53 protein-coding genes, 2 tRNA genes and 1 riboswitch (1 of these 56 cut by a window edge) are annotated in these 57,671 nt (G+C 46.4%); of the genes, 11 read left to right on the top strand and 44 right to left on the bottom strand.

Features of this window, described 5'->3' with window-relative positions; genetic code table 11:
• From CYJ37_RS06165 to CYJ37_RS06135, 7 genes are all read right to left on the bottom strand, one after another.
• Positions 1–755: the 5' portion of a DMT family transporter gene (locus CYJ37_RS06165; RefSeq protein ID WP_101549629.1), read on the bottom strand. 190 nt of this gene lie to the left of the window's left edge; only the first 755 of its 945 coding nucleotides appear in the window; it begins with the start codon at positions 753–755; its stop codon lies off the left edge, out of view.
• An 89-nt stretch (positions 756–844) separates the two neighbouring features.
• Positions 845–1,282, bottom strand: a complete 438-nt coding sequence (locus tag CYJ37_RS06160) for a GNAT family N-acetyltransferase (protein ID WP_257964189.1) — start codon at positions 1,280–1,282, stop codon at positions 845–847.
• Positions 1,283–1,294: 12 nt separating this feature from the next.
• Complete coding sequence (locus CYJ37_RS06155; protein ID WP_101548545.1) at positions 1,295–1,777, bottom strand: GNAT family N-acetyltransferase; 483 nt, start codon at positions 1,775–1,777, stop codon at positions 1,295–1,297.
• A 130-nt stretch (positions 1,778–1,907) separates the two neighbouring features.
• Entirely contained in the window at positions 1,908–2,267 is a 360-nt protein-coding gene (locus CYJ37_RS06150) for a rhodanese-like domain-containing protein (protein ID WP_101548543.1), read from the bottom strand.
• 45 nt (positions 2,268–2,312) lie between these two features.
• A complete protein-coding gene (locus CYJ37_RS06145; protein WP_253618964.1) occupies positions 2,313–2,684 on the bottom strand; it encodes a sulfurtransferase in 372 nt (123 codons plus the stop codon).
• Positions 2,685–2,842: 158 nt separating this feature from the next.
• The gene (locus CYJ37_RS06140) at positions 2,843–3,976 is read right to left on the bottom strand and encodes an MBL fold metallo-hydrolase (RefSeq protein ID WP_101548541.1); all 1,134 of its coding nucleotides are present in this window, start codon (positions 3,974–3,976) and stop codon (positions 2,843–2,845) included.
• Positions 3,977–4,027: 51 nt separating this feature from the next.
• Positions 4,028–4,414, bottom strand: a complete 387-nt coding sequence (locus tag CYJ37_RS06135) for a DUF302 domain-containing protein (RefSeq protein WP_101548540.1) — start codon at positions 4,412–4,414, stop codon at positions 4,028–4,030.
• 194 nt (positions 4,415–4,608) lie between these two features.
• Here CYJ37_RS06135 and CYJ37_RS06130 point away from each other — a divergent pair, with 194 nt between their 5' ends.
• The 5 genes from CYJ37_RS06130 to CYJ37_RS06110 are packed head-to-tail and all read left to right on the top strand — an operon-like array spanning position 4,609 to position 8,278.
• Complete coding sequence (locus CYJ37_RS06130; protein WP_101548538.1) at positions 4,609–5,322, top strand: cytochrome c biogenesis CcdA family protein; 714 nt, start codon at positions 4,609–4,611, stop codon at positions 5,320–5,322.
• Positions 5,323–5,336: 14 nt separating this feature from the next.
• Positions 5,337–6,035, top strand: coding sequence for a response regulator transcription factor (locus tag CYJ37_RS06125; protein WP_101548537.1), 699 nt, complete (start codon positions 5,337–5,339; stop codon positions 6,033–6,035).
• Positions 6,022–7,089: a sensor histidine kinase gene (locus CYJ37_RS06120; protein WP_257964188.1), complete on the top strand. Its 1,068-nt coding sequence runs from the start codon at positions 6,022–6,024 to the stop codon at positions 7,087–7,089. The genes CYJ37_RS06125 and CYJ37_RS06120 overlap by 14 nt, the downstream gene beginning before the upstream one ends.
• Positions 7,090–7,112: 23 nt before the next feature.
• Positions 7,113–7,721 (top strand): hypothetical protein, encoded by a 609-nt coding sequence (locus CYJ37_RS06115; RefSeq protein WP_142385229.1) that lies wholly within the window; start codon positions 7,113–7,115, stop codon positions 7,719–7,721.
• Complete coding sequence (locus CYJ37_RS06110) at positions 7,718–8,278, top strand: peroxiredoxin family protein (protein WP_257964187.1); 561 nt, start codon at positions 7,718–7,720, stop codon at positions 8,276–8,278. Before CYJ37_RS06115 ends, CYJ37_RS06110 begins: the two co-directional genes overlap by 4 nt.
• Positions 8,279–8,338: 60 nt before the next feature.
• On the opposite strand, the gene CYJ37_RS06105 is transcribed toward CYJ37_RS06110, so the two are convergent.
• The 8 genes from CYJ37_RS06105 to proV all read right to left on the bottom strand — a co-directional run bounded on the left by CYJ37_RS06105 (position 8,339) and on the right by proV (position 16,580).
• Complete coding sequence (locus tag CYJ37_RS06105; RefSeq protein ID WP_009794661.1) at positions 8,339–9,076, bottom strand: amino acid ABC transporter ATP-binding protein; 738 nt, start codon at positions 9,074–9,076, stop codon at positions 8,339–8,341.
• A 17-nt stretch (positions 9,077–9,093) separates the two neighbouring features.
• The gene (locus CYJ37_RS06100; protein ID WP_009794662.1) at positions 9,094–9,825 is read right to left on the bottom strand and encodes an amino acid ABC transporter permease; all 732 of its coding nucleotides are present in this window, start codon (positions 9,823–9,825) and stop codon (positions 9,094–9,096) included.
• 64 nt (positions 9,826–9,889) lie between these two features.
• A complete protein-coding gene (locus CYJ37_RS06095; protein WP_009794663.1) occupies positions 9,890–10,729 on the bottom strand; it encodes a transporter substrate-binding domain-containing protein in 840 nt (279 codons plus the stop codon).
• 102 nt (positions 10,730–10,831) lie between these two features.
• Positions 10,832–11,015: riboswitch (Lysine riboswitch) on the bottom strand.
• A gap of 82 nt (positions 11,016–11,097) precedes the next feature.
• Positions 11,098–11,784, bottom strand: coding sequence for a DUF2711 domain-containing protein (locus CYJ37_RS06090; RefSeq protein ID WP_101548535.1), 687 nt, complete (start codon positions 11,782–11,784; stop codon positions 11,098–11,100).
• Positions 11,785–11,924: 140 nt separating this feature from the next.
• Positions 11,925–13,331: a right-handed parallel beta-helix repeat-containing protein gene (locus tag CYJ37_RS06085; RefSeq protein WP_101548533.1), complete on the bottom strand. Its 1,407-nt coding sequence runs from the start codon at positions 13,329–13,331 to the stop codon at positions 11,925–11,927.
• Between the two features lie 286 nt (positions 13,332–13,617).
• Positions 13,618–14,508: a glycine betaine ABC transporter substrate-binding protein gene (locus tag CYJ37_RS06080; RefSeq protein WP_101548532.1), complete on the bottom strand. Its 891-nt coding sequence runs from the start codon at positions 14,506–14,508 to the stop codon at positions 13,618–13,620.
• Between the two features lie 15 nt (positions 14,509–14,523).
• Positions 14,524–15,357 carry an ABC transporter permease gene (locus tag CYJ37_RS06075; protein WP_101548530.1) on the bottom strand — a complete coding sequence of 278 codons (834 nt, stop codon included), beginning with the start codon at positions 15,355–15,357 and terminating at the stop codon, positions 14,524–14,526.
• Positions 15,354–16,580: a glycine betaine/L-proline ABC transporter ATP-binding protein ProV gene (gene proV / locus CYJ37_RS06070; protein WP_009794668.1), complete on the bottom strand. Its 1,227-nt coding sequence runs from the start codon at positions 16,578–16,580 to the stop codon at positions 15,354–15,356. The genes CYJ37_RS06075 and proV overlap by 4 nt, the downstream gene beginning before the upstream one ends.
• A 311-nt stretch (positions 16,581–16,891) precedes the next feature.
• Here proV and CYJ37_RS06065 point away from each other — a divergent pair, with 311 nt between their 5' ends.
• Complete coding sequence (locus CYJ37_RS06065) at positions 16,892–17,437, top strand: GbsR/MarR family transcriptional regulator (RefSeq protein WP_009794669.1); 546 nt, start codon at positions 16,892–16,894, stop codon at positions 17,435–17,437.
• Positions 17,438–17,518: 81 nt separating this feature from the next.
• Here CYJ37_RS06065 and CYJ37_RS06060 read toward each other — a convergent pair whose 3' ends face one another.
• Complete coding sequence (locus tag CYJ37_RS06060) at positions 17,519–18,910, bottom strand: hypothetical protein (protein WP_094767815.1); 1,392 nt, start codon at positions 18,908–18,910, stop codon at positions 17,519–17,521.
• A 246-nt stretch (positions 18,911–19,156) separates the two neighbouring features.
• Positions 19,157–20,548 carry a DUF1565 domain-containing protein gene (locus tag CYJ37_RS06055; RefSeq protein WP_101548528.1) on the bottom strand — a complete coding sequence of 464 codons (1,392 nt, stop codon included), beginning with the start codon at positions 20,546–20,548 and terminating at the stop codon, positions 19,157–19,159.
• Between the two features lie 404 nt (positions 20,549–20,952).
• Between CYJ37_RS06055 and CYJ37_RS06050 the strand changes: the two genes are divergently transcribed.
• Genes CYJ37_RS06050 through CYJ37_RS06035 form a run of 4 tightly spaced genes read left to right on the top strand, consistent with a single transcriptional unit; the run spans position 20,953 to position 24,902 of the window.
• Positions 20,953–22,020 carry an iron-siderophore ABC transporter substrate-binding protein gene (locus tag CYJ37_RS06050; protein ID WP_101548526.1) on the top strand — a complete coding sequence of 356 codons (1,068 nt, stop codon included), beginning with the start codon at positions 20,953–20,955 and terminating at the stop codon, positions 22,018–22,020.
• A 1-nt stretch (position 22,021) separates the two neighbouring features.
• The gene (locus CYJ37_RS06045) at positions 22,022–23,056 is read left to right on the top strand and encodes a FecCD family ABC transporter permease (protein ID WP_180827269.1); all 1,035 of its coding nucleotides are present in this window, start codon (positions 22,022–22,024) and stop codon (positions 23,054–23,056) included.
• Positions 23,053–24,084, top strand: a complete 1,032-nt coding sequence (locus tag CYJ37_RS06040; protein WP_101548523.1) for a FecCD family ABC transporter permease — start codon at positions 23,053–23,055, stop codon at positions 24,082–24,084. Before CYJ37_RS06045 ends, CYJ37_RS06040 begins: the two co-directional genes overlap by 4 nt.
• Positions 24,084–24,902 carry an ABC transporter ATP-binding protein gene (locus tag CYJ37_RS06035; protein ID WP_101548521.1) on the top strand — a complete coding sequence of 273 codons (819 nt, stop codon included), beginning with the start codon at positions 24,084–24,086 and terminating at the stop codon, positions 24,900–24,902. Before CYJ37_RS06040 ends, CYJ37_RS06035 begins: the two co-directional genes overlap by 1 nt.
• Positions 24,903–24,972: 70 nt before the next feature.
• Here CYJ37_RS06035 and CYJ37_RS06030 read toward each other — a convergent pair whose 3' ends face one another.
• The 10 genes from CYJ37_RS06030 to CYJ37_RS05985 form a co-directional block, all read right to left on the bottom strand.
• Entirely contained in the window at positions 24,973–26,640 is a 1,668-nt protein-coding gene (locus tag CYJ37_RS06030) for a glycerol-3-phosphate dehydrogenase/oxidase (protein ID WP_101548519.1), read from the bottom strand.
• Between the two features lie 269 nt (positions 26,641–26,909).
• Positions 26,910–28,400: a glycerol kinase GlpK gene (gene glpK / locus CYJ37_RS06025; protein WP_009794678.1), complete on the bottom strand. Its 1,491-nt coding sequence runs from the start codon at positions 28,398–28,400 to the stop codon at positions 26,910–26,912.
• Between the two features lie 77 nt (positions 28,401–28,477).
• Entirely contained in the window at positions 28,478–30,496 is a 2,019-nt protein-coding gene (locus CYJ37_RS06020; protein WP_101548517.1) for an alpha/beta fold hydrolase, read from the bottom strand.
• A 240-nt stretch (positions 30,497–30,736) separates the two neighbouring features.
• Positions 30,737–31,270, bottom strand: coding sequence for a glycerol-3-phosphate responsive antiterminator (locus CYJ37_RS06015; RefSeq protein ID WP_022544619.1), 534 nt, complete (start codon positions 31,268–31,270; stop codon positions 30,737–30,739).
• Between the two features lie 75 nt (positions 31,271–31,345).
• Complete coding sequence (locus CYJ37_RS06010) at positions 31,346–32,053, bottom strand: DNA alkylation repair protein (RefSeq protein WP_101548515.1); 708 nt, start codon at positions 32,051–32,053, stop codon at positions 31,346–31,348.
• A 209-nt stretch (positions 32,054–32,262) separates the two neighbouring features.
• Positions 32,263–32,538, bottom strand: a complete 276-nt coding sequence (locus tag CYJ37_RS06005; protein WP_253618988.1) for a hypothetical protein — start codon at positions 32,536–32,538, stop codon at positions 32,263–32,265.
• Between the two features lie 370 nt (positions 32,539–32,908).
• On the bottom strand, positions 32,909–33,271 hold the full coding sequence (locus CYJ37_RS06000; protein WP_101548510.1) for a DUF2294 domain-containing protein: 363 nt from the start codon (positions 33,269–33,271) through the stop codon (positions 32,909–32,911).
• A gap of 84 nt (positions 33,272–33,355) precedes the next feature.
• Positions 33,356–33,835 carry a DUF1641 domain-containing protein gene (locus CYJ37_RS05995; protein WP_009794684.1) on the bottom strand — a complete coding sequence of 160 codons (480 nt, stop codon included), beginning with the start codon at positions 33,833–33,835 and terminating at the stop codon, positions 33,356–33,358.
• Positions 33,835–36,807 carry a formate dehydrogenase subunit alpha gene (gene fdhF, locus CYJ37_RS05990; RefSeq protein WP_009794685.1) on the bottom strand — a complete coding sequence of 991 codons (2,973 nt, stop codon included), beginning with the start codon at positions 36,805–36,807 and terminating at the stop codon, positions 33,835–33,837. Before fdhF ends, CYJ37_RS05995 begins: the two co-directional genes overlap by 1 nt.
• Positions 36,808–36,860: 53 nt before the next feature.
• Positions 36,861–37,673, bottom strand: a complete 813-nt coding sequence (locus CYJ37_RS05985; protein ID WP_035402980.1) for a formate/nitrite transporter family protein — start codon at positions 37,671–37,673, stop codon at positions 36,861–36,863.
• A 605-nt stretch (positions 37,674–38,278) separates the two neighbouring features.
• Here CYJ37_RS05985 and CYJ37_RS05980 point away from each other — a divergent pair.
• Complete coding sequence (locus CYJ37_RS05980; protein ID WP_180827268.1) at positions 38,279–39,721, top strand: DEAD/DEAH box helicase; 1,443 nt, start codon at positions 38,279–38,281, stop codon at positions 39,719–39,721.
• Positions 39,722–39,758: 37 nt separating this feature from the next.
• Here CYJ37_RS05980 and CYJ37_RS05975 read toward each other — a convergent pair whose 3' ends face one another.
• From CYJ37_RS05975 to CYJ37_RS05895, 17 genes are all read right to left on the bottom strand, one after another.
• Positions 39,759–41,006, bottom strand: a complete 1,248-nt coding sequence (locus CYJ37_RS05975) for a TerD family protein (protein ID WP_094767801.1) — start codon at positions 41,004–41,006, stop codon at positions 39,759–39,761.
• Between the two features lie 99 nt (positions 41,007–41,105).
• Entirely contained in the window at positions 41,106–41,390 is a 285-nt protein-coding gene (locus CYJ37_RS05970) for a hypothetical protein (RefSeq protein WP_101548507.1), read from the bottom strand.
• 263 nt (positions 41,391–41,653) lie between these two features.
• Positions 41,654–42,904 (bottom strand): DUF2254 domain-containing protein, encoded by a 1,251-nt coding sequence (locus tag CYJ37_RS05965; protein ID WP_180827267.1) that lies wholly within the window; start codon positions 42,902–42,904, stop codon positions 41,654–41,656.
• Positions 42,905–43,086: 182 nt separating this feature from the next.
• Positions 43,087–44,322 (bottom strand): L-lactate MFS transporter, encoded by a 1,236-nt coding sequence (locus tag CYJ37_RS05960; RefSeq protein WP_101548503.1) that lies wholly within the window; start codon positions 44,320–44,322, stop codon positions 43,087–43,089.
• Positions 44,323–44,450: 128 nt separating this feature from the next.
• Positions 44,451–45,179, bottom strand: coding sequence for a LytR/AlgR family response regulator transcription factor (locus CYJ37_RS05955; protein ID WP_101548501.1), 729 nt, complete (start codon positions 45,177–45,179; stop codon positions 44,451–44,453).
• On the bottom strand, positions 45,176–46,843 hold the full coding sequence (locus CYJ37_RS05950) for a sensor histidine kinase (RefSeq protein ID WP_180827266.1): 1,668 nt from the start codon (positions 46,841–46,843) through the stop codon (positions 45,176–45,178). Before CYJ37_RS05950 ends, CYJ37_RS05955 begins: the two co-directional genes overlap by 4 nt.
• Positions 46,844–47,347: 504 nt before the next feature.
• Positions 47,348–47,827 (bottom strand): 23S rRNA (pseudouridine(1915)-N(3))-methyltransferase RlmH, encoded by a 480-nt coding sequence (rlmH, locus tag CYJ37_RS05945; RefSeq protein WP_009794695.1) that lies wholly within the window; start codon positions 47,825–47,827, stop codon positions 47,348–47,350.
• Between the two features lie 101 nt (positions 47,828–47,928).
• A complete protein-coding gene (locus CYJ37_RS05940; protein WP_009794696.1) occupies positions 47,929–48,087 on the bottom strand; it encodes a CxxH/CxxC protein in 159 nt (52 codons plus the stop codon).
• Between the two features lie 148 nt (positions 48,088–48,235).
• Positions 48,236–49,462: a S1C family serine protease gene (locus CYJ37_RS05935; protein ID WP_009794697.1), complete on the bottom strand. Its 1,227-nt coding sequence runs from the start codon at positions 49,460–49,462 to the stop codon at positions 48,236–48,238.
• Positions 49,463–49,712: 250 nt separating this feature from the next.
• Entirely contained in the window at positions 49,713–50,507 is a 795-nt protein-coding gene (locus CYJ37_RS05930; protein WP_009794699.1) for an MBL fold metallo-hydrolase, read from the bottom strand.
• A 4-nt stretch (positions 50,508–50,511) separates the two neighbouring features.
• The gene (locus tag CYJ37_RS05925; RefSeq protein ID WP_101548499.1) at positions 50,512–51,357 is read right to left on the bottom strand and encodes a two-component system regulatory protein YycI; all 846 of its coding nucleotides are present in this window, start codon (positions 51,355–51,357) and stop codon (positions 50,512–50,514) included.
• Positions 51,338–52,663, bottom strand: coding sequence for a YycH family regulatory protein (locus CYJ37_RS05920; protein ID WP_022544623.1), 1,326 nt, complete (start codon positions 52,661–52,663; stop codon positions 51,338–51,340). The genes CYJ37_RS05925 and CYJ37_RS05920 overlap by 20 nt, the downstream gene beginning before the upstream one ends.
• Complete coding sequence (gene walK / locus CYJ37_RS05915; RefSeq protein ID WP_009794702.1) at positions 52,660–54,489, bottom strand: cell wall metabolism sensor histidine kinase WalK; 1,830 nt, start codon at positions 54,487–54,489, stop codon at positions 52,660–52,662. Before walK ends, CYJ37_RS05920 begins: the two co-directional genes overlap by 4 nt.
• Before the next feature lie 9 nt (positions 54,490–54,498).
• Entirely contained in the window at positions 54,499–55,209 is a 711-nt protein-coding gene (gene yycF / locus CYJ37_RS05910) for a response regulator YycF (protein WP_009794703.1), read from the bottom strand.
• Positions 55,210–55,456: 247 nt separating this feature from the next.
• Entirely contained in the window at positions 55,457–56,935 is a 1,479-nt protein-coding gene (locus tag CYJ37_RS05905) for a peptidoglycan DD-metalloendopeptidase family protein (RefSeq protein ID WP_101548497.1), read from the bottom strand.
• A gap of 337 nt (positions 56,936–57,272) precedes the next feature.
• Positions 57,273–57,345: transfer RNA gene (locus CYJ37_RS05900), tRNA-Phe, on the bottom strand.
• Between the two features lie 181 nt (positions 57,346–57,526).
• A tRNA-Asp gene (locus CYJ37_RS05895) sits at positions 57,527–57,602 on the bottom strand.
• Positions 57,603–57,671 lie beyond the last annotated feature (69 nt).

Genomic DNA, 57,671 nt, shown 5'->3' with positions numbered 1-57,671 from the left:
AGGCTGGTTTCCTTCGGATGCAGGATTTGCAGGCTTTCTATATAAAACCAAAATGCAATCATCGTCCCAAAAAGGACCACAAAGGCTAAATACACATAAGCTTCACCCGTTAAGCTCTGACTGTCCATTCGCCAGGGAGGATGGACAAAGCTCAGCGCGAGCCCGCCAATCACCATTGCCCATCCGACAATGACAAGGGAATCGTATTCCTTAAGCAGCGGCACAGCATACAGCGTATAAAAGGCCAAAGCCGCCCCGGACAAAACTCCCCATACGACCGCTGGCACCGGCACAGATAAATGCGAGATGGAGCCGTTCGTCAGCAAGAAGAAGCTTCCGAACAAAGCCAAAGCGATGGTCAGCAAATCTCCCCGCGTCAGCACCGTTTGTTTGCGGAGGACCAGGTATAAGATGATCATCACAGGGGCCAAATACTGCAGAAGCGTTGCCACCGCAGCATTTCCATGCTCAATCGATGCCATATAGGTGTATTGGACAGCAAGCATTCCGAGCAGACCAAAAATAATCAAACGAAGAGCCGAGCTCTTCTTTTTCCACACACCAAGGATCTGGGCACGATCTTTTGCAAAGTATTGGACGGCTAAAAGCAAAACCCCTGCAATGAGCAGCCGGACTGTCACCAGCCAATCCACATCAATCAGAAAATCCTGAAAAAGCTTCTTGGCCGCTGTACCGCCAATTCCCCAAAACATCGCGCCAGTCATAACAAGAAGTATTCCCTTACGCCTGTCCATGCTTGATTCTCCACCTTTCAAAGGCCATGGGGACAGGTCCTCTGGCCCAAAATGGGCCAAGGGACCTGTCCCCCCGGCCCAACTCCGTCTTAATAACCCAGCCTATAAACAATCTCCCCATCAATCACCCGGCCGTCAGCCTCAAATCCAAGCTTTTCATACATTTCCTTCGCCCGGTCGTTCTCCGGCTCAAAGCTTAAATAGATCACTTGGTGGTCCTTGTCCTCCTTGATCAGCTCAATCAGCTTCTCCATCGCCGCTTTCCCATAGCCTTGGGACTGATATTTGGCATCAATCATCAATCGGTAGATCCAATATTCCTTATCGTCAAAATCTATGCAGTACATCGTAAATCCTACCAGCTTTTCCTCATGGTAGATTGCCAGGCAGTTGCACTCTGGAAATGCCTTCGCCTGTGCCAGCGAGAACAGATTCGTCGCGACAAATGACTTCTGCTCTTCAGCTACCTTTAAATCAATCACATCAAAAAAATTATGTCTGTCTACTTCTTTTAAAAAAATCATCATATCTCCCTGCATTTATGTATTTTGCTTTGTTCCGCTGACAAACTCTTGTATGACCCGCTTATGCTCATCCTCCCGCTCCGTAAATTCCCCGTTTGTATATTCATCTATCACACACCGCCAAAACCCTTGGGCGGGCTTGTTTTTCTCGATCTGGAAAATCTCCCACCTGCCTTTATGCAGCCCAAAGATATCCTTCGCCACCTGCTTCCCAAGGCCTTCCCGGCGGTATTTTTTTAAAATAAAAAACTCGTTGATGGAAAGAGCCTGGCTGTCTTCTGTCACCAGCACAAAACCGGCATAGCGCTCATCCAGCTTAATTATATAGGGGAAATGGCCCTCTTCCGTCCAATAGCCGCTCAGCGGATACTCGCTGAATCTCCCATTCTCTTCGACATATGCATCGATAAACTCGGAAAAGTCATAAATATAAAACTGCAATAAATTCTGGAGCGCTTCCTCATGCTCCGCTCCTGCTTTGATGATTTCGTATTCCATCCCTTTGCACTCCTCTGGCCGGCATCTTCTGTATATTCACCGCGATATGCTGGAAATCCTGCTATACAAAAAAAGACAGCCGGGCGGTATGCTACCTAGTTGTCTTTAGAGGGCGCATCTGCGCATATATTCAGCTCCAGGCGCTCATGCCGCCTTTTACATTCGTAATATGTTTAAAGCCTGCCTTTTTCAGCAGTTTGCCTGCTTTATTGCTTCTCATCCCGCTCTGGCAGATCACGACCACTTCTTTATCTTTGTCCAGCCCGTTTGATTTGCCATGAAGCTCATGCAGAGGGATGTTTTTAAATTCCTTGATATGATTGGTTTGAAATTCCCTGTTGGTGCGGACATCGATAAATTGTTTCTTTTTATCCTTTAACTCGCCCTTTAGTTCAGCGGTTGTAATCTGCCTTATTCCCTTTGCCGGCAGCATCCGCTGCAGCAGTAAGAATACTAATAGCCCGATCAGCAGATAGTTTAGATATTCCATCAAGGCTTCCTCCTCAGTGTTTTTTACCTGCAAGGGTATGAAAATTTATCTTAGCCCCGGTTCCAGATCTCCTCTTCTTCCAGAATGCTGTTCTACCATTTCATAGCTCACAACCTGGAATCCTTTCTTTCTCAAAAACCGGATGCCCAAGTTCAGCTCCAGCCGGTCAGAAGCGATAACATGGATTTTGCCTGGACTGATTTCATTATAAAAACGCCTTAAATAGGCATAAGGTATATCTGCAGAATCACAGTTTATATCTATAGCTTTATTATTATAATCCCTGATATCGACTATGGTCAGGCCAGAATCATGGGTGCCGTCTCCGGTGCAAGGGACTTGGGGAACAGGGACATAACGCTTATAGAGGCTTGCAGCTAAAGCTACTAGTATTAACATCATGATTGAAATAAGCATACCCACCACCCTATCTTTTATTTATAGCTTGATAATATACCCCATTAGGTATAATGTCAAGCATGGCAAATCAAAAATCCGCTATAGAGAAACAAAGGACTTTTCCAATAAAAGAAGGGCTATTACAGCCCTCCTTCACCATACCTTCAACAAATTTTTTACCTTACAGCACACCGGTTCGGCCCTGTTTCCATTTCGCTCTGCTCGTCCGCTTCCGGCTCTATTTTCCCCATATTGGTTTTCCTGATTTTTTCATAAGAGTTTGGCTGCGGAGGAAGATTCTCTGTTACTGCTTTCCGGAAGCTTTCTTTGCTTTCGATGTTGAGGCCATGATTCCGGCTATATAAATCCCCTAATTTTGCTGACACGCTGCCGTCTTCGTGCATTTCTTCAATCGACATATAGTGGGCAGGGAGCACAACTGCATCATCATGGATCTCCTTGTAGCGGGAGTACAGGGTCTCTCTCAAATCATCGGCCCATCCCCCTGCTTTTCCAGCCAGATCCGGACGGCCGATCGAATCAATGAACAGAATATCGCCTGTTAAAAGATAGTCTCCATCGACAAGCAGGGATGTGCTGCCGATCGTGTGGCCTGGTGAATACACTGCCTTGATTGAAACATTGCCGATTGAAATATCATCCCCATCCTGAAGTTCCTTATAGGAAAACTCCACCTCCTCCGCATCCTTCGGCGGGAGATAATAGTCCGCGCCTGCCTCCTCGGCAAGCCTTCTTCCCCCTGAAATATGGTCCGCATGAAGATGGGTATCAATAAGAGACTTAAGCATGACACTGCTTTCATGTTCCCGGATAAAATCCTGGTATTGTTCAATCATACGGTTGGCATCTACAATCGCCCCTTCTCCATTCGAAACAACCAAATATGAAAGACAGCCTTTGCCAATCCGGACAAACTGATAGATCGAACCTCCGCTTTTCAGATCAGCGATCTTGATCGGTTCTAAATGCTCACTCCATGCTTTCATACCGCCCTCAATGGAATAAACATCCGTGAATCCCGCTTTAACGAATTCCTCGGCCTCCTTTTTAGAGGAATTTCCTTTTGCACAAACAACATAGATTTCCTTATTTTTTGGAAGCTTGTCCAGAATAGGTTCGATCCCCTCTTCTGTCACCTTCTTATAAGGGGCATTCAATACTTCTATATTCTTCCCCTCGATCTTCCAGTCATCAAAAGCATCTGTACTCCTGGCATCCACGATGAAAAGTTCTTCTCCACTGATCACTTTTTCTGCAAGTTTTTTTACTGAAATTGTTTTTACAGACATATGCAGATCTCCTTTCAGGCAAAAATTCTTCATGCCCTTACTCGTTCGTTCTTATACGCTTTTGTCCAGGCAGCCGATCAGGCGCTGTTCAATGTCTTCCGCCATTTCCTGCAGCGGCTTTTGGTCCAGCATGCTGATGAGGGATGTCGGCCGGGGCAGGCCGATTTTCGTTTGGCCTTCTTCTTTATACACAACAATTTTGCAGGGCAGGAAGTATCCTGCAAGTTTAGTTTCCTTCAGTACCCGCTCTGCTTCTTTCGGATTGCAAACCTCAAGGACGATGAACTCTTCATCCAGATGGCATCCTTTTTCCTCGAGCTTTTCCTTGATATCAAATGTCCATAGAACTCCAAATTTCTCCTCTTTCAGATTGTTCTCCAATGCAGTGAACGCTTCCTGTATGGATTTGCGGGTGGTGACGGTGTAATGAAAATTCATCGGACTTCATTCCTTTCTTTTAATAAAACTTTAGATTGGCTTGTATTTGCCTATGCTAGAATACTAGTAGGGGTATTAAACTATGCCCTTATTCGGCCCGGCAGTAAACTTCTTATTTTTTTTCGGGACAAAAGGACCCTTTTAACGAAAACTTAACAGAGAGCATGGATACTGTAAGAAAGGAGTGAAAGAGTATGGCTGATATTGGTATATGGTTCGCTTTGACTGTGGGGATATTATCGTTTTTTTCTCCCTGTGTGTTTCCGCTTCTGCCCGCTTATGTCACACATTTGACTGGCGGGACAATTGAGAATGCGAAACTGCAGGTCGAGCGCAGCAAGCTTTTCGTCCGATCTTCCGGATTTATTATTGGCTTCAGCCTGATATTTATTACATTGGGGGCGTCTGCCAGCCTGCTGGGACAGGTGCTGGCTGATTACCGGATTTATGTCATGCAGGCGGCCGGCCTTCTGATCATCATTTTTGGATTGCAGATGGCGGGAATAATAAACCTCAAGCTGCTGATGAAGGAGAAGAAAGTGCAGTCGGACCGAAAGCCAAAAGGGCTCTTCAGTTCTATCTTATTGGGAATGGCCTTTGCCAGCGGATGGTCCCCTTGTGTCGGACTCGCCCTATCATCGATCCTGCTTCTGGCAAGTTCCCATGATACGCTCATCCAGGGGGTCTACCTGCTGACCGCGTACTCTATAGGAATGGCAGTACCTTTCCTGCTCATTTCCATCCTCGTTTCTTATTCACTGAAAAGCATCAGAAAGATCAACAAGCATTTATCAAAGCTGGCCGTCATTAATGGCGTCATCATGATCGCTCTCGGGCTGTTCATTTTAACAGGGCAGATGCAAAAAATCAGTGCCTGGCTTTCCGCCTATAGTTTATTTGAATTTTAGTAAGGGGGCAGCACATGGATAACAGCTATTTAATCGGAAAAACCGTTCTGGTTGTAGAAGATGACCCGAAAATCCGGCACCTGGTGAAAATCTACCTGGCCAAAGAAGGCTATGAAGTGCTGGAAGCGGAGACCGGGGCAGAGGCGAGGGACAAGATTCTGCAATATGACCCCTGCCTCCTGATCCTCGACCTGATGCTGCCCCTGGTGAGCGGGGAAGATCTTTGCAGATGGGTAAGGGCCGACCAGAAAAGCATGGTCCCGATCATCATGCTGACGGCAAAAGCGTCCGAAAAACAGCGGATAGCTGGCTTCAGGCTCGGGGCCGATGATTATGTGGTAAAACCGTTCAGCCCGGCAGAGCTGATGGTCAGGATTGAGGCGGTGCTGCGCCGGACAGCAAGCCGGTGCGGAAAGCTTAGCTTCGCCGGCCTGACCATCAAGCCTGTAAAAGGAGAAGCCCGCTTTAACGGCGTGCCGATGGAACTGACCAATTTTGAATTCAAATTGCTTCATATGTTCATGAAGCATCCTGAACAAATCCTTTCCCGCGAGCAGATCCTGAACTTCATCTATGAACATCAGGAAAAAGCGGTATCCGAAAGGACAATCGATGTCCACATCAAGCATCTGCGCGAAAAAATCAAAGAGAAGACACCGAACGAATATATCCACACAGTCAGGGGGATGGGATACAAATTTGAAGCATATTAAAAAATACGCCCAGCTCCTGATGTCCAAGCTGATTGCCGTCAACAGCCTTGTCATCGTCATCGTCATCCTGATCGCCGGCCTGTCCGTGAACAATTATGCCTGCTATCTGGTCAATGCGAAGGAAATGGAAGGCCAGGAATTCGTCCGGACATTGGGGAGGTTTCTCATTGCTGCCAGCATCATCGCTTTCCTCTTCGCGGGCCTTGTCCATTATCTTTCTGTAAGAAGGATCCTGCGGCCCATCCAATCAATATCAGAGGCTGCTGTCGAGATTAATGCCGGGCAGTTCCCTGATAAAATCACCCCCCGGCCTTCAGGGGAAGTCGGCCAGCTTGTGAGTAATTTCAACACGATGGCAGAATCCCTGAAATCAGCCCAGCAGCAGCGTGATACCATGCTCAGGGACATTTCCCATGAACTCCGGACCCCCCTGACAAATATCAACGGATACCTGGAAGCACTGCAGGGCCGGGTCATCCAAGGGAATCCGGAATTATTCGGCTCCCTTCTGGAAGAATCGCTCCGCATTACCCGGATCGTCGAACTGATCACCGAACTGGATAGATGGGAACGGGGCAATGTCTTCCTGGAAAAATCATTTGAACCCGTCAGGCTGGATGAGATTCTGTCAGAAACCATTTCTGCCTTCAAGCTGAAATTGGATGCCCGGTTCCATGAAGTCCACATACACCTAGCCCCTTTTGCGATGGATGGCCACAGGGATGGGCTGAAGCAAGTGTTTACCAATATGCTTCAGAATATTGTTGACTATGATACAGGCCACTTGCTTGAGATTGAATCAGAAAGGGTGCAAAACCGCTGTATGATTCGGTTTATCCATCAAGGCGAGTTCATTGATCCCGGCGAAAAAGAGCTGATTTTTCAAAGATTCTACAGACTGGAGTCCTCGCGCACGAAGAAAGCTGAAGGTGCCGGGCTTGGACTGTCAATCAGCCGGAAAATTGCAGAGGCACATGGAGGAGAGATTGGATTGGAGACAGACGGCACTCATCACACCTTCTGGATTGCCTTTCCAGCCGGAAAACGTGACTAACGCTATAGAATCGGGTGAGAAAATTGTCTTACGTTAATATCGGAAGCCTCAGCATGCAGGTGGAATGGCTTTCTGTTGCTGTGGCGCTTATCACAGCATCATTGCTTTTTCGGTTGATCATGAAAAAGAAAACCGGGGATTGGCATTGGAATGCTTTTTTTGCTTATATCGTTGTCTGGAAAGGAAGCTATATCTTCTTCCATTTTGGACTGTTCCTCCAGAATCCCCTTTCTGTCCTATTCTTTAGCGGAGGAATCAAAGGACATACTTTAGGCATCATTACAGTGATTGTCTATCTTTTTTTACAGCTCAAAAAGAACAGCCTGTTTCCTGATTTGCCAATCTTATTCAGTCTCTTCTTTTTTATATACGAGGCATTCATGATCTATTTGGAGGGCGACCCTGTCCATTTATTAGCCCAGATTTTGTTTACCTTAAGCTTCATCATCTATCTGCAGCTCCGGAAACCAGAAGGATACAAAGAGTTCAAACAGGTATTTCTCCTGTTTCAAATGATGCAGATCCTGATCATCAGCATTTTCGGCACCATCATCTCTGTGGACCTGTACAGCTGTGCAGGGATCGCACTTTTTATTCTTTTTTCATATAAGAGGGAGGTTTGCCGCAATTGAAGAAAAATATAATAGCTGCCAGCATCATGGCCACCGCGATTGCCATTGTGCTTGTGAACGTATGGAAGTCCAGCCCGCCTGAAGAAGCAGCTGAAATAAGCACATCAGAAGAAGAAATCCCGGCAGCATCATCATCTGTTCCGGAAGAAGGAGCCGTTCCGCCAGACTTTGAACTGACGACGCTTGCGGGAGAAACCGTCCGGCTTTCCGATTATAAAGGCAAAAAAGTCATATTGAATTTCTGGGCAACGTGGTGCCCGCCCTGCAAAGCTGAAATGCCGCATATGCAGAAATTCTACGAAGAAAACAAAAACAAGAACGTTGAAATCCTTGCCGTCAATTTGACCAATGCGGATAATGGCACAAAGGCCATTGAAAGCTTTGTCCAGGAATATGGGCTAACCTTCCCCATCCCCCTTGACCAGGATGGACAGCTCGGCGTGCAGTACCAGGTATTCTCGATTCCGACAAGCTATATCATTGACACCAATGGTGTTGTCAGCAAAAAAATCATCGGGCCGATGGACGAAGAAATGATGAAGAATCTTGTGAAATGAAGCCAGGGGGACAGGTCCCATGGCCCAAAACGGGCCACGGGACCTGTCCCCCCGGCTCTTTTACACTTTCAATGTCCGCTTCAAAAATTCCCTGGTCCGCTCCTGATCAGGGTTATTGAAGATCTGTTCAGGACTTCCTTCTTCCGCAATGACTCCTTTGTCCATAAAGACGACGCGGTCGGATACTTCTTTAGCGAATTCCATTTCATGGGTGACGATCAGCATCGTTTGACCGGAACCGGCCAGTTCCTTCATGACTTTCAGGACTTCTCCCACCATCTCCGGGTCAAGGGCCGATGTCGGCTCATCGAACAGCATCACATCAGGCTCCATGGACAGTGCCCGCGCAATGGCGACACGCTGCTTTTGCCCGCCTGACAGCTGCCTTGGCTTGGCATTGACATATTGATCCATGCCCACCACTTTCAAATATTTCATGGCGACTTTTTCCGCTTCTTCCTTAGAGCGTTTCAGCACCTTGACCTGGCCAACCACACAATTATTCAGGACATTATGATTATTGAAGAGGTTGAATTGCTGGAACACCATCCCTAAGTTCTGGCGGTAAGCAAAAATATCATGCTTATCGTCGAGGATGTTCTCGCCATTATAGATAATCTGGCCGCCGCTTGGCTTCTCCAGCAGGTTAATGCAGCGAAGGAGGGTCGATTTCCCGGATCCCGAGGAGCCGATAATCGTGACCACCTCTCCTTTTCTGACTGAAAAATCAATGTCCTTCAATACCAGATTTGTGCCGAAGGATTTGCTTAAGTGCTGAACTTCAATGACTTTTTCCATAGCCGCTCCCCCTTCCCTTACAGATTATTTTCACCTTTGCCCAGCAAATCGAAATTGTCAGGGCCGTCTAATTTCCGTTCAAAATAACGCAGGATTCTTGTAACAATGAAGGTCATGACAAAGTAAATGACACACGCCACAAAGAATGACTCAAAGTATCTAAAATTATTCCCTGCTACTGATTTGGTCATAAAGTATAGTTCCGATACTGATATAACATTAAGGACAGATGTGTCTTTGATATTGATGACAAAGTGGTTGCCTGTTGCCGGCAAGATATTGCGGATGACCTGCGGGAGCACGACATTCCACATCGTCTGATAATGATTCATCCCGATGGCCTGGGCTGCTTCAAACTGCCCTTTATCAATGGAAACAATTCCGCCTCGGACGATTTCAGCCATATAGGCCCCTGTATTGATGGATACAACAATGATGGCCGCTGCCAGGACATTGATGTCAACGCCGAATGCCAAAGCAGATCCATAATAAATGACCATCGCCTGGACGATCATTGGTGTTCCGCGGAAAAATTCGATATATACTGAAAGGACGAAATTAATCACCTTCAGCAAGATTTTTTTGGGTCCGCGCTCTGGTGCCGGGATGGTCCGGACCACTCCCGCCAATAAGCCAATGCCGGCTCCGATGATAGTTCCGATCAAGGAAATAAGAAGCGTGATCCCAGCTCCCCGAAGGAACATCGGCCAGTTTTCAGAGATGATTCTAACGATCCAATCGAAGCTCATCTTTCTCCCCCTCTATATTCATCATAAAACCGACTGTAAGCTTACAGCCGGCTCTATGCGTTTCTTATTGTGCTGCTGGTTGGTTCTGGATGGCTTCATCCATGATAGTGGTACGCTCTTCTTCTGAAATGCCTTTTAAAATCTCGTTGATTTTCTCTGTGAGTTCACTGCCCTTTTCAAGCCCGACAGCGATTGCTGTATCATCTTCGGAAGTTTCGAATCCTTCCTCAAAATCAACCATCGCAAAATTGTCATTGGCAGCAGAAGCACTGACTGCCTCAGGACGCTCAGACACGTATCCATCAATGATTCCGGATTCCAATGCAACCCTCATCGCAGGGAAATTGTCCATCGCTGTTTCTTTGGACACACCATCGATCTGGTCAATCACGGAATAGTGGAATGTATTCAATTGAGCTGTGATTTTAGCTCCGTTAAAGTCATTGAGGCTAGTCGCGTTTTCGTATTTTCCGCCTTTTTTCACGACCATAACTAGCTGGGAGTTATAGTAGTTCTCAGAGAAATCGATCGTCTCTTTGCGCTCTGCCGTTGGCGACATCCCCGCAATGATGGCATCGATCTTGCCTGACGTCAGCGCCGGCACAAGGCCATCCCATTCTGTCTTAACGATTTCTAATTCCTTGCCAAGCCCGTCAGCGATCTTCTTTGCAATTTCAACATCATAGCCGCCCGCATATTCAGCAGAGCCTTTGATTTTTACACCGCCATTGGAATCATCTTTCTGCGTCCAGTTGAACGGAGCGTAGCCTGCCTCCAGGCCAACCTTGAACGTATCACTTTCCGATGACCCTGAATCTGAACCTGAACTTGTGCTTGATCCGCAGCCGGCCAGCAAAAGGACTGCCGAAAGCATACCCGCTAAAAATAATGAAGCTTTTTTCATGTTTTCTCCCCCTATATTTGTATGATGAGAACAAAATAAAAACGACCTAAGATTAACTTAGGTCGTTATATACATATGCCCATAAGTCCTCTTTTTTTCCCTAAATGAGATAGCACAACTCAATAAGCCGGGAAGCCCATTGAGACAGTCCTGCAGCTCTTAACTGCAGACCCAGCAGGCAATACTGAGATATATGTGCCCGCTTCGGCGATATTTCCTTCTCCCTAGCATCATCGCTTCTCAAGCTCCGCTAAAGACTGTTAAACACCGCGCCTCTACCTCACTGGTAAAGTGAGGTCTTATTTAATTTTCTCTAATAGTCTACAACTATATAAATAATCTGTCAATCCTTCGTCCTGGGCACTATGTCAGGTATGATTTTCCTGGAGGTACCAATTCAAGCAGGTATTATTGCCGCAGATGATAGCTTCCCATTTGCTGGACCGGATGATGTGCTCTATATCAGTCTCTTTGGCCAGAAACAGTGTGATGAAAGAATCTATTACACTCATAAAAGCGTAATCCATCTGCTGATCGGTGATGATCAGCTCCGCATTTGAAAGCCCGAGAATCCCTAAAGGAGCAGCTTCCTTTAACGGCATGGAACCTTCTGTCAACGGGATGGGGCTGGAATAATAAATGCTTTCCGCCTGCTTTGACCCAAGAACATTCAACAGACTCCCCAACAGAAATACAGATGTCTGGTCCTCTGGCGGCAAATAAAGGTCCGGATCCATATAATTATCCAGAGCTTCGGCTAAATCCTTCCGTGCATACTCTTTCCTCAATCCCACAATCGCCGTCTGCAAGGCGAGTGCCAGTTCATCAAGTGAATTCAGCCCGCTGTCCTTCATCACCTTTTGCCATGGTACAGGCTGGCCTTTTTCCAGGGCCTCTTCTCCACTTAAAAAAACGTCCTCTGAATCAGGCTGTGCCGCTGTCCAGCCGGCAGGCATCCTGACAAAGGGATGAAGCAGGATCGCACAGGACTTGAACGGTGCCGGGAGCTGTCCGAGAATTGGGGAACAGTGATCCAGCCATAAGTAATTTAACATAGACTGCCACCTCGCTTTTATTCGTTCACTTATTAAACGAAGGAGCGAGGAAAAGGTAACACAAAATGGTGACAGGCCGGGGGGACAGGTCCCTTGGCCCAAACGGGCCAGAGGACCTGTCCCCCCGGCTCAATTTTTCCTTAGCTGAACCTGGTCAATTCATTATTTACCAGGCTCCGCTTTCCGGCCAGCTGGCCATCGGGGTCCAGTCCCCAGACAGAAATCAGGACTCTGTCACTGGAAGGGAAGAACCTGAGTTCAAATAAATCAAAGTTGGCATAATAGGTTCTTGTGATGGTGGAGCCCGGTGAGCTTTCCGGCGCAAGCGGGTTCAGCTCCAGCACATAGAGATTCTGGGTGTCAGTCAGATAATAGCCTTCGATCCTGACCGTTTCTTCCGTGTCACTGACGTTCTCAAATACAACATACAGCTGGCTAATCGGCCGGCCTGCTGAGGGCAGGTTGGCAATCGGCCCGGTAGTAACGAACGGCACTCCAGGCGGCACCCGCAGGAAAGGAATGAACTCAACCGGGCCCGGCCCTCCGATGTCATCCCCGCCAGGTGTGTTCGGCCCGGCAGGTCCCCAGTAATTGTTTTCCGCATTGACAGTTACAGCAGAGGCGTTGAATAACCCCCACTCTTCATTGCCGCTGAATGTATTAAGCTGAATCACTGGCGGTGTCACTGCAGTAGCCTCGACGAAGATGCCAATTCTGTTTTCTAGAATCTCGTTCCTTGTCACCACTTGTTCTGCCGGGCTTCCGAGCCTCATTCCGGCATCAGTGGCCCCTTTAACGGCATTTTCCGCGATTTCTACCCGGCCTCTTACTTCCGGGCTTGTCACGATGCCTCTCTTCACATTGGCAGCACCTCCCTCAGGTGCCTCAATTCTATTCCCCCGTACAAGGACATTTGCCGTTTCTCTTTTCACAGCGACCGCAGTACTTTCTTCACTCGGGGCTTGAATATTGTAAACCCGGTTACCCTCAAGGGTTACGTCATTGGCAAGCTGCTGCTGAGAGGTGCCCTCAATAGAAATGCCAATGGCCGGTGCAGAGGCACTCGCATGCCTGATCTCAGAGATTTCATTATCAGCTGCCCGAAGCCTTTCTATCGCACTCGTCCTGATTCCATATGTCCCTTCAATTGCCTGCCGGGCCGGTGTTCCAATTTCCCTGATGATGTTTCCGCGAATCTCCACATCACTCGGCGCAACAGCCTGGTCTATTAATCGGGTCCTGACTCCAACAGCTTCCGCGGAACCGCTGTAAAGCGGATTTGTGATCGTAAAGCCCTCAAGAACCACATTGGCTGCAGAAATCTCCACCACAATATTACGCTCTTCTTCACTGTTTCCATTCAAAAACGTCACTTCAGGCCCTCCACTGGATCTTACTGTCAGCGGTTTATCAATCCTGATCAGTGTCGGACCTGTAATATCTGGTTCCTCATAGGTACCAGGGTTCACAGTAATAATATCTCCAGGCTCAGCTCCATCAATAAAATCCTGAATGCGCTGGCCCGAATTCACGATGAATTCAGTCATAATATTTCATCCTCCTTCCTTATAAAATATGCAAGGAGAGGGGGAGTGCTTGGACAAGGCACTATTAATTGCTTGTCTGTTAAAGAGTGCGACTGTAAAAACGGGTTCTGGTCCGACTGCTATTGCTAGAAAAAGAGACATATCCAGGGATATGCCTCTATTATGTACATCCACTTTCAATCCGTTAAATTTCCATTGCATTTTGCACGTAAAGCAGCTGAACCCCTCAAACTTCTAAAGTGGTGCAGACAGAAAAAGAGCCGGGAAATCCCCGGCTCTCGCCTCATTAATCTAAGTCTTCGATTGAATCAGCTTCCACGTAAGAAGGAACGACAAGTCCTGTTTTCGCGCCTTCAAGGTTTTCACCAAGGCGTTCCATATCGTCGCCATACTGATCAAGATAGTCTTTATGTGTCAGCGGCAGCCAGCCGGAAACGGTCGCATCTGCGTCGCCATTGGCCACAGCTGTAAACATTGGGCCTGCATCCAATTGAACCATTTCCACATTATAGCCGATGCTTTCGAGCACTTTCGCTACAACATTGGTGCTTGCAATCTCAGAATCCCACGCCACATAAGAAAGTGAGATATCTTCCCCGCTTACTTCCTCTGCGCCGTTTGTCCACTCGGCTACTTTATCGCTATTGTCTTTCACCCATGTGTCAGCAGCTTCGGCAGGATCTGTCCCTTCCTGGATTGCAACCATGACTTCACCGATATCATCATTTGTCCAGAAAAATTGGTCAAGCACTTTGTAAGCACTTGGCTGGTCTTCTTCCAGGCCTTTGCGTGTGAAGGTTTCGATTTTCTCTGCTTCACCGTAGATCCCTTTAGGGTCTTCCAGATATTTCAGATCATACTTAGCGAACATCCAGTGCGGCGTCCAGCCAGTTACGATGATAGGCTCTTCATCTTTGATGGCGTTGTCCAGCTCAGCAGCCATAGCAGCCGAAGAAGACTCAACCAGTGTATAGTCTTCCAGATTATCATACTCTTCCAATGCTTTATTGGTTGCCGACATGATTCCGGCACCAGGCTCGATGCCAGTGATTTTGTAATCCACTCCATCACCGATCGTGCCGCCTTCCTCTGAATCTTGAGAATCATTTCCGCAGGCAGCCAATCCGACAGACAATGCAAGGATTGAAGCCAACCCGGCCATACGCAATTTTTTCATTGTGATACTTCCCCCTTAGTTTTTAGTGATTCTTATATTTTGAGAAATCCGGTCAAGCACGATCGCCAGGATGACGATGGCGAGACCAGCTTCAAAACCTGTACCGACTTTCAGCTGGGTCACGGCACGGTACACATCTGCACCCAGTCCCGGCGCACCTACAAGGGATGCGATAACAACCATGGATAGAGCAAGCATGATGCTTTGGTTGATTCCGGCCATGATGGTGTTCATTGCCAATGGCAGCTGAACCTTGAATAATTTCTGGCTTGGCGTTGATCCAAATGCGTCAGATGCTTCTACAAGATCCTCCGGCACCTGGCGAATTCCGAGATTGGTCAATCGGATCGTCGGCGGCATCGAGAAGATGACGGAAGCAATGATACCTGGTACGACCCCGATCCCAAAGAAAATGATGGCCGGGATTAAATATACAAAGGCCGGCATCGTCTGCATAAAGTCAAGGATCGGCGTAAGGATGCTTTGCGCACGGTCGCTTTGTGAAATCCAGATTCCAATAGGAATTCCTATGATGATCGATATAATGACCGATGCCAGGACAAGGGCAAGCGTATCGATCGTTCCATCCCAATAGCCGAGATTATCAATCAGCAATAAACCTATAGCGGTAAATAATGCTATCGTCCAGCGGCTTACCCACCAGGCCAAGCCTGCAAAAATCAAAATCAGCACCAGTGCCGGTATCGATTCCAATACCATGACAAAGAATTCAACAACTGCTCCGATTCCATCTGTCAGGATGTCAAAGAACGGGCCCAGAATGTCTTTGATCCAGCTGACCGCACTATCTACCCAGCTGGCTAACGGAAGCTTCGGCAAAAATGTCATATGCTTTCCACCTCATTTCCCTGAACATCTGCATTCAGATCAGACTCCAGCCCTGCAAGTGCACCAAGTACAGCGCCCCTTACAATGACTCCCTTGAGCCGTCCTTCCTCATTGATGACAGGCAGCGGCAGTACAGCCGTAGCCACCTGCTCGAACAAGTCTACGAGAAGGGTCTCCGGTTTAATGGAATCTAGATCAGTAATGAGGATCTCTTCTAGGGTCTGCTGGTTCTTGACGGCAGCTGAAGCAGCTTCGATTGTGACGGTGCCGAGGAGCTTCTGCTTGCTGTCAACAACGAACAGATGGGATATCCCTTCATTTTTCATGACCTTCACAGCCACACGCGGACCGCGGTCGATGCGCACCATTTCAGGGCGTTTCATGACATGCTCTGCCGTTAGGACCTTCGAGAGGTCAACATCCTCAACAAACCGCTCCACATATTCATTGGCAGGGTTTGTCATGATTTCTTCAGGCGTACCGATCTGGACGATGTTCCCATCCTTCATCAGAGCAATTCGGTCGCCGATGCGGAGAGCTTCATCAAGATCATGGGTGATGAAAACGATCGTTTTCTCCATCTTTTCCTGCAGTTCAAGCAATTCGTTCTGCATATCTTTGCGGATCAATGGATCGAGCGCACTGAACGCTTCATCCATCAGCAGGATGTCAGGGTCGTTCGCAAGGGCACGGGCCAGGCCGACACGCTGCTGCATACCGCCGCTCAGTTCGCTCGGATAGCTGTTTTCATATCCTTTAAGGCCGACAAGCTCTAATGACTCCATTGCCTTCTGTCTGCATGCGGACTTTTCTGCTCCTTGGATTTCAAGGCCGTATTCAGTATTTTCGAGAACAGTTCGGTGAGGGAATAATGCGAAGCGCTGGAATACCATGCTCAGTTTCTTCCGTCTTACTTCCCGCAGCTCTTGGGGGTTGAGCTTAACGATGTTCTTTCCATCAATATGTACTTCTCCATCGGTTGGGTCGATCAGCCGATTCAGCATCCGGACCAATGTGGATTTTCCGCTCCCGGATAATCCCATAATGACGAATATCTCCCCGGCATACACATCGAAGCTCGCTTTATTGACACCGACGGTCATTCCAGTCTTTTCAAGTATCTCCCGCTTTGATTTCCCCTCATTCAGGAGTCTGACTCCCTGATGGGGCGATTTACCAAAGACTTTCGTAACGTTTTGGACGCTTATTTTCTTTTCAGCCATAAATCCACCTCTAAACTTTGTTTATACATGACGATTTCTGTCGAATCGAACTGTTTTTCCAGCGTACTTAAAAAGTATAAGGGACTTTAGTTGCATACAACAAACCTATAAATCCATCAAATTCCATCAATAAAGTACGTACAGTTTGAACTGTACGTACTAAATTATCTTATTCTTAGATTTCTTCTGATATGCTCCCTTTCCCTCAACTTGCATTTACTTTACTTTAGTGGGTTCAAACTTTAAAATGAATCAAGATGAATGGATTAGCATAATTATCCTCTCATTTGTGACTAGAATGGTGGTGTATCATGCATAACGAAGAATTGGTCGCACAGGCACGGGAGAGAGTCATTGAATCTGTCGCGAGAAACATGCATTTATACGGAGTTCCCGCCTCTATCGGGCGTATCTATGGAACCCTCTATTTTGAAAATAAACCCATGACATTGGATGAATTGAAGGAAGAGCTCGAAATGAGCAAAACCAGTATGTCCACTGGTGTCAGGACCCTGCTGGAATTAAATATGGTTGAAAAGGTCTGGCGAAAAGGAGAAAGAAAAGATTTATACCAGGTCAAAGGGGATTGGTACCAGAATTTCATCGATCGCTTTTGTACGCAATGGAGAAAAGGAACCCAGATGAACCTGGATGCCTCGCTTAGATCACTTAAGGACCTCGAAGAAGTCCTATCACATACAGAAGATGATGAAACGGTAAAGAAAGCCGAAAACCATCTTCAAAAGATCACTTACGCCATTGAATACTATACCTGGCTCAACAAAGTCATCGATCTTTTTGAATCAAGGGAGATCTTTGAACTGACAAAGTCTGAGGATGAAAAAAAGGAAGAGTAGATGCTCTCCAAAAAGGTGCCTGCCCCCTGATGGGGCAGGCACCTTTTTGGATTAGGGGATCAGCGGCAGGCACTGGCTGGTTCAAGCTCTTTTCTGGAGCTGGATACACAGCTGGCGATAGGCATCTGATTCGTAGTCCATCCCTTTTTCATGGTAGGTTTTCGCCAGCCATTGCAGAGGTCTCGGATCAGCGGGCTTCAGCTCCATTTCCCAGCTGAAGCATTCAACCGCTTTATCCAGCTGGCTCAGTTCAAAATACAGCTCCCCAAGCTGCTGCATATCATCGGGATCTTCATAAAGCTTTTGCATCATATCAATTTTTTCAACTATCGCCAGCTTCTTATTCTTGTCTTTTAATGGCTTCAGCCAATTTTGGATATATGGCAGCTCATGAGTATTCAGCAGCGATATGACAAACTTTTTAAGGAGCTTGTCAGCTTTTTCAGGGAATCTGCTGATATATCGCTTGATGAGGGGATACAGCAGTTCAGGCTGGACAGGCTGAGTGTCCGGCTCCCACTCTTCCAGCATTTCCCCAACGGCATATATCTGAGAATCATCCAGCTGAAAAGCATTGGTTTTCATCAGTTTGAAAACTTTATCAGCAGCATGGTTTTGTATATATTTTTCTAATAGATCCTTTTGCAATGGAAGGAAGGCAGGCAATTGAAAAGATAAGGACTCTTGAATGTGGAGGGAATCTATTTCTGTATGCTGAGCTAGCAATCTTAAAAGATGGGCATAGCAGTCAGGTGAAGGTGACGCTATGAGTTTTTGTATGGATAAGGCGATGAGGTCCATCCAGCGGGACTCTTTTTCCAGCCGGTCAATAAGCTGCTGGAAGCATACTTCGTCCTCCCTCTGGGAATAGAGTGTTTTTTCTGCAAAGATGGGATCTTTGGCAAACAGTTTCTCAGGCTTTTCACTGTACTGCCAGGCATATTTACTGAAGATCATATCATTGCTATGCGAAACAGCCAGACTCGTTTTTGGGGCAAACTCCATGATCAGGCGGATCATCTGATAGCCTGAAAAATAGTCTCCATTGCGGCGGTATTCATAATAGACGGATTTAATTTCATTGAACAGATCCCTTTTGGGTATCAGTGATTCGAAAAAGGTAAGAATAAATGACTTTTCCTGGGGGGTGTATTGCCTTTCCAGCTTTTTTAGCAGCTGTTTAAAGCTGATGCATTGGCAAGGTTGATTAGAAGAAAGCAGTATTTTGATAAGCGGGTGGGGACTTTCGAAGACTATGCCTTTTTTAAAGGCGTGCTCAATGTAAGAATGGCGGCGGAGTTTCGTGGTTTTCACCGCTGTCAGGAAATGATATTTATAAAAGATAAGATAATAAACTTCATTCTTTTCACTGAACGCTTCAATTATCTGACCTTGCAGATAGAATGCTGCCCGCTCCGCTTTTAGACTGATCTGTTTTTTATGATCATAAAGCAAGAATTGATCCTGTCTCATTTCAAATCCCCCCTTATTTCTGCTGTAAACAATAACTGATCTGTATAAAATAACCCTCTATCAGTATTTTAGCATACGGAAGCGCCACACCCTAACTTCGGGTTCTGGCATACAAGTTCCTTCTCCCAAGGCTGGAGTCACATTGCCAGATGCCCGCTGCCATTTTCCGGGCCGCATCCGATGATTGGTCATTGCATAGATGCTGCGTGCTGCTTGGAAGCAAAATAAAAAACCTGCAGTGCAGGCCTATTTTTCCAGACGGAAGTCTTTCTTTCCTTCATCTATAAATTCCGGTTTTTGAAACACACTATTGCCGTCCTGCCGGCTTTTCTTTTGATATTCACTGAATCCGGAGATCTCTTTTTCTTCCCAGATCCAACGTGCTTTCTTTTCCCCGCCGCTAACATAATACATATTATGGTTGATGCTGTTGCCTTCACTTTTCCTGAAAGGGCTGCTGATCAAAAGTCCCGATTCACCCGCAACCATGATATTATTCTTGATTGTATTATGTTTAGTATTGTATTGAATGAGCACTTGCCCGCCGTCCTGATATTCCCTGTCATTCTTATACAGTACATTATCAGTAATGCTGGATTCAACCGTATTGCCTCTTTCCTCGTCATACCCGCCTATGGCAATGCCGGCACTTCTATTTTCAAAGATTATATTTTTGCGGATACTTATCCCGCTTGTCGACTTCCCTTTATGTTCACTGGCTGCTTCGATGCCGATATCATTCTGATAGACCCGGTTCTCCTCAATTGTTATATCCTTTCCTCCATCCACATAAATGCCGCCGGCTGTGTAATGGGGGCCATATGCAGGGTTGCCGTAGCTCGATATCCCGCAGACGGTATTATGGCTGACAAGTCCATTCCTGGCCTGGTCATAAGCCTCCCGGGGCGATGTTCCTTCATATCCGATCATATCAATTCCGATGTTATTGCTCTGCCTGACGATATTTTTGGTCACTTTAAAATGGCTCACATTCCCGTTTAATACAATTGCTTCACTCCAGCCAAGCTTTAAGTCCTCTACGAGGTTCCCCATGATCTCTATATCTTCAATTGCTTCCGGCGCCTTTGTTCCATAGACTGCAATCCCGTGGGCATTGCCGTTTTCATGTAGCGTCTCAATATGGTGAACATGATTCCGCAAAATCCGGATACCCTTTCCGCTGCCGCTGACAGAGATGCCGATCGGCACCAAATCTTCTTCCGCTGTTTTATAGTTTCTGACTTCAAACCCGTCAATCGTAATATAACTTTTATTATGGATGGATATCAGACCTTGGTTGTCCCCGTTTGCCTTAAGGCTTGTTCCATCCAATACTGCTTTCTCTTTTTTATATGACTTAATCATAATAGGCGCATTCTTGGATCCGGATTCCCTGATAACAACCTGCTCCTTATAAATACCTTCTCTAACATAAACGACAGTTCCCGGCTCTGCTGAATCAGCTGCCTTTTGTATGTTTTTTAAAGGCTTTTGCTTGCTTCCCGAATTTTTGTCGCTGCCGTCCGGCGACACATATAGAACTTTTTTCGGGGAAGTCCCTGTCTCCGTTTCATTGATGAACATTCCGATGGCCAAAAAAACCAGGATCAGCACCAGCCCTGCAATCCACTTATTCAATACTATTTCACTCCCGTCAGCTTCACTCCAGCCAGTCCCTTTTTAAGAAGAGGCATGGCAGCCTAGAAAATCAGCCTATTGCTATTTTCATCCTGCTTCATAATATCGGCAAAAACCTCATCCATTTCAATAGAAATTAAGCATAAACCGCCGGCTGCCGCTTTATGCAGCCCTTCATCATAACTAGAAGCCCAACAGCGCATGCTATGGGTGCAAGCTGCCTTTTGAAAAATCCTAAAAGCACAGCAAAGTCACAGGATCCTGAATCAACTGTGCCTGCTATACAATGTTCCTCCCAGTTTTCTGAATTCTAAATATTCTATTGACATCATCATCCATACCATATAAATTAATGATAGTGATAATTATTATCAATTACGTTCAGAGAAGGAAGGAAAAACAAGATGAATGCCAAACGAAGATTTTCTATTTTTACAACATTCCTGATCGCTTTGCTGACTTTTGCATTAGCTGGCTGTTCAGATGATCAATCAAATGGAAACTCAGAATCTGCCGGGAATTCCAACACAGATAAGGCTGAATCCGAAGAAGCTTCTGCTGAGTATCCAATCGTAATCAAACATGCTTTTGGCGAAACTACTATAGAAGAAAAACCTGAGCGCGTTGCTACGATTGCATGGTCGAACCATGACGTCGCTCTTGCTCTAGGCGTTGTGCCTGTAGGCTTCTCTGCTGCAAACTATGGTGTTCAGGATGACAGCGGGATGCTGCCTTGGACAGCGGATGCACTGAAAGAACTTGATGCCGAAACCCCTGTTATTTTCCAGGATACTGACGGCCTTGATTTCGAAGCCATTGCTGATGTAAGCCCTGATGTGATCCTTGCCGCATACTCAGGCATCACTCAGGAAGAATATGATACACTAAGCGAAATTGCCCCAGTTGTTGCCTATCAGACAAGCCCTTGGGTGGCCTCATGGCGCGAGCAAGTAACCTATAATTCAATGGGCTTGGGCATGGAAGAAGAAGGCAAGCAGCTGATTGCCGATACAGAAAAACTGATTGCAGATAAAGTGAGCGAACATCCGGAGGTCAAAGGGAAGAAGGCTGCATTCGTAAGCTTTGATGCTTCTGATTTGTCCAAGTTTTATATCTACTCTCCAGCAGATCCGCGCGGTGCATTCCTTTCTGAGCTGGAGATGGAATATCCTGAAAGTCTCACAAGCCAAATGACTGATCCAAACAGCTTCTATATCGAAGTAAGTGCCGAAAATGCAGATATGCTGAACGATGCTGAAATTATCGTATCTTATGGAAATGATGAAACTCTTGCAGCCCTGCAGGCTGATCCTATCCTTGGAAAAATCCCTGCAGTAGAAAGAGGCTCTGTTGTCATCATCGGAGATAACACTCCGCTTGCAGCAGCAGGTACACCGAGCCCGCTCTCGATTGAATATTCCATTGACGAGTATCTGACATTGCTTTCAGAAGCTGCAGGCAAAGTTCAGTAAAATGAATCATACTTCCGTTTCAGAAAATAAGCAGCTGCATCTGCCGAAGCATTTCATCATGGTGCTGGTCCTTTCTATGGTCCTGCTCGGCTTATGCGTATTGGCTTCACTTGCTTTTGGATCCCGCATTGTGGGATGGAATGATCTGATGGACGGCTTATTCCATCCGGAAGCAGAGAGCCATGGAGCAAATGTGGTGCGCCAAAGAATTGCCAGGACTGTATTCAGCTTAATGTGCGGAGCGGCATTAGGAGTTTCCGGTGCCCTCATGCAGTCGGTCACCCGCAATCCAATTGCAGACCCAAGCATATTGGGAGTCAACACAGGGGCAGCATTATTCGTTGTCTGCGGAATTTCCTTTTTGGATATAGGCAGTGCTGGCCAGTATATCTGGCTTGCATTGGCTGGTGCATTCATAACTGCCATTTTTGTATTCGGAATTGGTTCAATGGGGAGTGGCGGTGCCACGCCCCTTAAGCTCGTTTTAGCGGGTGCTGCCACAAGTGCTGCGTTATCATCCCTTGTGATGGCGGTTATGATTCCCCGCTCCAACGTGATGGATCAGTTCAGATTCTGGCAGGTGGGCAGTGTCGGAGCAGGAAATTGGAACTCTGTCTCCATTTTCATACCCTTTCTTATTATTGGACTGCTGATTGCCGTCTTCACAGCTCCAGGACTGAATGCACTGGCACTAGGTGATGAAGCCGCCAAGGGGCTGGGAGTCCGGACAGGAACCCTCAAGCTTTCCGCTGCCTTTGGCGGCGTCCTTTTATGCGGTGCGGCGACAGCGCTGGCAGGCCCCATCGGCTTTATCGGCCTGTTGGCCACACACCTGATCCGGCTCGTCATCGGCCCGGATCTGCGGTTTGTCATCCCGATGGCTGCTCTTTCAGGCGCAGCCATCTTAACCATAGCAGATGTGTGCGGCCGGGTACTGGGAAGTCCGGGAGAGCTTGAAGTCGGTGTTGTTACAGCCTTTATCGGGGCTCCTATATTGATCTTAATTACTATGAAAGCGAAAATGCGTGCGTTATGATGAATGAATCCATGAATCTTATTATGATGGGCAGACTAAAGAGACGACGCCGGTTTGTCCTTGTCACTTCGCTTCTTGCCATGATCGCCTTCTCCCTCTGCGGGACCATGCTTATGCTGGGAAACACGATTTATCCTGTTTCAGATGTCATCAGCGTGCTGATGGGCGAAAAAGTAAAAGGCGCTTCATTTGCAGTGGGCACCATACGCTTCCCGAGAATGATTGCAGGTGTTTTTACAGGGTTTGCTTTTGGCGCTGCGGGACATGTCTTCCAAACGATGCTCCGCAATCCCCTGGCAAACCCGAATGTGATCGGCATAACAGCCGGATCCAGCGCCGCTGCGGTTTTTTGCATCACCGTCCTCCACGCGAGCGATACCTTTGTTTCCATCGCATCCATTATCGGCGGGCTTACTGCAGTGGCTGTTATTTTTCTATTATCAAAAGGTTCTTCTTTCTCAATAGGCAGATTAATCCTGATCGGGATCGGCATCCAGGCCATGCTTGATGCTGCCGTATCCTACTTATTGCTGATTGGCCAGCAGAATGACCTCCCTGCTGCCATGAGATGGCTGACAGGGAGCCTGAACGGGGCGAAAATGGAAGATCTTTATCCGCTCATGATTACAGTCCTGATCTTTGCCCCCATCATCATGATGCTCGAGAAAAGGCTGGATATGCTGGAGCTTGGGGAACAGGCAGCTACCTCACTCGGGGTAGATACCAATAAGACGCGATTGATGCTCATCATCAGTTCAGTGCTGATCATTGCATTAGCTACCGCGGCCACAGGACCGATCGCATTCATCGCGTTCCTTTCCGGGCCCATTGCCAAGAGGCTGGTGGGGGTTGGATTCTCTAGCATCGTCCCGGCAGGCCTTGTCGGCATCATTTTAGTACTGGCAGGAGACCTTATCGGACAGTTCGCATTCGATGCCAGATATCCTGTAGGTGTGATCACAGGCATTATCGGTGCCCCATATTTGATCTACCTGCTGATCCGAATGAATCGAAAGGGTGATTTATAATGAAACCGACACATGATTTCCGGGCTGAAGGAGTCACTGCCGGATATGATCAGAAAACCATCCTGCATGATATAAGCATCAGCATTCCCAGCAGCCAAATAAGCATCATCATCGGTGCCAACGGCTGCGGTAAATCGACCCTGCTCAAAACAATGGCAAGGCTGATCAAACCTGATTCCGGGCAGGTTACCCTGGGAGGTAAGCCCATTCATAAAATTCCGCCAAAACAGCTGGCCCGGGTCCTCGGGCTTCTTCCTCAAACACCGATTGTTCCTGAGGGAATAACGGTTGCAGACCTGGTTGGACGCGGAAGATTCCCGCATCAGTCTTTTCTGAAAGGCTGGACTAAGAAGGATTATGAAGCTGTTGCTGAAGCAATGGAGCTGATGAAGATCACTGAATTTGCCGACCGCCATATCGATGAACTCTCAGGCGGCCAAAGACAGCGTGTCTGGATTGCCATGGCGCTGGCACAGCAGACTGACATCCTGTTCCTGGATGAGCCGACAACCTACTTGGATATCACCTACCAGGTCGAGATCCTCGACCTGCTGACAGACCTTAACCGGAAGCACGGAACGACAATCGTCATGGTCCTTCATGATATCAACCTGTCTGCCCGTTATGCAGACCATATTTTTGCTCTCGATAAAGGAAAGCTTGTGGCAGAGGGAGCGCCATCAGAGGTTATTACAAGCAAATTGATCGAAGATATTTTCGGCCTTCACTGTACGGTTGTAGAAGACCCTGTTGCAGGATGCCCATCTGTAGTGCCTATAGGGCGCCATCATGTAAAAAGGGAATTTGCCTTTAATTGATTTGCCGAAAAATCAAAAGGGTCTGGTCCCAGCTTTACTAAGCTGGGACCAGGCCCTTTTTGGTCTCTATTTAAAATTCTTCCTTTTCAATTGGATGTGAGGCCTCATAAATCAGTACATCCAGCTCTTCTGTGTAAGCTGCTGCCTGTTCCTCTGACCAGCTGAATTCTTTTTTCATGAACATGATCACAGCATCCTTATGTTCCCGGACCCACCCGATGTCAAAGAAGAGGGCCCCTGTCCTTCTGATGAAGAAGTCGGCAGGCTTGTAGGCCATTTCGTAGTCAATGCTGTATCTTAAGCCAGCGTAGACGACTGGATCAAGATTTTCTGCCAAAGCCTTTTCTTTGCCGTTTTTATAGATATCAAAGACGATGTCCACGTTGGAGCCATAGCGCTGAACAAGCTTCCTTGCTGCTTTTTCGGTCAAGCCCAGCTCTTTTCCTTCGCTCACTTTGTTTGTCATAAATGACTTAAATCCTTCAGAACCGCCCACATCGCCGCCGGATATTGGCAAGTGCATCGTGGCTGTTTTAGGGTAGTCTGCTTCATCTTCTTCACCCAGCTGCTTTGCCACTAGATCGACGATGCTTTCCGCCATTTTCCGGTAGCCTGTCAGTTTGCCGCCGGCAATGGAAATGAATCCGGAATGCGACACAAAGATTTCGTCCTTGCGCGAGATTTCAGAAGGTGACTTCCCGTCTTCATGAATCAGCGGCCTTAATCCGGACCAGCTTGATTCCACATCATCAGCCGTGATCTTCACATCAGGGAACATGAAATCAATCGCACCAAGGACATAATCCCGGTCTGCCACCGTCATTCTTGGATGGGCAATATTCCCTTTGTAGACCGTATCTGTGGTGCCTACATAAGTCTTGCCTTCACGCGGGATGGCAAAGACCATGCGGCCGTCAGGCGTGTCAAAGTACACGGCCTGTTTCAGCGGAAATCTTTTGCCGTCGAATACAAGATGGATCCCCTTCGTCAGCTGCAGCGATTTGCCTTTTTTGCTATGGTCAATTTCCCTCAGTGTGTCTACCCATGGGCCTGCTGCATTGACGATTTTCTTTGCCCGGATTTCCTGTACCGTTCCATCGGTCAGATCTTTCGCTTCCACACCTGCCACTGCACTGTTTTCATAGACAAGATCAGTGACTTTCATATAATTGAGTGCAAGCGCCCCTTTTTCAACCGCTTTTTTCATGACTTCAAGAGTCAGGCGGGCATCATCTGTTTTATATTCAACATAATAACCTGCGCCATTCATCCCCTCGCGCTTTAACAGCGGTTCCCGCTTCAGGGCTTCTTCCGGCTTCATCATTATTCTTCTTTCGTCCTTTTTGACACCGGCAAGGAAGTCATATACCCTCAGGCCGATATTCGTTGTGAATGGTCCGAAAGTGCCTCCCTTATAGAACGGAAGCAGCATCCATTCCGGTGTGGTGACATGCGGCCCGTTCTCATACACAATGGCCCGCTCTTTGCCGACTTCTGCGACAACCCCAATTTCAAATTGCTTCAAGTAGCGCAGTCCGCCGTGGACAAGCTTTGTGCTTCTGCTGGATGTACCGGCAGCAAAGTCCTGCATTTCAACGACAGCCACCTTCATCCCTCTCAGGGCGGCATCCAGCGCGATTCCAGCGCCTGTAATCCCGCCGCCGATGACAAGAAGGTCCAATGGCCCCTTCTGTATTTTTCCCTTTATATCATGTCTTTGTAAGTTGGTGAATTTCATCAAATCAGTCCCTTCAGGATCATCATATTCATGTTTCAGCCCGGCTCCAGCCTATGAGGAGCTGTCTTGTTTTTTAAGCTCTATAAGTCCCATACCCGAAAAACAAAAAAAGAGACCACAAATCAGCCCTGCTTTTCGTTGCCGAAAAATAGAGCGATGTGGTCTCTCGAGTTCTCCATCCAAATATATTAACTTGTTTTTAGTATACCATGATAAAGCTGAAAATTAAAGCATTCCAATCGTTTTGTGGAACATTATGGAAATTGACTTCATTTATACTCACGGGTGGCCGCCACAGCTTTTTTCCAGCCTTTATAGAGTTCTTCGCGCGTCTCTTCGGCCATTTCTGCCGTGAAAGTGCGGTCCTTTTTCCAGTGTGCTGTGATTTCCTCTTTTTTGGACCAGTAGCCTACAGCCAGGCCGGCTAGGAAAGCAGCCCCCAGTGCGGTCGTTTCATTGACAACCGGGCGGTCTACAGGGGCGCCGAGGATGTCGCTCTGGAATTGCATCAGGAAGTTATTTTTGACCACACCGCCGTCTACCCGCAGGGATTTCACCTCTGTACCGGAATCTGCAGCCATGCTGTCCAGCACATCTCTTGTCTGATAGGCGAGCGATTCCAGGGTCGCCCGGATAAAATGCTCTTTTGTCGTCCCCCTGGTCAGGCCGAAAACCGCACCGCGGGCATCGCTGTCCCAATACGGTGTCCCCAGTCCGACAAAGGCAGGGACCACATAGACGCCTTCTGTAGAATCGACCCTCAGTGCATACTGCTCGCTGGCTGAAGCACTATCGATCATCCTCATGCCATCGCGCAGCCATTGGATGGCCGACCCCGCTACAAAGATGCTGCCTTCAAGTGCATATTCAACTTTCCCATCCACGCCCCATGCAAGCGTCGTAAGCAGCCCATGGCTCGATTTAACAGGTTCTTCACCGGTATTCATCAGCATAAAGCAGCCAGTTCCGTAAGTGTTCTTCGCCATCCCTTTTTCAAAGCAGGCCTGGCCGAACAGAGCGGCCTGCTGATCGCCGGCGATGCCCGCAATCGGGACATTATGCCCGAAGAAGTGATAGTCCACTGTATGGGCATACACTTCAGAAGATGGGCGGACTTCAGGAAGCATGCTTTTTGGTACAGTCAGGATGTCAAGAAGCTCTTCATCCCACTTCAAATCATAAATATTGTACATCAAGGTCCGGGAGGCATTGGAATAATCAGTCACATGAACCTTCCCCCCGGAAAGCTTATATACCAGCCAAGTATCAATGGTGCCAAACAGCAGATCGCCGTTTTCTGCCTTCTCTCTTGCACCTTCCACATGATCAAGAATCCACTTTACTTTTGTACCTGAAAAATAAGGGTCCAGAAGAAGACCGGTTTTACTATTGAACAGATCATTATATCCCTGTTCCCGCAGGTCGCGGCAAATAGGCTCTGTCTGACGGGACTGCCAGACGATGGCATGGTAAACAGGCTTCCCCGTGTGCTTATCCCAGACAACCGCGGTTTCACGCTGATTCGTGATGCCGATGCCCGCTATTTCCTCCGGTCCCACATCAGCCTTCCGCAGGACGGATGCCATACAGGCAAGGATCGAGGTCCAGATTTCGCTGGCATCATGCTCAACCCACCCTGGCTTTGGAAAAAATTGCTCAAATTCCTGCTGAGCCGTTTCCACAATCTCACCGTTTTTATCGAATAATATGGCACGGGAACTGGTTGTGCCCTGATCAAGTGCCAAGATGTATTTCCCCATAGTTATTCCTCCCTCCGCTTGATAAAAAAGAGCGGGGGGCAGATGGGCCCCTTGCTCTCTATATATTTTGCAGACTATTAAAAGATCGTGTAAAGCGCTGTGTTTGCCAGTGTGATCAGTGTCATCAGCAAAGTATTGATGAAGGCGCCCACATAGACATTTCCTGTTTTCCTATAGAAGTAGCGGTTAAACAGCGCCGCTACGAGAAGGGCTGGCACCAGGCCAATTACAATGATGGAAGAAAGCGATTCGCCCGGATAGCCGGCAGTTCCAGTCGTAAACAACAGGCCGTAATGGTAGGCCAGGTAAAGAACAAGCCCGCCGATGAAATGGAAGACAGAAATGAGATAGCCTTTCCATCCATTATACTTCACAGTCGCTGTATTCATGTTGACGGACAGGCCGACAACAAAGTAGTAGATCAGGAATAATGGTGCATATTTCAGCAGTGCTGCCAGATGCTGGCCTTCGAATGTTTTTACAGCGAATGTCCAAATGCGGAAGTCTACCTGGAAAAGGGCATCCATCAGATAAAGAACCCCGTAGCCGATCGCAACAGCCCCAATGGCAGTGACAAGCGAAGCAATAACTGACTTGACGCTTGCTTTCACGCCATAATTCTTAATCGCAGCACCTTCAGGTTTTTTCGCAACATAATGGTAGCCGACCATCATCATCAGTGTGATGATTGCCACATTGATCGCCCAATACAGAACTGGATTCACAGTCGGGGCGCCAAAAAGCTCTGTTGTGGCAAGCATTTTATCCTGCAGCCTCAGATAGATATATTGAATCACACTTAGAACGAGCATGATAGCAGAAACTGTCTTGATGCTGCGCTCTGATTTTTTCACAAAAGAAGAAATCAGGACAATGGCAGACAGGGCAATGAAGATCATGCTGATCTGCCTTAATAATCTCATTCCATAAACATCTCCTCCATATAAAGCGGAGAAGAACAAGGCAGGGAAAAGCCCGCCGACAACTATCAGGATCAAGCCTGCCAGCTTCGCGCCGTTTGTCTTTGGAGCAGGAAGCGGCTCTGGCCTGCCGGTATAGATGCTGTTAAGGAACGGCAGCCTTGATAATAAGGACACAATTGGCACAAAGAGCAGGAAGAATCCGATCAGGGCGACAAAAGAGAACCACTCTTTAAACATCCATGTCTGCCCATCACTATCCACTGTTAATGAACCATTATAGCCGGCAAATGCCCTATCATAAAAATCGATGGCATCTCCTGTAGACGTTTTGGAGAAATGATTCCAAGGATGTGTCTCATTTGGCTGATAAATGATTCTTTCTCCGCCGTTCACCTCATACACTTTCCCAGCCTCAGGCTTTTCCGGGTTGCCCAGGAAGCTCATGCCTTCTTCTGTTGCAGCATAGTTTTTCTTCACTACAGGCGTACCGGCAGCTGCTGCTTCTGCATCAAAAAAGAATTCATCATACTGTCCGGCGATTTTTCCGGAAGGCCTGGGCCCATAAGAGTTGTTGATATCTTCTATAGTATAGCCGAGAGACTTCAGCCATTGATAGTCAGACCCCATTGTAAGGGAGCTGTAGATTTTCCTGATGCCGCTTTCCTGGAAATCCACTTCATCCAGCATGACGGCATGGGTGGAAGAGAAACCGCCCATACTGTGGCCGGAAACCGCAATGATGCCATTGCCGTTTTCATCTTTCAGGACATAATCCTGATCATACATATACTGGACAGCATCATAGATCGCATGCGGCCAGAAGGAGAAGAATGGAACCGGCTTTTCCATTGTGCCTGTTGAATGGCCATGGTCATACTGATCCAAGGCGAGGACTACGTAACCTCTCTTTGACATTTCGATAGCCTGTGCATCCTGCATTTCTGCAGAGTTCAGGTAGCCGTGCGTAGCCACGATGGCTGGCCTTGCTTCCTGATCTGCACCATCCGGCTTATACAGAAGACCTGAAAGCTCCCCTCTTGGTGTATCAAAATAAATGCGTGAGACATCCACATCCCCGCTCGAGCTATTAAACTGGGAAGCACCAAAGCTTCCAGCAAGAATTAACAGCAAAGAAATCACTAATAAGACGACCGGCTTCTTTACTCTATTCATCTCATATCCCCCTTTTAACCTATTGATATTCAAGATATATTGCCTAAATAACCAGATCGGAAAGACAAAAAAGACACATTAAACACCCCTGAATCCTGAATTCAAGGCATTTAATGTGTCTCCTCATCTCGTCACGGGTTATTAACTTATCCCTAGTGTAAATTCAAATGAAAACGTTGTCAACATAATTCGACAATTTTCTGAACAATGTTCTATTTTAAAATAAGGAAAAAGGCCCTGTCACCATAAATCCCGATTGGAGGTGGTGACGGCAGATGCTCCGTTATTCAAAGCACTTTGTATATCCTCTTCGGTACGGATGAGTCCCCCTGCAATCAGCGGAATATCTGTTTTCTCATGAATTTCTTCCATGATGCCCGGGATGATGCCGGGCAGAACCTCGATATAATCCGGTTTGACTTTGCGGCTGATCCTGACATTATGCTCCAGTACATGGCTGTCCAGTGCAAACAGTCTTTGAATCGCAATGACATTGTGCTTTTTCGCCAAAGAAATGACATTAACCCTGGTAGAGACGATGCCGTCCACCTTCACGTTATTGATCAGATATTCAATCCCATACTCGTCCACCTTCAGCCCTTGAACGAGATCCGCATGCACAAACACCTTCTTCCCGCTCTGCTTCGCATACTTGACCACACTTTCGATCTGCGACAGGCGCGTCTCCAGAAGAATGATATGCTCATGATCCCTCTTCAATACATGCTCAAAATCTTTCATATTTCGAATAGCCGGGATTATGCCAGTAAACAATAGATCACATCCAGTTTATGTTAGTAGAAGTCTGTTAGGTACATTCTGCGGGTTTGGGCAGGATTTAGCAATAGCCTAACACCTGACATATCTCCTCTTAAAGCCAAGCCGTCCTCTATCTACTTCTTTCTGCAGATTTTCGTATGGATTCAGCAGACTGTTCTTTTTATTTTCCCGCTTCATTTCTACCACACCAACTTCCTGTGCGGTCCCGAGCGCCTTTTCATGCTGCGGCAAATAGGAAAGCCCGACAGTGTATATGAAGTTGCTCATAGAAGATTTCGTTCTTTCCGGCGCGTCATGGATAGACTTTTTCGCAAGATCAAGCATACTGGAGATCTTCTCTTCCTCAAATTCATGGTCCTTCCGGTTCCCCAGCAGCCAGCAGTAGCAGCTCCAGCCTGCAGACATCTTCAGCTCGTCACCGCTGGCAATCCATTTGTCTGCAACCTCCTGAGCGATCTCTGACTCTGACAAAGTGACTGCCACTACATAGTCTGAGATCATATAAAAATACGCAGAATTGATCCAGCGGTCATAATCAGCCTCCATCATACCATTCGGATCTGCAATGATGCCGGCAAAATACATGGCATCATAGTTTCCTGTCGAGTAGAGTTCTTCGGCTAATTTCTGATCGATCTTTATTTTCTTCGCCATCGGCTTCATAGCCCCAGTCGCGACTCCAAAGAGAGGCTCATGGGCGCCATTGGACAGGTATATTTTCTTTGTCCGTTCCTTGCCGAGGGCTTCAAGCTCCTGCATGACTGTTTCGAAATCCATCTTCCGCACTTCCTTCCATGAGCTATTTATTTATAGCTCTATTTTATCATTCCTGCACAGCTTATAATCCGGGTAAAAATAAAATACGAGGCAAAACCTCTCCCTTACTGGCAGGCTTTACCTCGTTCCTATTTATTAAACCTTTGCCCTTGTTAATCGGGCAGCAGCCTGCATAAACGGCCTTTATCCCGGTTCAATGGAAATGCTCTTCAAACGATGATCATCAGCAGTCCAAAACCGATAATCCAGATCATCGGAACAGAATTAAAGATGATGGCAAGCCTTTTATTGCGCCCGCGAAGCACCCAGCCCAGAATGGAACACACAATAACAGCCACAGGATACAGCCCGATGCCTATGACAAACGCACTGTTTCCAAGGGCGATCCCACTGTCAAAACTCATAAATGACAAGCCCCAGATAGGAAACCAGGGAATAAGGCAAATAACATAAATGAGCTGGCTGATGATCAGAAATATCTTCATTATGTTCCCCCTTGCAGCGGCTATGCGCATGTCCGCAGTATGATCTGTGCTATATAAATCAGCCTATTCCTCGTGAGGATTTCTTAGCACTAAAAACCAGCCATTCCATTCTACTAGCTTAATGGGCATTTGCCTATAATAAAGAAAATTAAAGCCGTACCTTCTTCAATCCCAAAAAAAGCACAATAAAAAGAGGCTTCCCGATTGTCCAATCAACATTTGGAAAGCCTCTAAGCTTTATAATTTCTTTTAATTGTCATTCATAAACCTCTGCAGAAAATCGATTATCTCTCTCATTGTAAGAACGCTGAGATGCCATTCATGAATCGTCTAATTCACAAGCTGGTATGACGCCGCAAATGAACAGAATTCAAAGCTGTTTCCCCTCAATCGGCCGGTCAAAGACAAATACAGTCATGGCGATATCTTCTTTAATATTAATATCGGAAAACAGCCTGATCACTCTGGCGTCCATCAGGTTTTCAAATTTTAATTGGACTTCCGGCTTTTTGTAGATTTCTTTTACAAATCTTGTTCTCGTTTCATGGACCATATCTTCCCCTTGTGCCGAAGTGATCATGAACTTTTCCACATTGGTCAGATTCCCTCTCATTTCACTGACAGCCCAGGAGCCAATGAACTTGGTGGTTATTTCTTTAGGCCCATTTCCAACGTATTCTTTTCGGATTTCACGGACAAGCATACTGAATTGATGCTCCAGATTCTTTGCCATGATCTGTCCCTCCTATTGATACACATAGTTTGTTATAAAAAAGGAAACCCATTCATTATAAAATGAATGGGCCAGGATTCAGGCTTATTCTTTTAAGCCTTCCCCCATACCTTTTAATAGATTGAATCCAAATCCGAGCACACGGTTGATGTCAGGATCTTTTAAGGCCTTCATTAAGTCAAAAATCCCGATTTTGCTATCCTCTTTTAATCCCTGCTCAGCCTTTTTCATTCCTGCTATCAAGCTTTTTGACAGCTTGGCTGTTGTCTCTGGATCAAGCTGGGTGAGGATGCCTCCTGCTGCCATTGCGTTATTGATCATGTTTGTGACAGGCTCGCGTGTGAGCTGGCCGATTGCAGCATGTGCAGCATGCTCTTTTGCTTTCAGAAGGCTTCCGGCAGCATCCAGTATCCCGCTGTCATGCAATTCCTGCAAGAGAGCCAATGTCTCAAGCAGGGAATCTTTATTTTCCGCAATCCCGGAGAGAAGATTCTCCAGGGATTGCTGCTTCAATTGTTCTTCTGTCAGTTCTGTCTTTTGAATGATGCTAATCGGTTTTGCCATCAGGCATTCCTCCTGTCATAGGTACCAGGGAAGACATGTTCATTGACAGTGCTGAGCGGTACATAATCACCGCGTTCCCACTTGCGGTAGATTTCAAGACCCATTTGCGGTGTGCGTGTCGCATAGCGGGGATTGTACTTCGGAAGAGGATTCTCTCCATTCAGCTGGAGGATCTCCATCCGCACCTTCACTTGCTTGTAAGCAGGTGTATGTGTCACAACGTCAACCGCACCGCCAGTCAGGAGGTTGACCGCACTTTCATGGCTTGAAGAGTGCATTGGCACATAGACCGTTTTTCCAACAACGCGATCGGTTACAAGGACCGGCAGCTTGATCGCACCATATGGCGAGATCAGGCGTACAATCGAGCCTTCTTCTACGCCGCGTTCTTTTGCAAGTTCAGGCGATACTTCAACGAACACTTTAGGGAATTTGTAGTTCAGTCCCTCTGATTTATGAGTCATGTTTCCTTCATGGAAATGTTCGAGCAGTCGTCCATTATCCAGTGATAGATCGAACTCATCCGGGAATACAGCAGGCGGTACATAGTCAAACAATCCGAAGCGTGCTTTTTTATCAGGGAAGTTAAAGCCGTCCTGGAAAAGAAGCGGTGTGTTCGATCCATCCTGAGATCCCCAGTGGAAGCTGTTCCAGCCTTCAAGAACATCATAGCTGCACTGGCTGAAGAATGGAGTCAGGCTTGCCATTTCGTCAAAAATCTCGCTTGGGTGAGAGTAGTTCCAGTCATAGCCCATCTTTTTAGCCAGCTGAGTAAGGATCCACCAGTCCGGTTTGCTGTTGCCCATAGGCTCTAATGCTTTGTATAGACGCTGAACGCGGCGTTCAGTATTTGTAAATGTCCCATCTTTTTCAAGAGAAGGAGCACCCGGCAGTATCACATCAGCGAATTGGGCTGTTGTTGTCAGGAAGATTTCCTGCACCACAAGGAAGTCCAGCTTCGCAAGCATTGCCTGTGTATGGTTAGAGTCAGCATCAACCCATGCCATATCCTCACCGGCAACAAACATTGCCTTCAGATTGCCTTTATCCACTTCACCGAGCATTTCAATATTATCAAGCCCTGGATTTTCAGGCAGTTCCACGCCCCAGGCTTTCTCGAATTTCTCACGTAATTCTTTATTTGTCACAGACTGATAGCCAGGGAAAATATTAGGCATCGTTCCCATATCGGCAGCACCCTGTACGTTATTATGTCCGCGCAATGGATAGGCACCAGCATTTGGACGCATCATGTTTCCAGTTGCCAGAAGCAGGTTCGCAATGGCAACAGAAGTGTGGGAGCCGGCGATATTCTGTGTTACACCCATTCCCCAGCAGACGACTGTTCCATCTGCGTCACGGATCATTTCAGCCATTTCTTTTAATGTTGCAACAGAAATGCCTGTAATGCTTTCAGCTTCTTCAAGCGTATAGGACTCGATCATGCTCAAGAACTCATCATACTGATTCACATGTTCTGTGATGAATTTCGCATCATGCCAGCCTTGGTCAATCATATACTTTGTGACAGCGGAAAGCCATACAAAGTCAGTACCCTGCTTTGGACGTACAAACAAGTCGGCACGGTCACCCATTTCATGCCTGCGCACATCCACTGTGATCAGTTTCTGGCCATGTAGCTTCTGCGCACGCTTGATGCGTGTCGCAAGGACCGGATGTCCTTCTGCCGGAGCACAGCCTACCAGGATGACAAGCCCTGCACCTGCAATATCCTGGATCGTTCCAGAGTCGCCGCCGATGCCTCCTGTCTGCTGCAGTCCCCATGACGCAGGAGACTGGCAGTAGCGGGAACAGTTATCGACATTATGTGTGCCGAACACCTGGCGGGCCATCTTCTGAATCAGATAGTTTTCTTCATTTGTGATCTTAGATGAAGAAATGAAACCTAATGCATCGCTTCCGTAAGTATCTTTGATTTCTCCGAGGTTTTTGGCCACAACAGAAAGAGCTTCATCCCAGCTCGCTTCCACAAACACATCGCCTTTACGGATCAATGGTGAAGTGATACGTTCCTGGGAATTGACAAAGTCCCAGCCAAACTTGCCTTTTACACAAGTAGAAACGCTGTTGACCGGCGCATTCTCTGATGGTTCAATTTTAAGGATTTCACGGTCTTTTGTCCAAACTTCAAATGAACAGCCGACACCGCAGAAAGTACAAACCGTTTTTGTTTTCTCGATCTTTGTTTCACGCATGGCTGCTTCTACTTCTGAAACGGCCATGATTGTTTGATAATCCGGCTCAACTGCTTTTACAAGGTCGATCATAGGAGTAAGCAGGTCATCAGACATGCTTGTCATGAAGCCAGCGTTTCCAAGCATTGATTTTTCCATCAATGCGTTACAAGGACAAACAGATACACATTGTCCGCAGGAAACACAAGAGGATTCATTGATGCTTTTTCCTCCGTCCCATAATACGCGCGGCTGCCCTGTTTCCCAATCAATGGTCAGCGTCTCATTTACCTGAAGATCCTGGCATGTTTCCACACAGCGGCCGCACAGGATACATTGGTCAGGGTCATAGCGGTAAAACGGATGAGACATATCGACTTCATAGCCCTTAGAACGATGCGGACGCGTCTGGTGCTCAATCCCCATCATTTCTGCTGTGTTATGTACACGGCAGTTGCCATTGTTATTGTCACATACAGTGCAGTACAGCAGATGGTTTTCTAAAATACGGTCCATTGCTTCCTCTTGGGCGCCTTTGGCGATTTCAGACGAGGTGGCAATGTCCATGCCGTCTTCCACAACTGTAGAGCATGCACGCATCAGATTGCCATTCACTTCACACATACAAGTATCACAGCTCTGTACCGGTCCAAGAACCTCGGAATAGCATATATGCGGATGTTCGATTTCCTGCTGCATGAGATAATCTAAAATACGAGTTCCTTCTTCAACCTGGTGTGCTGTTCCGTTGATCAGAACATTCACTTTTTCCCCCACGGTAAAGCCTCCTTAGTAAAAAAACAAATCTATCCAAAAAACAAGAGTAATTATCAGCTGGCTTTCTTAATACTTGATTTTGCTCTCATAGATGATTGAAGAGAATCTTTATGAACCATCCAGTAAGCCAATGCTACGAAGACTCCTCCGCCAATGGCATTTCCAATGGCAACCGGTACAAAGTTTGCAGCATAATCAGCCCATGTGAAGCTCCCTGCAAAGATGGCTGCAGGAATGATAAACATATTGGCTACAACGTGCTGGAAGCCGATGGCAACAAATGCCATGATCGGGAACCAGATCGCAAGAATCTTACCGCCGATATCATCAGCTCCGAAAGCAAGCCAGATGCCTAAACAAACGAGCCAGTTACAGCCAACAGCGGATATTAGAGTCGGCCAGAATGCCTGATCTATTTTTGCTCCCGCAACTGCTATAGTTTTAGTCAGGAATGCACCTGTTTCCGTCATTCCAACAACATGTCCAAAGAAATAAGCTACAAAGATTGAACCAATAAAATTACTAACCAAAACCAGCAGCCAATTCCTGCCCAGCTGCTTAAACGTCGCGCGCTTCGCCATCACAGCCAGCGGCAGTGCCATCATATTGCCTGTCAGCAATTCTCCGCCGGCAATAATGATCAGCATCAACCCTACCGGGAACACGGCTCCGCCAATAAGCGAGCTGAAAGTGCCCCATTCATGCGGCAGGTCAGCAACAACCCGGATATATAATAAGAAACCTAAAGAAATAAAAGCTCCACCTAAAAATCCTAAAATGAGTGTGTGCGCCGGCCGCATGGTAGCCTTCTTCACCCCAGCTTCAACCGCCATTTCGGCGATCTGCTGTGAACTATGAAATGCCATATTTCTTCCCCCAATTATTGTCTTTATGGTCCACAATACATAAGGCATAAGGCTGCCTCTTAGGACCATCTCTCTAGAACCAGCCTGCCATATTAAAGGGCATATGAACGAGAACACAAAAAAAGCCCACTATAAAAAGGCCCCATGCATTTGCATGTACCGTTTTACAGTGGGCTGAAAGCTTAGCATTATGTAATACCAGCAAACCTTCCCGCTTCATACGAAATGAAAGAACAGGATGTACAGTCAATGTTAATTAACTAACATCAATGAACGTTTCATCCTCTATAACTTTTTAATTCTATCATAGATTCTTCGATTTGCGAATAGTTCTTGAACTTTTTTACAGGGGATACTGTCTATAAAGTATCTTTAAGTAAACGTTGACTCTTTTTGTTCCTCTATTCGTTGTTGTGTTCCTAATGAGGGCTGATGGTATCTGCTCCAGACACTTCGCTTTCCGCGGGGCGGAGTTGAGGGGGCTGGACTCTTATATCTTGTCCAGCAATTTTCAAGTATAATGAACCATATCTGATCATGCATACAATACTTCTTAAAGAGAATTCTATCCATATGACGAAAAAACAAAAAAACGGGGTTAAATAATGAGTAAAAGTTTTGCGGATTATCATTTAAGCGAAGAAATACAAAGGGCACTGGGTGTGTTAAAATACGAATCTCCAACAGAGGTACAAAGCAAGGTCATTCCATTGGCGATGGAAAAGCAGGATCTTGTGGTGAAGGCTCAAACCGGAAGCGGGAAGACCGCCTCCTTCGGTATTCCTGTCTGCGATATGGTTGAATGGGAAGAAAAAAGCCCGCAGGCTTTGATCCTTACCCCAACAAGGGAGCTCGCCGTTCAGGTTCGTGAAGATATTACGAATATCGGCCGTTTCAAACGCATCAAAGCAGCGGCCGTCTACGGAAAAGAACCTTTTACAAAGCAAAAGGAAGAATTGAAGCAGAAAACGCATGTGGTCGTTGGGACGCCAGGACGGGTTATGGACCATATCGACCGGGAAACGCTCGTCCTGGATCGAATACAGTATCTGATCATCGATGAAGCGGATGAGATGCTTAATAGAGGGTTCATCGATGAAGTGGAAGCCATCATTAAAGAGCTTCCTTCAGACCGGGTGACCATGGTTTTTTCTGCTACCCTGCCTAAAGATGTTGAAGCTCTTTGCCACGAATATATGAAAGACCCTGTTCACGTTGAGATTGAATCAACCGGGGTAACCGCTGAGACGATCGAACATTTCCTAATGGAAGTAAAGCAGGAAGATAAGATTTCGCTCCTTAAAGACATCACAGTTACAGAAAATCCTGACAGCTGCCTCATTTTCTGCCGGACTAAAGAACATGTTGATACAGTTTACACTGAACTGGATGGTGCTGGATATTCCAGTGAGAGGCTCCATGGCGGACTGGAGCAGGAAGACCGGTTTGCGGTTATGGAAGGCTTTAAAATGGGGAACTACCGCTATCTTGTGGCCACCGATGTAGCTGCCAGAGGGATTGATATTGATAATGTGAGCCTTGTCATTAACTATGATGTCCCAATGGAAAAAGAAAGCTATGTGCACCGGACCGGAAGAACCGGCCGCGCCGGAAACAAAGGCAAAGCCATTACGTTTGCCACACCTTTTGAAGAAAAATTCCTTAAAGCGATTGAAAGATACATCGGCTTTGAGATTCCTGTCATAGAAGCACCAAGCCAGCAGGATGTTGCTGCCGGAAAAGCTGCCTTCGAAGAAAAAATCAGCGGCAGGCGGGTCGTCAGAAATAATAAAACAGCCCGAATCAACCAGGATATCATGAAGCTCCACTTTACCGGCGGTAAAAAGAAGAAAATCCGTGCCGTTGATTTTGTCGGAACCATCGCCAAAATCCCTGGAGTCACAGCAGATGATATCGGTATTATTACCATCCATGATCAAATGTCATATGTTGATATTCTGAATGGGAAAGGATCGCTGGTTCTGCAGGCTATGGAGAATGCCACGGTTAAGGGGAAGAAATTGAAGGTCAGTAAGGCGATTAAGTAAGAGCCACGGGGACAGACCCCTTGGCTCTTTTTTTCCCCTACTTATAATCATTAATCGGCCCCTGATCCATCAAAACCTCTACCATATTCGAAGCTCCCATTACTAGTCTGGGTCTATACTCAGAGTTGGGTGCACTATAAAGCTCTAATGGGCTTATAATCACTCCATCGTCGGTATTATGGAGTATTCCGGGCACACAGGTATAGATCGTGTCATTATTATTCGCATTCTTGGAGGAAATGGTAACAGAAGTTCCGCTATGGTTATCAATACTCATGGATACCTTGTATCTGTAGAATGACCCTGTTCCATTTGACTGAGCTGAATATACAACAGGCACCACTGCCAGAATATCATTGGTCAGCCTCAATTTAATGACTTCTTTCTTTGTGGATCCGCTGAATCTTCCCACATCCCCCATATGCTCTACTGCTCCATTGCCAAACCTCTTGAGTGGCGGTGTCCCCTGGGCCCCGAACATGGCTACATCTATCTGCCTGCCATTCTTTGTATAAACCAGAGCATAGATATCATAGTCCGTCCCTGTCTTCCAGGAGACTGTCGCCGTAATTTCAGGTGTTTTCTCAATTAACACCGGCTTCTGGCCTTTATCGAGATTTATTTTCCCTTTTGCTTTTTCAAGGCTTATCGGCGGCAGAGTATTTAAGCTGCTTTTCTTTTCAGGGACTGATTGTGTTTTAGCAGGTTCTTTTAAAGCTTGTTTTTCAACAGCTTGAGGTGCAGGAGGCTGTTTTTGCTCCTCAGCTTCAACCTCAACACCGTAAAGTTTACATAAACCTTCAAGGCCTGAATCGAATCCCCGCCACACTGATTTTGCCTTTGTCTGGCCGTTTCTTACATACAATTCCAGTACTACTATTCCATTTTCATTTTTAAAAACAGATGGGACAAATTGAATCAATTCCCCGCCCGCACTGATCTCCGCCTTTAAATTCCTCACATTGGAAAAGCCGGTATGATTATCCTCGGTTAGCGTGATGGCTATTTTAGCAATCCCTGCAGGCAGTTTACTCATATCAAACTCAAGTTTATGTACCTTTGTCTGACCCACATTCACAGACGGGATAAGAGCAGCGGCTCCAGACATACTTTTCGGCTGATTATAAAAAATGATCCCGCTGTCTCCCTGCACCTTGCCTGAATCAGTCAGCAGGAAAGCGGTTAAGGAAATATCTATCATATTGGACATTTCGTAGCTGACAGTTACAGTTCCTTTTGGGGAACTCAAAACTGCATTTGCTCCCATCTGAAGCAATGAATTCATATAAACCAACCCTTCTCATAAATGCATTGATGATGTTTTTGCAAGTCGAAATCAAGCAGCCTTGTGGACTAGTAATCTGGTAATTACAGCAATAGGTAATTATTTTTTCTTTTTCAGCTCTAGAAGTGTAGGTGCTATATTCAGCAAAATAGAAATAATCGTCAAAACCCACAACGCCTTCTCCATAGTAGGTACAACATCTATTAAAGCCGGCCAATCTTCACCGTCCACCCAATTAGATACAGCGCTGTATTCTGCACAGAGTGTCAAAGCAGTAAGTGATAATCCCATTGCCATCGCAAATTTATAATCTTTGCCTGTCATATACATATAAAGATTTATAAAGGTTGCTGCTATGGCAGCAGCTCCTAGTATAAACCACATAATTATACCTCCATCCTATTTTTAGAAGAACATGTATTATTATTTTTCTGTTAATTTATTCCTATGAGTTGAAAAAGCTCTTCATCTATTCTAGCAAATAATTTCTTTTATTTCAGAAAATTCCTGTCATGCTAACCAAGAAACTGCTGCAACAAAAACAGGGACACCAATCCTTTTACGGATTGTGTCCCCATAAACTTTATTATTTAACGTATTCTTTCCAAGTTTCGAAACAGGCAGTCGAAAAACCTGCCTTTCCCCCATCATTCTTCAACCAGGCAGACTTTAAACAATTCATCCTTCTCGGTTTTGGTGAGTGCAGCCGTTTCTACTTGTTCTTTCAAATAATCTGCGAACTTATCAAGGGTTTTGCGTATTGCCGGGCCGCAGCCTGAGCCTATTTCTTCAAGCGCCTTAAAGATCGCCTGCATGACTGAAAAATCATCTTTCGCGTAGTGGCTGATCTGCCTGAAGGAAGTATTCAAAAGATCTTCAAATGGCCGATGCGGAATGATAACCTTCATTCTTCCTTCATCATCAGAGATCGCTTTAACCTCCCCGTTTAAATGGCTGGCTGCAGACAGGCAGACACTTAAATAATTGATGCACTGGATGGCTGTATTGGGATCATTGATTCCCGGTGATACCGCCCTCAAGGCCACCTCAGCAATTTTTTGCAGGCCAAATTCCACATCACTATAAGTGGTCCGCTCTATCCCTACGATAACAGCATCCTCAAGGCCTTCCGGTATTTCTTCCTGATTGTGGACACAAAGCAGATCATGTTTTTCCGTAACAAAATGGCCGATTGGCTTGAGAACCTCAATGATGCTTCCCTGTTCAGCGGCATGCTCCATCAGCATGTCTTCATCAATATACTGAATATAGCCAAACCGTCTGGCCTTTACAGCCTTTGCTTCAATGACAACCGACGGCCGGACCTGCAGCAGGGATACACGGTCATCCTGCTCATACCTTTCTTTTTCCTTCTTAATCACATCCAATGCATCGTCAGCAAGCCTCTCAATCAGCTTGCCGACCTGAATGGATGTGGCGACATGGTAGATGAAATAGGCAAAAAATGCGAGGCATATGAACGCAATGATTATGCCAATAGAAGCCGATGCCACCGTATTACCAAAGGATTCTCTTATAAACAGCAGTGTAAATATACAATAAATAAATCCGCCAATAAAGACTCCCAGCACCCTCATCGTCACCGGATCCTGAATAAAGTTCTCCAGCGTCCTCGGCGAAAATTGGGAAGAATATGTAGTTAACACAACCATGGTGGTAGAAAAGGTAATGGTCGTCATGGTCAATAACGAACCGGCAATGGTCCCAAGAATTGTTTTACCCAAATCCAGCCCCACAAGAAAGATCTCTGGATAAAATTCGTTCAAATAATAATCAACATATACCACACCGATCGCAAGAATCAATGCGACGAGCGTATACACAGCCGGAATGAACCATGTACCTTCTTTAATTTTAAATAAGAACTGCTTAAACAATCCCCTTCCCCTTTCTTTACGCTTTTTAATTGTTTTTGCCCTAAAATTGTTTTTGTGAAACAAAGAGAGCCAAGGGGTCAGGTCCCTTGGCTCTTCTTTTCAAATAAAAGGTGCCTGACCCTTCAGTATGTTAACACTTTACCGTACTGGGGGTCAGGCACCGACTTAGGCACTATTTCATATTATCCAACTCTCGTATGAGGCTCCAACTTCATCTTCCCCTTACGTTCCTTACGCTTCTTGCCCTCACCAGGCGGTTTAATGGTCAGCGCAATCACAAGTGAGACGATACACAATGCTGCGATAACCGTAAACGTTGCTTGGAATCCACCAAGTACAGCGGCTACCAGAGAGCCCGCTAAAGCCCCGATTCCAAATCCCTGGTAGATCACGCCATAGTTCTTGCTTTGGTTCTTCAGTCCAAAGAAGTCTGCCACGATGGCTGGGAATACAGTGATGTTTCCGCCAAAGCAGAAGGCAATGGCTGCTACACAGGCGAAGAAGATCGGGAAGTTCAATGGAACAAAGCTTAAGACTGTGACTGCAATGGCAGTGACCAGCAGCGTTCCGCAAATAACTTCCATCCGGCCGACTTTATCTGACAGTGCACCCAGAACGATTCGGCCTGTTGTATTAAAGATGGCTACCAATGCGACTGCGTTTGCCGCTGTAGCTGCATCCAGCCCGGCTAAGCTGACTCCGATGTCCTTGACAATCCCGACCAGGTATAACCCGCTCATACATGCTGTGAAGAAGATCACAAACAGCAGATATGCCTGCTTCGTTTTCAGCATTTCTTTGACTGTATAATCCTTTTGCCTCGATGCCACTTTCATAGAGCTGTCTGCTGTTTCTTTTGCTTCTTTTAGTAAAAACGAGCCGCCAACGACCATTACCAGGACGATTGCTCCCCATAGGAGGAAGGCTGTTGAGACACCGAATGATGAGATAAAACTGGCGTTCACATATTTAAAAATCAGGCTGCCTGTCCCAAATGCACCAACGGAAATCCCTGAGATCAAGCCTTTTTTCTCTGGGAACCATTTGATCAAATTGCTTAGTGTTGTAATATAAGCCGTACCATCTGCGAAGCCAACGATCACTCCGGCAACGGCGTACAGCATCCATAATGAGGATACCTGTGAGCTGAGGATTAACCCAGCACCAAGCAATATCCCGGCCGCGGCCACCAAACGGCGAAGGCCCCATCTATCCTGCAGCTTCCCTGAGAACAGGGTCGCAAATGCTAAAGCAAAGCTTGTAATGGAAAAAGTAATGCTGGTTGCGCTTAATTCCCAGCCGAATTTATCGACTAGAGGCTGATTGAAAAGGCTCCACGTATAAATGGTGCCCAAACCCATCTGGACGATAATGGTGCCAATGATGATAAGAAGTCGATTTGCCTTTCGTTCGTTCATTTCGAATCTCCTCTTTCTAAGCGGTTTCATAATCTCAAGCAATTGTGTTTATACTTGAATTCTACCGCTGAAAATAGGAATTAAATCGCTTTCAGAACGAAATGCCTGATATACGGAATGAGTGGTATTTACAAATGCATAATCTGCCGGAACGCTTTCGACTTGCTTCTGCTGACCGGTATTTCCGCCTTCACACCCTTCAGTTTCAATACATATGTATTATTGAACCATGGCACAATCTCATGGATCTTGGACAGATTCACACTATAGGAACGGTGGCATCTAAAAAAGAGATCCTGAGGCAGGCTGTCATGAAATTCGCTAATTGACACAGGCATCGTGTACTCTTCCGACTCTGTGTAAACCAGGGTGATTTTTTCACTAGCCTCAGCGTAATAAATATCATTTACCTCCGTCACGATGATATTTTCATTTTTCCTCAGATTAATCCGGCGATTGCGGTCCTGGGGAATCTCTTCCTGCGTCTGCTTTCCCTTCTGAAAGGCTGCTTCCAGCTTGGAAAGCATAGCGGCAATCCTTTTTTCCTCATAAGGCTTTAAAATATAATCAAAAGCCTCCAGTTCAAAGGCCTGTGCCGCATGCTCCTTATAAGCTGTTGTGAAAATGATATACGGCTTCTTAGCAAACTTGCTGATGCTTCCTGCCAGCAGCATCCCATCCAATGAGGGGATATTGATGTCCAGGAAGATGGAATCGACTTCTTCCTCCTGAAGGAACTTCAGCACATCCAGCCCGTCTTCAAACGAAGCCACAATCTCGATTTTGCTATGCGTCTCTATTAAATATTCCAGCTCTTCCTTCGCCGGAATTTCATCTTCTACTATGATCGCTCTCATGATGGCTCCTTACCTATGTCAAAATAAACTTCCGTGCCCGGATTCAGCCTGTCAATCACCAGATCAGTCCCGTAAATCAGCTTCACCCGCTGATGCACATTGAAAAGGCCAATCTGCTTGGAGGAAACCTCCCCTTTGTGCAGGCGATCAATCACTTCCTGGTCGATTCCTTTTCCTGTATCCCTGACACTCACTCTAATTTTATCTTGGAATTCTTTAATGGAAATCGTCACGCTGCCAGGCCCTTTTTGTTTTAATATGCCATGGACCACGGCATTTTCCACTAAAGGCTGGATCAGCAGGCTTGGCAGTTTTAAATGAAGATCGTCTATATCATAAACAACCTGAAGACGTTCACCAAACCTTGCTTTTTCTATTTTAATATAATTTCTCACCTGCTCAAGCGCCGTTTGAACTTCAATCAGTTCTTCGCCAACTTCCAAATTATAGCGCATATACCCAGATAGACTGATGATCAGTTCCCTTGCTTTTTCCGGGTCACGCCTTGTCGTTGAGGCAATTGCATTAAGGGCATTGAACAAGAAGTGAGGATTGATTTTTGACTGCAAGGCCCTTATCTCAGCTTTATTGGCTTCTTCCTTAATCTGCTCCACTCTCGAAACTTCCATCAAAGTAGAGATGATCTGCGCCAGTCCAATCGCCATCGTCTGCAGTGTATTTGTGATGGTATAGGCTCTCCGGTAATAAATTTTCAATGTCCCTGTTATAATGCCCTGCTCTGATAGAGGAATAATCAGCAGGCAGTGGATCTGCGGTGTATGATGATCGGCAATATTGTTCCTGATGGTAATCTGCCCATTGCGGATCGTTTCTTTCGTCAGATCACTGATGATTTCCTGTCCAATCTTATACTTCTCTTCCCCATATCCGACATAGGCAAGAACATCCTTTGTATCCGTAATCGCAACGGCATCTGCCTTGATATCATCTTTAATGATCCTGCAAATCGTCCGAAGCGATTCTCCGTTAATCGAGCGGAAATATGGCAGAGTCTTATTAGCGATATTAAGGGCCAGCTGGGACTGCTGGGCGGCAATCCGCTCTTTCTCCCCTTCCACACTCGCAATCATCAGGATGATCAGTCCAATGCTGACCTGTCCCAAAATCATCGGAATCCCTATCTTCGATACAATCGCGACACCCAATTCAAAGGAATCAGCCATTGCTAAAATAAGAATCATCGTCAGGGTCTCGCAGAACATCCCGGCGATAATCCCATAAATCCATCGCCTGCTTTTTTTCATATAAACATGGATATAGCCAGCAGTGAACCCTGCCAGAATACTGGTGATCAGGCACGGAACAGAGGTCACCCCGCCAATATCGATTAAATAGCGGTGCACCCCGGAAACAATCCCTGTTACTATGCCAACCCACGGCCCAAACAGGATTCCTCCGGAGACAATAGCAATCGTCCGGATATTAATAATTGACCCTTCCACTTCAATTCCCGAATAGGTCCCAAAAAGGGCAAACACACAGAAAATCCCCGTCAGCAGCGACAGCTCTACCGGGGAATGATGGTCCCTCTGCAAAATCTCTTTAAACTTCGGCACCCTCGCCATGAAAAACAACGTAATCAGCAAAAGTGCAGCCCGCTCGATTAACCGAATGAGCATTTCTAACTCAGATGAAGCGTACATAGTGGCCTCCTTGGTGCAAAAGTACTTATAAATAAATTCATGATATAGATGAGGTATTTTGTATTCTTATCATTATTGGCTGGAAAGTTGAGGATAATGCTATTTTAGGGTAATAAAAAACACAAAGCTATGATTTGGCTTTGTGAGGTGCCTGACTCCCGGCACGTTAATACTTTACCTAGCTGGCTTCTTTTAATTGATGGATCCTACATAAGAAAAATAAGCGGGGATTTTCCGGCTAAATACAGAATGGAATTCATTTTTAGGTAAATAAGAGGAGATTTTCCGGTTATGCAAAGCAAATTATTACAATTTCACAATTTTCAAGTTAATAAGCGGAATTTCTCCGTCTATTTGCGCTGATTTTTATCAATTTTACTAATTAAGCGGAATTCTTCCGTCTATTAATCAGTCAGTCTTCTTTATCTTATCCCCTACAGGATAACCTTTTCTATTTTTATCCCAGCCTCTCCTCATCAGGAGAGGCATTTTGTTAAATCTCAACTACTTATGATAAGGCTCCCCCCGATTGATCCGAAAGCTCCGATAAACCTGCTCCAGCAAAACCAGCTTCATCAGCTGATGCGGAAATGTCATCTTCGAAAATGACAGCTTCTCATCTGACCGCTGCAAAACCTCCTGGCTCAAGCCAAGTGATCCTCCAATAACAAAGGCAATTTTGCTTTTTCCGTATGTAGCCAATTTATCGATCGTATCAGCAAGCTCCTCAGATGATTTCATCTTCCCTTCAATAGCCAGGGCGATGACATGGGCATCGGGATGAATTTTGGCGAGGATTCTTTCGCCTTCTTTTTGCTTGACCTGAATCATTTCAATGTCGCTCAGTTCTTCGGGGGCTTTTTCGTCAGGGACTTCGATGATATCCATTTTGGCGTAGGCGGACAGGCGCTTGAGGTATTCGTCGATGCCCTGTTTCAGGTACTTTTCTTTTAGCTTTCCAACGGTGATGATTGAGATATTCACTATTCACAATCCTTTACAATTTAATTACAAACAGCTTACAAACAAGATATCCACAAAAGTTATCCACATATCCACATTTTATATCCACATCTTGTATGGAATCACTTGTTCGCCACCATATATACTGCCTTATTTCGACAATATTCACAGGTTGTTGATAACTGGCTGTCTTCGATTTTATTCATCACAGGGAACGTTTCATACTCGTCCACCACGGTGTCAATGGCTATATCAATGTGTTCTTCGCAGCTGTAAATCATTTTGGCACTCCTATCAGTTTTTCTTTTTATTATAAGAATTGTGGATAAATTTCATTCTTCTATTTGTCGAAATACTTATCCACATCCCATCGTAACACCAAAAGAAAAAACAGGAAAGCCTCTTGGCCTTCCTGTTGGTTTCTTCTCTTTAGATAGTTTCGCCTGACAGCTTCAAGGTTGTTTCCTGTGCCTTTCCGCCGCGGTAAAATTTCACTTTCATCTGATCTCCGACCTGCTTGTTATTATACAGATGCTTCCTGAGATCGATGACATCATTGATCTGTTCGCCGTCCATTTCGACGATAACGTCAAATTCCTGCAATCCTGCCTGGTCGGCCGGTGAGTTAGGAGACACACGGATGACTGCAACACCGTTTGTCACATCCTCAGGCAGCTTCAGGGCTTCCTGCTGATAGTAGGCAGGTATTTCATTAACAGAGCGCAGCTCAACACCCATATACGGCCTTTTCACTTCCCCGAACTGTTCCAGGTCGCTGATGACCGGCTGGGCCGAGTTGATCGGGATCGATAAGCCGATTCCTTCAACCGTATCCTGGGCAATCTTCATCGAGTTGATGCCGATCACCTGACCATTGATATTGATGAGGGCACCGCCGCTGTTCCCCGGATTGATGGCAGCATCAGTCTGCAGGACTTCTGCCTGCCAGTCTACTGTCCCGTCCTGGTTGATGTCAACCGGAATGGCACGCTCAAGGCCTGAAACGATTCCCTGGGTAACAGAACCTGAGAAGGTTGGTCCAAGCGGATTTCCAATGGCAATGACCGGTTCGCCGATTTTCAAAGCATCTGAATCGCCGAATTCAGCAACTTTATCGATTTTTTCCCCTTCGACCTCCAATACGGCAAGGTCGGTCCAAATATCGCTGCCGCGCAGCTTGGCCGGGATTTTCGTTCCATCTGCAAGTGTCACTTCAATCCTTGAAGCTCCCTCTACCACGTGATGGTTCGTCACGACATAGGCTTTGCCGCCTTCTTTTTTATAAATGACGCCTGAGCCGGTTCCAGCTGTCTGGCCGTCCCCTTCTTCTGCGCCTGACCACATGCTCGCATTCTGGATGTTATCGATGCCGACAACCGCATCGCCGGCTTTATCGACTGCTTTCGTTATATCTGATTCAACATTGAGCGAAACATTTCGGGTGGTGACATTATTATTGCTTCCGCCTGTATTAGCCTGTCCTGCATCCTCGTTCGCTGAGTATGGGAGCACATCGTAATCAATCAGCTTAGGGACAGCGACAATGACCAGTATGGCGCCAAGGATGATGCCGATCAGGCTGGCCAAGAAATAGCCGCCCTTATTTCCTTTTTGCTTTTTATAGCGGTTCTGATAATCCTGATCATAATAACCCAAGTTTGACCAATCCTTTCTCACAAAGCTGCTAAGAATTATTCTTCCTTCTATCCAATATTATACTCGCCGGGCCGGGAATTTCTAAGAAAAACAAACTGCCTGAAGGAATCTTACGATTTTGTTCATAATTTTTATCAGATGCTGATCAAAAGTGAGGCTGTGGTGATATCCAAGACTTAAAAAAAAGCACAAAAAAAGAATGGCATCATGCTCGTACCATTCTTTTTCCTATTTATTCCGCCGGTAAACCTTAAACCGCTGTCAGCGGAGTCGGAGCCTTCGGGTCAGTGTCATACAGGCTGAACTGTTCCCCGACTAGGATTCCGCGCGATTCCAGCGTCTGGCTGACAGACATGCGCGCCAGATCTTTTATATTGTTATCCTGGCTTAAGTGGGCCAGGTAAATGCTCTTTGTATTGTCGCCGGCCACCTCGCTCATCGCAAGCGCCGCATCTTCATTGGACACGTGCCCAAAGTCGCCGAGAATCCTTCGTTTGATATTCCATGGATAGCGCCCCATCCGGAGCATCTGGACATCATGATTGCTTTCGAATACAAACGCGTCGGCATTCTTGATGATTCCCTTCATCCGGTCGCTCACATAACCTGTGTCCGTGATGAGGGCAAGCTTCTTGCCTTCATGATGGAAAATATAGAACATCGGCTCAGCCGCATCATGGGATACACCGAAAGATTCAATATCAAGCGAGCCGAAGCTTTTCACGGTTTCCATATCAAAGGTGAATTTCTGGTCGAGCGGCACTTCCCCGATCAGGCCGTTCATCGCCTGCCACGTCTTTTCATTCGCGTAGACGGGAAGGCCGTATTTGCGGGCAACGATGCCAACGCCTTTGATATGATCGCTGTGCTCATGGGTGACCAATATTCCGGACAGATTGCCGAGGCTGCGGTCGATCTGCTTGATCAGCGCCTCCATCTGCTTGCCGCTCAGGCCTGCATCCACGATAAAGGACTGTCCGTCCGCTTCAACATAAATCGCATTTCCCGTACTCCCACTGGCGAGAACACTAAAATGCAAAGACATATTATCACTCCACTATTTCAGTTTTTTCTTCCGAATCTTCTCCCAGGTCTTTCTTCTCGCTGTCGAGACTGAGGACCTGGCCTTTAAAGGCATTGACGAACAAGTTCTCCTTGCCGTCCACGACAACTCTCCAGGCAGGGCTCAGCACCCAGGTGGAAGAGTCATCCTGGATATTGGAATAATATCCTTGTTCCACGTCTGTAATCTTGCTGCCTTCTTTTAAACTTTGATTCCTATAAAGGTTTTCAATCGCCTCTGTCGGATCAATCAGCTTCTTTTTATCGCCCTTCAGATACTGTACTTTTTCAAACAGCGTCTGTCTGTAGGTAACAATTTCCTGGTCAGCATTCAAGTAAAAGGTGAGCTCCCCATTTACATTCTTGTAGAGGAATTTTCCTTCGAACTTCTGATAATAGGTAATCTTATTGCTGTCATCGCTTTTTTCCCAGAAACCGTATTTATCGCCTTCATAGATGTTTTGCCTGACGAACTTATCAAGTTCCGCCTGATTGAAGTCCTTGCCGACCTTAAATGGCTTATTTAATGTCGAGTTCAGGGCATTTTCCTCAAGGGTGGAGATATCCTGGTCCTTCAGGATCGTTTCCTTCAGCTCTTCCAGGTTTTCTTCTGCAAAATTCTTCGAAACCGCGGTCAGGTTGCCGTCCCGCACTTCACCTTTTGGTATGTCAGCTTCAAACTTGATATTGGCACTCTTGAAGCTGTTCTCCAGCTTGTCCTGCGGAAGCGCCTGGCTGCCGTTCATGCGAAGCTGGGAGTATTCATAGACCAGGTAGATATCCAGGATGAGGAAGGTCAGGATAAAGATCGTTTTAATTCTGCTCCAATCCATAATCGTTCCCTCCCGGTTCAAATGTGCTGATCTGCTGCCACTTGCCTTCGTATTTATAAAACCAGGAAGGCTCAAGCTGGATCAGCTCCGTTTTTGATTTCTTATCAAGCTGATAGCCGAGCGTGATATCCTCAAGCTTTCCGGCTTCAAAATCCTCTTTCTTCTGCAGATAGTCGAGGATCTCCGGGCCTGATCTCAGCGTAACATCAGCAGAACTTATCAGGTTTGCCAGTTTGAAATTGTTCCGGAAATAGGCAAGGATTTCACTGCCGCCCCAGCGGAGCTGGATCTCCGACAGATTCAGATCCTCGCTGAACACCGGGTAATTATTGCGGTAGATCCGGAAAAACACCTGGTGTTTATTCTCATCCATCCGGACATAGCGGTAATTATCAGTCCAGCCGCCATGGGCATTCACATAATTGATGCTTTTCTTCAGCAGATTGTCAGGGCTGAGGCTTTCATTATCCTCAGGAGTAGGATTCTTGAATTCAACCTTATTCTGGTCGATCCTCAGCAGGCTGGATTCATTTGTGAATTCCTCCCCGGTCCCAAGATAGCTTTTCTGGACAGAATCCAGATCGTCGAATAATGCTTCCTTAAATCTTTCAGATTCATACTCTTCCGATAAAAAGCTGTATCTCGGCATCTCCACTTTGTTTTCCGGTATGAAAATCAATTTCTTCCCGGTATCAAAAGGAGCATAGCGGGCAAAAGCAGGATTGGTTGAAGCACTCGCCAGCCGGTAGAACCTGGTGTTAAAATTTTGGATATTCGAAAGCCCAACACCCGTTTTGTACACCCTTCCTCTTTCCGTATCGACAAAGTAGACGATTCCGCTTTTTTGTCCAGTTTGCATGTCTATGACCATCTTATTGAAGTAAATATTCTCCAGCCGTCTGTCCTTAATCTGCAGGATCTCTTTATAAAGATTCATCGGCGTGATTCCCGGGTATATGATTTCAGCATGGCCTGCTTCCTGCACAAAGAGGTCTATATTCCCGACTTCGTCTGTTATATCCGAAAAATCATCAAAGTTCCATTTTTTAATTTCAGTAAGAAGCTTTTCTGTTTCCTCGGCGGAAAGGGTGCCAAGATGCTGGCTGTCTTCATAATGGAACAGGGCCATATTCGGCTCGATGAGGTCCCCGACATCTTTCTTTGCCTCCAGCTCGACTTCCTGAACGGTATTTTCCTCGCCAAGCTGTTCGGAAGTAGGCTGATAGGTCCAGAGGCTCCATGTCAGCAGAATGCTCCCTGACACAAGAACTGCCAATATTATTGATTTAATATCTTCATAGGTCATTCCCAATCATCCTCATCAGAACGAACGAAAGGAAGCGTAAAGGAAATGGTCGTGCCTTTTCCTTCTGTACTTTCTGCCCATATCTTGCCGTCATGGGCTTCCACAACCTCTTTGGCAATGGCAAGCCCGAGGCCGGTGCCGCCAAGCTTTCTCGTTCTAGCTTTATCCACTCTGTAAAACCGTTCGAATACTTTATCCAGATTGTCCTTCGGAATCCCGACGCCCTGGTCGGAAATCCTGATAAGCAGCTGCTCCTCCTGCTCGACGATGTTAAAAGAGACCTGTCCGCCTTCAGGTGAGTATTTCAGCGCATTCGAAATGATATTATCAACAACCTGTGTAAGCTTGTCCTCATCAATTTCCACAAATGCCGCATGCTCCGGCAGATTGCGCTGGAAGGTCACATTCTGCTCTTTTGAAAAATCGAACCGGTCGATGATCCGGTTAAAGAAGTCGACAAAATTGACCCATTCCTTCTTCATGCGGTAATCCTTGCTGTCCAGCTTTGAAAGCTGAAGAAGGTCATTGACCATCCGGATCATCCGCTCTGTTTCTGTCCTTGTCACATTAAGGAATTGGGGGGCAATATCTTCATCATGCATAGCCCCTTCCGCCAGCGCTTCAAGATAGCTCCTCATCGTCGTCAGCGGTGTCCGCAATTCATGGGATACATTCGCCACAAACTCCCGGCGCTCCAAATCAATTTTTTCCTGTTCCGTAATATCATGCAATACAGTAATAAGTCCATTAACAAAGCCTGTCTCTTTTTGAATAACAGAAAAATTGGCGCGGAGCACATATGGAGTTGTCTCTGTACTATAATCCAGGATGACGGACTCCCTTTCAGCAAGCAGCTCTTCAAACGTATAATCTTCCTCAAGGCCGAGCAGATTCACAATCGGGCTCGACAGCACTGTTTCACGTGGAACATTCAGCATTTTTGCAGCCGGTTCATTGATCAGGATAACCCGTCCCCGCCTGTCGGTCGCAATTACGCCGTCGGTCATATAGGAAAGGACTGAAGACAGCTTGCGGCGCTCCCCTTCTGTAGTAGCCTGGGCTTCCTGCAGCTTCTTCGTCAGACTGTTGAATGTGATGGCCAGCTGCCCAATCTCATCATAGCCATACACTTTAACTTTGCGGGAGAAATTCCCTTTTGCCATTGCCAATGCCTGCCGCCTCATATCAGACAGCGGCCGCGTGATCGTCTGTGCGAGCAGGATGCCGAGCAAGGCAGTGATTGCAAGAGCAATGATGATGCCTGATGCAAAAATGCTGTTGATCTGGTTCTTCTGTTCAAAGACATTTTCGATATCTGCCTTTACATATACCACACCGACGACTTCTTCATTGGCCGATTTCACCGGCGAAGCAAGGACCCAGACCCTGCGGTTCCCAAGGCTCTGATCTGTATACTCATCACTTTTGGGGGCCCGTGTGGCCAGGGCTGAAGTCGTGAGTGCATCTACAGCCTTCTGATTTACATACCCATCTTTATTGGAACCAAGGACTTTCTGTGTTTCACCGTCAATGACCCGGAGCTCAATAATATCCTTGGAAGTATAGTCACGCAGAATACGCTGGACCTCTTCTTCCTTTGTCGGCAGGTCCTCGCCGGCAGGCCGTTCCTTGGTAATGATTTCTTCCAAATAGACTGATAGCAGGTCGACTCTTTCCTCGATCGCTGTCTGGAAATTGCTTCGCAGCGTCTTCTCAAGCTGGCCGACAAAATACACTCCGATGATCTGCATAGCAATGATGATCAGCAGCACATAAATTAAAACAAACTTCAGATGGATCGAACGGAAAAAACCGACTTTTTTCATGATGGCTCTTTACTCCTGTTCCGGATTCCTCAAATAATAGCCTACTCCCCTTCTTGTTACAATCCAGGTCGGGTGGCTCGGGTTGTCTTCAATCTTTTCGCGCAGGCGCCTTACCGTAACGTCGACGGTACGGACATCCCCATAATAATCATAGCCCCATACGGTCTGAAGCAGATGCTCACGTGTCATGACCTGTCCGATATGCTTGGCCAGGTAGTGCAGCAGTTCAAACTCCCGATGTGTCAGCTCGATTGTCTCACCGCGTTTGGAAACCACATAGGCATCCGGGTGGATGACAAGGGAACCGATCGCAATCTCATTCGTTTCTTCCTCTTCCCCGGCTTTTGCAGCAATCTGCTGGTGCCTTCTCAAGTTCGCCTTCACACGGGCGATAAGCTCCCGGTTCGAAAACGGCTTTGTCACATAATCGTCAGCGCCAAGCTCAAGGCCGAGCACCTTATCAATTTCTGAATCCTTGGCCGTCAGCATGATAATCGGCATTTCATACTTCTTCCGCACCTCGCGGCATACCTCCATGCCATCGCGCTGCGGCAGCATGATATCAAGCAGGATCAGATCAGGCTTGACCTCCTCCACCTTCTCGAGCGCCTCATTGCCGTCATAAGCGCAATGCACCTCATAGCCTTCCTTTTTCAAATTGAACTGCAGTATATCCGCAATCGGCTTTTCATCGTCTACAACCAATATCTTCTTATCCATACCCATTCTCCTTTAAGAAGCAGATTATCTATCATATATCTATTATTTTTCATTGCTCATCAAAACATAAGTTCTCTATTTTACTTTACCATGTTATGCGCCGGAATTCATCTAATAGCGATGAACGGGTTGTTCCTAGGTTATGCAATTTTTGGAAGATGCCGATCCGTCTCCCTTTCAAGTGCCTGCCCCTGCTGCTTCCCTGCCTATAGAAAAAGTCTCTAGCATCCACACTAGAGACTTCCTCCTATCGGTTCACGTACTTCAATGGATCCTGCAAGCTTCCGTTCTTATACACTTCAAAATGAAGGTGCACGCCGGTAGAATCGCCAGTTGAGCCCATCATGCCGATCTTTGTTCCTTTAGGGACAGTCTGCCCAATCTTCACATCGATTGAATCGAGGTGGGCATATAGCGTCCTGTATCCATTCTGGTGGTCGATGATGACTTTTTTTCCATAGCCGTCACCAGTCATTCCGGCTGACACGACTTTACCGTTGTCTGCTGCGCTGATCGTCCGGCTGCTCGGCCGTGCGATATCAATTCCTTTATGCATTTTGCCCCAGCGGTAGCCAAGCTTGCTGGAAATATACCCGCCGTCCGCTGGCCAGGCAAAGCTGCCGTCGCCGCGGGATGGAATGACCTTCGTACCCTTGATGACAATCTCTTTCACAGGCTCTTCAAGCACTTTTTCTGAAATAGCCGCCTTTTGGACAGGCACGCCATTTTGTTCAGTGATTTTGTAGGTGATGCCTTTAACGCCATCCTTGCCTTCCTGCTTCACCTTCGTATCGCCCTTGAACATACTGCTGTCTTCAATGACCTCTTTTTCAAATGCGATTTTTTCCTTCTTATATATCTCTTTCTCAATAACCGCGTGGATCATCGGCTCCAGGACTGTCACGTTGACTTCCTGGCCCACCTTAACGATGCTGTCTTCCTTCATCCCGGGATTGAGAGCAAGAAGCTTATTAAGATCCAAATCATGCTTAGCGGCAATCTTGCCGAGCACATCGCCTTCCTGGACTGTATATTTCTTTTCTTCCAATGTTCCTTTATTTAAAAGCTTTAATGCCTCTTCCTCTGACAGGATCAGCTTTGGATCAGCCTTCATTTCCTCTGCCTTCACTTCTTCAGACATGGCGGCCTTTGTCAGCCGCTCTTCATTTTTCTCAAGCGGCGGAAGGGTTTCTTTGCTCTCTTCAGCTTGTTTATACGCTTCTAATCCATCCAGCTCTTTCTCGCTGGCATATTGAAGTTTGAATTTCTCAAGAACAGCTTCTGCTTCTTCCATCGTTTCCAGATAAACGGCTGTCTCTCCATCAATTACAATTCCTGCTGCCTCTGTGCTGACGCCGACTTCCGCCACTTCCTCCAGCACCTGGCTTTCTTCTGTCTTGATATTTGTATTGAACACCTGCTCAGGGATGTAACTGATATCAGCCCCTGCAGACAATTCATAGTCATAAGATTCCTCGGCTTTCTCCACCTGCTGAGCGACTTTGGATTGAATACTCTCCTTATCAAGGACCGTACCGGCGTAGTTCCCGTCAATATATACATAATAGACCGTTGTCAGCTGCTCACTGTCTGCAGCGGCAGGATGTGTGCCTCCTGCGGCCAAAACCGCTGCTGCTGTCAATGCAATTGCCGACTTCCTGCCTTTGTTCACTTTGGCTTTCATAGCACCTGATAATGCTGTTAACCTATTTCCCCAGTTCTTCATTGTAAAACGGATCCCCCTAGACTTCGGAAACAAACAAATCTATATTCATAGTTCTATGTATCTACCATTGTTCGTTTTGTACTATTTTGACGCCACTATAATGTACCATAAAACAAGCTGGGGCCTGGACTTGTCTCAGCATTGTAATAAAATTGTATAAAATCTTACATTTTATTACAAAAACATCTTTTTTTCGCAGATAGGCATAAATCCCTATACTTCCAAGCTTTCTGCCCGCTATTTGTCTTATCTCTGCCATAAAAGGGTGTGGGGTATATTACAAAACCGTAACAAAAAAGAAGAGAGAGCATACAAGGTATACTCTCTCTTCACGGGATGGCTCAGGACGGAATCGAACCGCCGACACAAGGATTTTCAGTCCTTTGCTCTACCGACTGAGCTACTGAGCCATAATAATATTTAATTCTAAAATATGTATTGCTTAAGTCCTTTGCTCGGAAGGTTCTCGCGAACTTCCTCGCAGATCTCCGCAGAAGCTTTTCAGGGAAGGTAGCAATCTGCTCTACCGACTGAGCTACTGAGCCATATTAAGTTATTCTTCCAAACCACTTTAAAAAGAATCTATATAAATGGCGGTCCCGACGGGAATCGAACCCGCGATCTCCTGCGTGACAGGCAGGCATGTTAACCGCTACACCACGGGACCACTCTTAAAAAGGAAACTACTCTCTCAAATGAAACCACTAGATTATGTATATGGCAGTCAGCAAGGAAG

The sequence above is a fragment of the Bacillus sp. UMB0728 genome, assembly GCF_002858875.1.
GTDB classification, from domain to species: Bacteria; Bacillota; Bacilli; order Bacillales; family Cytobacillaceae; genus Bacillus_AB; species Bacillus_AB infantis.
This window is presented reverse-complemented; position numbering and strand designations above follow the sequence as displayed.

What these genes read in the sequence shown, in the direction of transcription:
- glpK (WP_009794678.1), bottom strand. Translation starts at nt 28,400, where the DNA reads ATGGGGAAATACATCTTGGCACTTGATCAGGGCACAACCAGTTCCCGT.
- CYJ37_RS06080 (WP_101548532.1), bottom strand. Translation starts at nt 14,508, where the DNA reads ATGAAAAAATTGCGTATGGCCGGGTTGGCTTCAATCCTTGCATTGTCT.
- CYJ37_RS05975 (WP_094767801.1), bottom strand. Translation starts at nt 41,006, where the DNA reads ATGAATTCATTGCTTCAGATGGGAGCAAATGCAGTTTTGAGTTCCCCA.
- CYJ37_RS06090 (WP_101548535.1), bottom strand. Translation starts at nt 11,784, where the DNA reads ATGTTAAATTACTTATGGCTGGATCACTGTTCCCCAATTCTCGGACAG.
- CYJ37_RS06040 (WP_101548523.1), top strand. Translation starts at nt 23,053, where the DNA reads ATGATGAATGAATCCATGAATCTTATTATGATGGGCAGACTAAAGAGA.
- CYJ37_RS06010 (WP_101548515.1), bottom strand. Translation starts at nt 32,053, where the DNA reads ATGGATTTCGAAACAGTCATGCAGGAGCTTGAAGCCCTCGGCAAGGAA.
- CYJ37_RS06140 (WP_101548541.1), bottom strand. Translation starts at nt 3,976, where the DNA reads ATGTCTGTAAAAACAATTTCAGTAAAAAAACTTGCAGAAAAAGTGATC.
- CYJ37_RS05940 (WP_009794696.1), bottom strand. Translation starts at nt 48,087, where the DNA reads ATGATTTACAGCTGCGAAGAACACATTGATATAGCCATTGACACCGTG.
- CYJ37_RS06160 (WP_257964189.1), bottom strand. Translation starts at nt 1,282, where the DNA reads ATGATGATTTTTTTAAAAGAAGTAGACAGACATAATTTTTTTGATGTG.
- CYJ37_RS05985 (WP_035402980.1), bottom strand. Translation starts at nt 37,673, where the DNA reads ATGGCATTTCATAGTTCACAGCAGATCGCCGAAATGGCGGTTGAAGCT.
- CYJ37_RS06125 (WP_101548537.1), top strand. Translation starts at nt 5,337, where the DNA reads ATGGATAACAGCTATTTAATCGGAAAAACCGTTCTGGTTGTAGAAGAT.
- CYJ37_RS05970 (WP_101548507.1), bottom strand. Translation starts at nt 41,390, where the DNA reads ATGTGGTTTATACTAGGAGCTGCTGCCATAGCAGCAACCTTTATAAAT.
- CYJ37_RS06060 (WP_094767815.1), bottom strand. Translation starts at nt 18,910, where the DNA reads ATGAGACAGGATCAATTCTTGCTTTATGATCATAAAAAACAGATCAGT.
- CYJ37_RS05955 (WP_101548501.1), bottom strand. Translation starts at nt 45,179, where the DNA reads ATGAGAGCGATCATAGTAGAAGATGAAATTCCGGCGAAGGAAGAGCTG.
- CYJ37_RS06100 (WP_009794662.1), bottom strand. Translation starts at nt 9,825, where the DNA reads ATGAGCTTCGATTGGATCGTTAGAATCATCTCTGAAAACTGGCCGATG.
- CYJ37_RS05980 (WP_180827268.1), top strand. Translation starts at nt 38,279, where the DNA reads ATGAGTAAAAGTTTTGCGGATTATCATTTAAGCGAAGAAATACAAAGG.
- CYJ37_RS06085 (WP_101548533.1), bottom strand. Translation starts at nt 13,331, where the DNA reads ATGACTGAATTCATCGTGAATTCGGGCCAGCGCATTCAGGATTTTATT.
- CYJ37_RS06020 (WP_101548517.1), bottom strand. Translation starts at nt 30,496, where the DNA reads ATGAATAGAGTAAAGAAGCCGGTCGTCTTATTAGTGATTTCTTTGCTG.
- CYJ37_RS06030 (WP_101548519.1), bottom strand. Translation starts at nt 26,640, where the DNA reads ATGAAATTCACCAACTTACAAAGACATGATATAAAGGGAAAAATACAG.
- CYJ37_RS06095 (WP_009794663.1), bottom strand. Translation starts at nt 10,729, where the DNA reads ATGAAAAAAGCTTCATTATTTTTAGCGGGTATGCTTTCGGCAGTCCTT.
- CYJ37_RS05905 (WP_101548497.1), bottom strand. Translation starts at nt 56,935, where the DNA reads ATGAAGAACTGGGGAAATAGGTTAACAGCATTATCAGGTGCTATGAAA.
- CYJ37_RS06045 (WP_180827269.1), top strand. Translation starts at nt 22,022, where the DNA reads ATGAATCATACTTCCGTTTCAGAAAATAAGCAGCTGCATCTGCCGAAG.
- CYJ37_RS06105 (WP_009794661.1), bottom strand. Translation starts at nt 9,076, where the DNA reads ATGGAAAAAGTCATTGAAGTTCAGCACTTAAGCAAATCCTTCGGCACA.
- CYJ37_RS05920 (WP_022544623.1), bottom strand. Translation starts at nt 52,663, where the DNA reads ATGACCTATGAAGATATTAAATCAATAATATTGGCAGTTCTTGTGTCA.
- CYJ37_RS05950 (WP_180827266.1), bottom strand. Translation starts at nt 46,843, where the DNA reads ATGTACGCTTCATCTGAGTTAGAAATGCTCATTCGGTTAATCGAGCGG.
- CYJ37_RS05930 (WP_009794699.1), bottom strand. Translation starts at nt 50,507, where the DNA reads ATGTCTTTGCATTTTAGTGTTCTCGCCAGTGGGAGTACGGGAAATGCG.
- CYJ37_RS06150 (WP_101548543.1), bottom strand. Translation starts at nt 2,267, where the DNA reads ATGGAATATCTAAACTATCTGCTGATCGGGCTATTAGTATTCTTACTG.
- CYJ37_RS05960 (WP_101548503.1), bottom strand. Translation starts at nt 44,322, where the DNA reads ATGAACGAACGAAAGGCAAATCGACTTCTTATCATCATTGGCACCATT.
- CYJ37_RS06005 (WP_253618988.1), bottom strand. Translation starts at nt 32,538, where the DNA reads ATGAAGATATTTCTGATCATCAGCCAGCTCATTTATGTTATTTGCCTT.
- CYJ37_RS06135 (WP_101548540.1), bottom strand. Translation starts at nt 4,414, where the DNA reads ATGAATTTTCATTACACCGTCACCACCCGCAAATCCATACAGGAAGCG.
- CYJ37_RS05925 (WP_101548499.1), bottom strand. Translation starts at nt 51,357, where the DNA reads ATGGATTGGAGCAGAATTAAAACGATCTTTATCCTGACCTTCCTCATC.
- walK (WP_009794702.1), bottom strand. Translation starts at nt 54,489, where the DNA reads ATGAAAAAAGTCGGTTTTTTCCGTTCGATCCATCTGAAGTTTGTTTTA.
- CYJ37_RS06130 (WP_101548538.1), top strand. Translation starts at nt 4,609, where the DNA reads ATGGCTGATATTGGTATATGGTTCGCTTTGACTGTGGGGATATTATCG.
- CYJ37_RS06065 (WP_009794669.1), top strand. Translation starts at nt 16,892, where the DNA reads ATGCATAACGAAGAATTGGTCGCACAGGCACGGGAGAGAGTCATTGAA.
- proV (WP_009794668.1), bottom strand. Translation starts at nt 16,580, where the DNA reads ATGGCTGAAAAGAAAATAAGCGTCCAAAACGTTACGAAAGTCTTTGGT.
- CYJ37_RS06155 (WP_101548545.1), bottom strand. Translation starts at nt 1,777, where the DNA reads ATGGAATACGAAATCATCAAAGCAGGAGCGGAGCATGAGGAAGCGCTC.
- CYJ37_RS06000 (WP_101548510.1), bottom strand. Translation starts at nt 33,271, where the DNA reads ATGGCAAAGAATCTGGAGCATCAATTCAGTATGCTTGTCCGTGAAATC.
- CYJ37_RS06075 (WP_101548530.1), bottom strand. Translation starts at nt 15,357, where the DNA reads ATGACATTTTTGCCGAAGCTTCCGTTAGCCAGCTGGGTAGATAGTGCG.
- CYJ37_RS06035 (WP_101548521.1), top strand. Translation starts at nt 24,084, where the DNA reads ATGAAACCGACACATGATTTCCGGGCTGAAGGAGTCACTGCCGGATAT.
- yycF (WP_009794703.1), bottom strand. Translation starts at nt 55,209, where the DNA reads ATGGATAAGAAGATATTGGTTGTAGACGATGAAAAGCCGATTGCGGAT.
- CYJ37_RS06145 (WP_253618964.1), bottom strand. Translation starts at nt 2,684, where the DNA reads ATGCTTATTTCAATCATGATGTTAATACTAGTAGCTTTAGCTGCAAGC.
- CYJ37_RS06050 (WP_101548526.1), top strand. Translation starts at nt 20,953, where the DNA reads ATGAATGCCAAACGAAGATTTTCTATTTTTACAACATTCCTGATCGCT.
- CYJ37_RS05995 (WP_009794684.1), bottom strand. Translation starts at nt 33,835, where the DNA reads ATGGCAAAACCGATTAGCATCATTCAAAAGACAGAACTGACAGAAGAA.